Raw genomic sequence first — 57671 nt, forward strand, 5'->3', positions numbered from 1 at the left:
TTGATAACGTGGATATTCGTATCAACACAAGACCTCCAGATATCAGCTATGATCCCGCGGTCTCTGAGATGAACGTTATCGTGAATAAGCCAGAGATTGAGTATCAGAGAGGTAAGCTGGACATTTATGTGAAACAGTACGCATCAGTACAATACACTCCACCAGCCATAGATATGGAGTTATAAGTTATAATGTGAGCTATAGACGGTCTCGGACACAGCCCTCTATGGCTCTTTTTGTATAAATTCATCGCCAAGGAGGCGTTTATTATTCATATTCAGACAAGCGTGTGGGGAGAAGTAGAGGTTCAGGAGAAAGATATATATCAATTTCCAAAAGGGTTACCTGGATTTGAAGAGGAGACTGAGTTCGCGCTAATCCCATGGGAAGACACGCCTTTTAGTTATTTACAATCTGTTCGAGAAAAGGAGTTGTCTTTCTTATTGGTAAGTCCATTTACGTTTGTTACGGATTATAGTTTTGAGTTAAGCGAAGTGGATAAGGAAGAATTGGAGATTGCAGAGCAAGTATCTGTATACTCGCTGGTCACAATTCATTCCCAGACGAATAATTCCACAATGAACCTTCTTGCACCTGTTGTGCTCAATCCGGAAAAGCGTCTAGGCAAGCAAGTTATACTCCATCAGTCAATTTATGAAACGCGCCATCTAATCTGGTCAGAAGACGAAGAAGCTAAATCCGTGAAGGGTGGGGTGTGACATGTTGGTATTATCTCGAAAAAAAGGCGAGTCTATAGTTATTCAGGATCACATTGAAGTAACTGTTCTTGCAGTCGAAGGAGATACCGTACGCATCGGGATATCTGCACCCAAGCATATTGATATCTATCGCCAAGAGATTTATGCATCTATTCAAGAAGCAAATAGAGAGTCGGCAACACCGCTTGCAGCCAATGTTGAGGCCTTTATGGAGCGTCTTAGAAATAACGAAATAAAAAAAGATTAAAAAATATTCCAATTTGCTATAAACAGTTGTTCACCTTCCGTCGATATATAATTTAGACGCTGCTTCGGCAGGGCGGCCGACCTTAATGTCGCGGCGTTTACCACATGGATGTGGAATTAATTTATTTTCAGGGAGGAAACACTCTAATGATTATCAACCATAATATCGCGGCATTGAACACACACCGTCAATTGTCTGCAAACACTGCTAACACTAACAAAAATATCGAAAAATTGTCTTCCGGTCTTCGCATCAACCGTGCTGGTGACGATGCTGCAGGTCTGGCAATTTCCGAAAAAATGCGCGGCCAAATCCGTGGTTTGGACCAAGCTTCCCGTAACGCTCAAGATGGTATCTCTTTGATCCAAACAGCTGAGGGTGCATTGAACGAAACTCACTCCATCCTGCAACGTCAACGCGAGATTGCCAACCAATCCGCGAACGGAACGAATACAGATTCTGATCGTCAAGCTTTGCAAGACGAAATGAATCAACTGACTTCCGAAATCAACCGTATCGGTAACACAACTGAGTTCAATACTCAAAAATTGCTGAACGGTGGTATCGGTTCTGGAGACAACGCTAAGTTGACTCAAGCTACTAAAGCTACTATTGCTAGTACTGCAACATTCGCTGGAGGAGACACAACTGGTCAAACAGCTTCTATCACTGTTGATGGTAAGACTTTCGATCTTTCCGAGCTTTTGAATAAAGACCACACTGCAACTACAAAAGCAGACTTTGCTGATGCATTGAAAAATGTAACTTCTGGTGGAGTGAAATTGAGCGACCTAGTTGATGTTGATTCTAGTGGTACTGGTCTGAAATTTACTGCTAAATCTGCTGGAGCTACAAGCACGCTTGAGTTGAAAGTAGGCACAGGTGACAATGAAGCAGCAGTTATGTTGGGCCAAACTGATGCAGCTGCAGCGAATGCTGTTGGTAAAGTTAAAGGAGATCCAGCTACTGTAGAGCGTTCCGGTCTGCAAGCTGGCACTGACCTTACTGCAGTTGCAGCTAATCCTAGCATTGCATCCAATGCTTCGTTGAAATTCACTGTTGGTACAGACAGTGAAGTAGAAGTAGTTCTTAATTCTGGCAAAGATGCAAAAGTATATGATACAAAAAATGCGGATGCTAACGTAGCAAAAGCGGCTATGGACGATCTGGTTAAAGATCTGAACGCTGCATTGCAAACTGCTGGACTGGACAGCAAAGTTACTGCTTCATTGTCTAAAGATAATAAAATTCAGTTCCTTTCTGAAACTGGTAAAGATATCAGTGTCGCTGCAGGTGCTGGTGGAGCTTTGGCGGGACTTGGTTTTGCTGGTACAGAAACCGTTAAAAACGTCGAGCAAGTTGTTGGCGCTGGAGCACAAGGAACAGGCTTCTCCACGAAGTTCCAAATCGGTGCTAACACTGGTCAATCCATGTCCTTGACAATCAACGATGTTCGTTCCGCTGCCCTGGGTATTACAGGTAACGCTGGACAAGCTGGTTTCACAAAAGAGAACTCCGTTACTAACGGAACAAACGATATCAAAGCTGAAGCAGCTCTTAACATCTCCACTCGTGAAGATGCTTCCAAAGCAATCAACATCTTGGATAAAGCAACTTCCCTTGTTTCCAGCGAGCGTGCTAAATTGGGTGCTGTTCAAAACCGTCTAGAGCATACGATCAACAACTTGGGAACGGCTTCCGAGAACTTGACAGCTGCTGAATCCCGTATCCGTGACGTTGATATGGCGAAAGAAATGATGCAACAAACGAAAAACAACATCTTGGCTCAAGCAGCTCAAGCTATGTTGGCTCAAGCTAACCAACAACCACAAGGTGTTCTGCAATTGCTTCGTTAATTTCACCTTGCTTCATCTTAAACCTTGGATCTCTGATCCAAGGTTTTTTTATTGGATTTTACATATTTCCTAAAGCTCGACAGCTTATAAGCCGATATATATTATAAATGCGAAATAATTGGAGGTCGTTCAAGGGTGAATATTCAATTTTCCTTATCCGCTGCCTCATCTGCAAGTAATCCTGCTATAGAGGTACAGAACCCGGCAGGCGCTTCTCAAGCGGGAACCGACACAGCAAACATCAGGACAGCGAAAGAAGCCTATAGTAAAGAAAAGCAGGGTTTAAATCTATCCATGGGAGAAGAATTACTCATCCGTAATATTGACCGTGCGGTGAAAGCATTACAAGGTCCTGAGACAACGCTGGATATCAGCATCCACGAGAAGACACATGATATCATGGTCAAAGTACTGAACAAAGAAACGGGAGAAGTGCTTCGTGAGATTCCGCCTGAGAAGACACTGGATCTGGTAGCCAAGATGATGGAGATAGCAGGCATCCTGATCGACGAGAAAGTATAAAAGTAAAAAAAAGTATACTCTAACGAGCGAGGAGTGAATTTATGCGTATTAATGGATTTTCCGGTATGGATATCGATAGTATGGTCAAGGAACTCATGACAGCCAAAAGGGCTCCGCTGGATAAATTGAATCAAAAAAAGACGACACTGGAATGGCAACGTGACAGTTATCGTGAATTGAATAGTAAGATGTATGAGTTCCGTAATACCAAGCTCCAACAGACATATAGACAATCAACAGCGCTTAATACACAAAAGGCGGTTGTAACAGGTAATACGGATGCGGTTAAAGCTGAAGCAGGTGCAGCAGCTAATGGTATTAAAATGGAAGTCTCGGTTGCACAACTTGCTACTGCGAAAGCTCAAGAAACCGATGGGAAAGGCCAAGGTTATAGTTCGAGGCAGTCGCTAGCTGAATTAGCAAACGGCATAAAATTTGGAGAACCAACAACCAGTTTAGGTACAAGCGATAATACAAAAGAATACAAGATTAAGATTAATGATGTAGAAATGACTTTTACAGGGCAGGATACAGTCTCTTCTATTATTGCAAAAATCAATAGTAAGACGGAATTAAACGTAAAAGCTAGTTTTGATGAACTGACAGGAAAGTTTACCATTGCTTCTAAAGATCTAGGCTCTAAAGGCACACTTAAGGTTGAGGCACCAGGCGCTGGGAATAATTCGCTAATGGATTTATTTGGGCAAAACTCTACTGCAGTGATCAATGAGGTTGTAGCGAAGGATGCTATTGTTTTAATCAATGGTGTGAAGTTAGATCCTCCACCTTCAAGTAATGTGATTACTTACAATGGGGTGCAAATGAATTTGCTTTCAACGACTGCAAGTTCATTTACGGAGAATAATGGTGCAATTACATTGAATGGTGATAAACCCTTTACAATTAATACGCAAAATGATCCTGATAAGGCTCTTTCAACGGTTAAGTCCTTTATAGAAGATTATAATAAAATGTTAGAATTGTTAAATACCAAGGTTAGTGAAGAGAAGTATCGTAGCTTCCAACCGTTAACTACAGAACAACGTAGCGCTATGTCAGAAAGTGACATTAAGTTGTGGGAAGAAAAGGCCAAGAGTGGCCTCCTTAAAAACGACGATATCCTTACGAACTTAGCTTCAACGATGAGAAACATTATGGGCGAGAAAATGGGAGAACTAAGTAGTATTGGAATCACAGGTGGTAAATATTACGAAAATGGGAAAATATACTTGGATGAGGATAAGTTTAAAAAAGCCATCCTTGATAATCCTCAGCAGGTCTCTGATTTATTACAAGGTACGGGTGCCGGTGCCGATAGCTCCATTTTTGGCAAGATGTATAAAGAGATGGATACAGCAATGAGCAAAGTTGCAGAACGTGCCGGTACAACTAAATTTAGCGGTGATATTAACAGTCTATTCAAGGAAGAGAGCGTCATGGGTAAAACGCTTAAAGGCTATAATACTCAGATCACAGCCTTGGAAAAACGCCTGAGTGCTCTTGAAAATCGTTACTACAAACAATTCACGGCTATGGAAACGGCTATGAGTAAGTATCAAAGTCAGTCTTCAAGCTTATCCAGTTTCTTCTCCAGCTAAGTTAACTTAAAGATTGAAAGGGTGTAAATATGATTAAGTCTCCATATGATCAATATCGTCAGTCGTCCGTTCAGACCTCTTCACCGGGTCAGTTGTTGATAATGTTGTATGATGGGGCTATTCGTTTTGTACGGACAGCGATTGATGGATTGGGTGCCAAGGATTATCAGAAGGTTAGTTTGAATCTTGGTAAAGCACAAACTATTGTTAGTGAGTTATCAGTTACATTGGATCGATCTTCTGATATTGCAGTGAATCTTAATGCTCTGTATGAATATATTAATTATCTTCTTATTGATGCTAATACGAAGAAGGTTGCTGAGCCAGCTGAGGAAGCTTTGGGTTATTTGAAAGAGTTGAAAGAGACCTGGCTTCAGGCAAGCAAAATGGTATCCTCAACTGAGCTTGGAGCCGTTCATGGATGATTTGATTAAGGAGCTAGAGCAGCTAACGCAAGATATTATGCTTCAGATTGATGAAGTGAGTTCAGATGAATTGGAACTATTTGTGGACAAGCGTCAGAACATTATTGATTCAATGTTAAGGCAAGATCAGCGCGAAGCTTCAGTGCTCCAACAAGCACGGCTTAAGAAGATTATGGATAATGATCATGCTATTTTGATGAGAATGAACAGCTTGAAGATAGAAGCTAAAGACTGGCTGATCCAACGTAAACAGGCTAAAGTACAGAAGAATGCATATGAGACGTCTTACGCAGTGGACAGCATTATTGTAGACACAAAAAGATATTAAATAGAATTCAGAAGGATGTAAGATACCTGTGAGGGATATTTTGCGTCCTTTTTCTGTTGTGTTCTCTTTTTTTTTAAATTTTCTTAATATTAGGAATTATGAAATGTTTACCTACGCAAGGTGTATCTACTTCTCGTTATCTGAACAGTAAACTCTCATCCAAGTTTCTATTATTAATACATCAAAAATAGACTTACCAACCCTCCAATTACCTGCTATATTCAAGATATCCCACCTTTCAACACAATCCCCAATTAATCTACAAAAAATTCCAAGAAAACATTTACGTTTCCAATTGACAATGGATAACTTTGGATGGTATTATCTGAATTGTGGGCAGAGGTTAAGGCCGAAAGCTTCACTTCATTTGATGACGAAGGGAATGTTAGTGCATGCAAGGTAAAGTAAAATGGTTCAACGCAGAAAAAGGTTACGGTTTCATTGAGACTGAAGATGGCGGCGACGTATTCGTACATTTCTCCGCAATTCAATCCGAAGGATTCAAAACTTTGGAAGAAGGTCAATCCGTAGAATTCGACATCGTCGAAGGCGCACGTGGACCGCAAGCAGCTAACGTAATCAAATTATAATCATCCGGACAATCCGACCTACATATATGGTTAGATGGTTACCAAATTGAATTATCGCTAGCATCAGACTCCGGTACTTTCCGGGGTCTTTTTTTGTTTCAATAGATTAGAGATTTGAGGATCATCCGAGGAACATTATTCTATTGAATTTAATAGATTCAAGAGATAGATTGAAGTTCATTTTACATATTAGATTGAGCAAGCTCAAAATGGGTTAATTACATCATCAAGCGCCTAATAATTCATACCAAGTAAATATTCGATTATGGCTGAATATGATGAAATATCGCGAAATATGGCGTTATGCCTACGTTGGCAGATGTGGCTTGAACAGATGTCATTATTCGGTCACCGGGAGTTTTTACATGGCGCTTACATTCGTGTTATAATGAAGTGGCAAAGGAAAAAGGAGGAGTGCCCTATGAATTTAAGTATTCGAGGTCAACAAATCGAGGTTACTGATGCTTTGAAGGATTATGTCGACAAAAAGTTGAGTAGACTCGAGAAGTATTTCGATGCACCCCTTAACTCTGACGGTGCTGTTACATTGAGCACGACGAGAGGTTTGCATACGGTAGAGGTGACGATCCCATTGAAAGGCATTGTGCTCCGCGCTGAGGATGAGAGCGATGATATGTATGCATCGATTGACTCCGTGGTGGACAAGCTGGAACGTCAGATCCGCAAACACAAAACAAAAATTAACCGTAAGTTCCGCCAGGAAGGTAGCCTGAAAACACTCTTCGTTGAAGATCCAACAGGTACTGTAGCTACAGCTGAACTGGATACGGACACGGATGACGATGATTTTGAAGTCGTACGGACGAAACGCTTTATGTTGAAACCAATGGACGTGGAAGAGGCCATCCTCCAAATGAACATGGTTGGTCACAATTTCTTCGTATTCTCCAACATTGACAGTGAAGAAGTTAGCGTTGTTTACAAACGGAACGATGGTAAGTACGGATTGATCGAACAAGGTTAATCTTAACGTACAGGATCATCGGAACGGACATGCGTATGAATATCTAATAATAATGAAGACAGGGACTGTAGTTTCCTGGATTGGACTTAACAAGAGCTTCCATCCCTTAGGGGATGGGGCTCTTTTGTGCGTAGAGAAGCTGGGAAATCACCTTTGGAAATAAAATGGTGAAACTATTCCCTATGCTGCTGCGTCTAATAGATATTAAGAATAATCATAATTGGTACAAGTTTATCACCAGATTCCGATGCTTACGAAAATATTTGTATACCTACATTCGAGAACTGGATATTGAGATTTCCATCCAAATTTACCATCAAAATTCGTTGACAGAGCTGTCTATCCTGCAAAACGAAACATGACAATCGGACGCTTCCGCTAACGACTATGATTTTTTGCACTTAAACTCGGTTTGATATGTCTCAGAAGTTCAAAGAAGTGTGCCGTGGCGTGTTGCGGCGGCCCTTACAAACTGTTACAATTTATGCAAAGAGAATCATTGTCCTGATGAGGAATTGTCAACGAATGATCGCTAATCATAATCAATGACAGGCACAGCACCATGAACATGATTCGCAAGGCTCGGGCTTCGGCTAGTTTTTAATAACCGAATCCGTTTGAATACCGAATCAGCTTCATGAGGAACCCTTGGCAAGCCTGGAGTTGATTCATCATATTACTTATTAGCATATGATTTGAATTTGATTTTTACACGGATGACGAAGAGGGCGGAAATGACCTGAAGAAGCGAAGCGTTCGCCTGAAAGCTTTCTGAAAGAAAGCTACATCGGAAGCATACGCCTTATCCCCGGATTTCCCCCTCTGAGAAGAGAGTTTAAAAGAAATCAGGGGATAACAGCGATCGAAAGGACATTCTGGCAACTGAGTTGACGAAGTGTAACCTTCATTAAGCTCAAATCATATTGTTTGTCACCCCCGGGCAAGTGGATGCAACATCCATCCGATGGTGTCGCGTGGCGGCAACAGGGGGTCTATTCTGTTTTGCACGAAAGGGGTATACCATGCTAGGACTTGTCAAAAAGATCTTCGGCGACATGAATGAACGTGATGTTAAACGTCTGATGAAGACGGTCGATGTGATCAATAAACTGGAACCACAATTTCAGGCATTGTCTGATGAACAACTGAAAGGTAAAACGGACGAATACCGTGCTCGTATTGAAAAGGGAGAAACAACAGATGAGCTTCTTCCAGAGGCATTTGCAACTGTACGTGAGGCATCACGTCGTGTACTGGGCAAACGTCACTACGATGTACAGATGCTGGGCGGTATCGCTCTGCATGAAGGCCGTATTTCCGAGATGAAAACGGGTGAAGGTAAAACGCTGGTAGGAACACTTCCGGTATATCTGAACGCGTTAATGTCCAAAGGTGTACACGTGGTCACGGTCAATGACTACTTGGCACAACGGGATAGCCAGGAAATGGGACAAATCTATGAGTTCATGGGCATGACGGTTGGGGTTAACCTCAGCGGTATGGACCATGCGTTGAAACAACATGCATATGCATGTGATATTACGTACGGAACGAACAATGAGTTTGGTTTTGACTATCTGCGTGACAACATGGTGCTTTACAAAGAGCAAATGGTACAACGTCCATTGTTCTTCTGTATCATTGATGAAGTAGACTCCATCTTGGTCGATGAGGCGCGTACGCCACTCATTATCTCTGGACAAGCTCAGAAGTCGACGGATATGTACTATGCAGCAGATCGTTTTGTGAAACGTTTGGTGCCGGAAGAAGACTTTACGGTAGACATTAAGGTGAAATCCGTAGCGTTGACTGAGGCGGGCGTGGCAAAAGCAGAGAAAGCATTTGGTATCGAGAACTTGTATGATCATGCCAATGTAACTCTCAACCATCACATTGTACAGAGCTTGAAAGCTAATGCAATCATGCGTCGTGACGTGGATTATGTTGTCAGTGATGAGGAAGTCATGATCGTTGATGAATTCACAGGTCGTCTGATGTCTGGACGTCGTTACAGTGATGGATTGCACCAAGCGATTGAAGCCAAAGAAGGCATTGAAGTACAAAATGAGAGCATGACGCTTGCTACGATTACCTTCCAGAACTATTTCCGGATGTACCGTAAACTTGCGGGTATGACGGGTACAGCGAAAACCGAGGAAGAAGAGTTTAAAAAAATCTACGGTCTCGAAGTACTGCAAATTCCAACCAACCGCCCAAACAAGCGGGATGACATGGCAGATGTCGTGTACAAGAGCATCGATGGCAAGTTCAATGCCGTTGTAGAAGAGATCGTGGCACGCCACAGTAAGAATCAACCGATTCTGGTAGGTACAGTGTCCATTGAGAACTCTGAACGTCTGTCTGACATGCTTAAACGCCGTGGTGTCAAACACCAGGTACTGAACGCCAAGTACCACGCGGAAGAAGCAGAGATCATCTCAGGAGCTGGTCAAGCGGGTGCAGTAACGATTGCAACCAACATGGCAGGACGGGGTACAGATATTATCTTGGGTGATGGTGTAGCTGAAGTAGGCGGCCTTCATATCATCGGTACAGAGCGTCACGAATCACGCCGGATTGATAATCAGCTACGTGGCCGTGCGGGACGTCAAGGTGACCCGGGTTCAACACAATTCTACCTGTCACTGGGTGATGAATTGATGAGACGTTTCGGTGCAGACAATGTATTGAACATGATGGAGCGTCTTGGTTTTGAAGAAGACCAACCGATCGAGAGCCGGATGATTACCCGCGCAGTAGAATCAGCGCAGAAGCGTGTTGAAGGTAACAACTTTGACGTGCGTAAAGTCGTTCTCCAATATGATGATGTAATGAACCAACAACGTGAAATTATATATAAACAGCGCCGCGAGGTACTGGAGTCCGAAAATATCAAACAAATCGTTATGGATATGATCAAGCCTTCCATTGAACGTATCGTTGAAGCACATTGTAGTGACGATATCCCGGAAAACTGGGAGCTTCAGGAAGTTGCTGATTACATGAACAGCAAATTGCTGGACGATGGTTCCATAACTAAAGATGATCTGTGGGGTAAGGAAGCAGAAGAGATCATCGAGTTCCTGTTCACGAAAGTTCAGAACAAGTACAATGCACGTGAAGAGCGAATTGGCGAAGAGATGGTTCGTGAGTTCGAGAAAGTGGTTGTGCTCCGTGCAGTAGACAGCAAGTGGATGGATCATATTGATGCAATGGATCAATTGCGTCAAGGTATCCACCTTCGTGCCTACGGCGGTACAGATCCACTGCGTGAGTACCAGTTCGAAGGCTTCGAGATGTTCCATCAGATGATTGCTTCGATTCAAGAAGAAGTAGCGACTTATGTGATGAGAGCACAGATCGAGAGCAATCAGGAGCGTCAAGCGGTTGTTGAGGAAAGTCAGATCTCGACAAGCGGTGAACCTGCTGAGAAACGTCCAGTGAAGGTTTCTGACCAAATCGGACGTAACGATCCATGCCCATGCGGTAGTGGTAAGAAGTTCAAACACTGCCACGGTCAAGAGTAGTTAAAGGGTTCATTTATACACGAATGACATGAATGGCTCCTTGCAGCCGGGTATTCCATAGGATGAAGTGAAGGATGCAAAACCGATTAATGGTGCATAGTTATAATAATATGACCATGATCACGGGGAAGAGATATACTGATACAACAGTAGTCTCAACACCAGGGTAACGCATCGGATACTTGATCTGGAGGAATGCCCTGGATGCGGGGAGCTTATCTTAATGAAAAGAGGAATTGCACATGATCGATCCAAACGTGAAGCATGACCTGCGTGAAATAGGCAAGAAACTAACCAACCTTAGGGGGTCTCTTTGACTTAGATCTGAAGCAAGAGATGATCGGCAACTTCGAAGTGAAGATGTCTGCTCCGGATTTCTGGGATGATAGTGACAAGGCGCAATCCGTAATCGCTGAGCTAAATGCGGTGAAGGGATCTGTGGATCAATACACCAAACTTCAACAGGACTATGATGATGCGGTGATGATGGTAGAACTGGCTGACGAGGAAGGCGACGAAGACCTCGCTGCAGAGATCGGTAGAAGCGTCACAGCGATCGTGAGCAAGGTGGCAGAGTTCGAACTTCAGCTGCTCCTGAACCAGCCGTATGATAAGATGGATGCCATTCTAGAGCTTCATCCGGGCGCAGGTGGTACCGAGTCACAGGACTGGGGACAAATGTTACTGCGGATGTACACACGTTGGTCCGAGAAGCGTGGCTTCAAGGTTGAGGTGCTGGATTATCTGCCAGGAGATGAGGCGGGGATCAAGAGCGTCACGCTATCGATCAAGGGGCACAATGCTTATGGTTATCTGAAAGCCGAGAAGGGTGTACACCGACTGGTGCGGATCTCTCCTTTTGACTCATCGGGCCGTAGACATACGTCCTTCGTATCATGTGATGTGGTTCCTGAGATTGATGATACGATTGAATTGGACATTCGAACAGAGGATCTCAAGATTGATACCTACCGTGCGAGTGGCGCGGGTGGACAGCATATCAATACCACCGACTCAGCCGTGCGGATTACCCACCTTCCGACAGGTGTAGTTGTAACGTGTCAGAATGAACGTTCACAGATCAAGAACCGTGAGCGGGCGATGAAGATGCTTCGTTCGAAATTGTATGAGCGTAAAATTGAAGAGCAAAAACAACAGCTGGATGAAATCCGAGGAGATCAGTCGGATATTTCATGGGGTAGCCAGATTCGCTCCTATGTGTTCCATCCCTATAGTATGGTAAAGGATCACCGTACAAGCGTAGAGACTGGAAATACAGGGGCAGTAATGGACGGCGACCTCGATGCATTCATCGATGGTTATTTGCGTAGCCAGATTAAAGTAGAAACCGATTAATATAAGTTCCTGTATGGACCCATACGTGTAGGCGTATGCTGGTGTATACGGGAGCTTTTTTTTGAATAATTTTATAGGATAGAAAAAATGAGCGAACAACTGATCAGTCACATAAAAGGAGAGCACGAGAACATGCAACAACGATCACAACTTCACAATAATCGCAAAAAGAGGATAACTAGCCTCATTCCACTCAATGGTCCATGGAGAAACGTCGTGGATACGGTATCTATCATTGTAGGTTCGTTTTTAATTGCAGTGGCCTTTAATTTATTTTTATTACCAAATCAGATCGCTTCGGGTGGGGTGTCCGGGTTATCAATTCTGGGCAAGGAATGGCTTAATTGGGAGCCGGCATATACCCAATGGGCTATTAATATCCCACTTTTGATTGCGGGTTTCCTGCTTATTGGTAAGCAGTATGGTGTTCGCTCGGTATTGGGCAGTATTGTCCTGCCGCTGTTAGTTTATCTCACGAAGGATTGGGCCATTCCAACAACGAATCCGCTACTTGGTTCACTGTATGGTGGGATTGGTGTTGGTTTAGGAATTGGAATTGTATACCGAGGTAGAGGATCAACAGGTGGCATGAGCATTCTTGCCAGAATCGTACAGAAATACAGTGGATTGAGTTACTCGCTGTGTGTAGTCATCATGGATGCTACGGTTATTATTATGGCTGCTTTTGTATTGTCGTTGGAGCAGTCCCTCTATGCGCTGATTGGGTTGTATGTTACTGGTAAAGTGATCGATGCTGTTGAGATGGGGCTGGGCTTTTCAAAGGTGGCTTATATTATCTCCAACCAGACCGAAGCGATTAGCAAAGTGATTCTGGATGACTTGGATCGCGGATTAACGAAGCTGGAGGCCAAAGGCGGTTACACCGATGATCAACGAACGGTACTGATGGTCGTGGTTGGACAGAATGAGGTACCAAGACTCAAAGCGTTGATCCGGTCTGTGGACCCGGGAGCATTTGTCATTATCAGTAACGCGCACGAAGTGCTCGGCGAAGGCTTTAAGCGGGGAGAACATGTGTGAACGGGTTGAAAACTAATGAGTGAGCCAATATAGGCTCATAAGTTTGAAAATTTAAGAAAAAAAGCAGGTACACCCTCCTCTGAGATAACGGAGAGGAAGTACCTGCTTTTCTATTATTAAAAGTTCAACTTAACATTTCACATAACGGAGAGGACAGAAATATCCTGAAGAAGTGGAACGTTCGCCTTTATCCCCGGATTTTTCCCTTTAGAATAGGGAATCAAAAAAATCTGGGGATAACAGCGATCGGAAGGATGTTCTGTCATCGGAGTGCCACCACTACAAAATCGGAGATAGCAGACGGGAAATGGCTTCTTTGAAGCGGATAATGAAACTGCGTTTTTGGTATTCATCGAGCGTCATTTCCCGCGATACATGCAGGTCGTGCTCAAAGGTTTGTACAAGTGCTGTCGCAATCGCTTCATCATACATAAAGGCGTTAACCTCAAAGTTTAACCGGAAACTGCGGTAGTCAATATTGGCGGTTCCCACGGATGCAACCAAACTGTCAATGATAAGTGTTTTGGCATGAATGAAGCCATTATCATATATAAATACTTTGGCGCCCACTTTTAGCAACTCACCAATATAAGATAACGTAGCCCAATATACAAAGGCGTGGTCGGGTTTATTTGGAATCATGATGCGAACATCTATGCCGGACAGACACGCGAGACGAATAGCTTCGAATACACTGGCATCCGGGATAAAATAAGGCGTTTGAATCAGAATCGATTGTTTGGCCCCGTTAATCATCTTAAGATAACTGTTCTTGATATGTTCAGTCTCTGCATCCGGTCCACTGGAGACAATCTGCATGGCAATCTTTCCTGTACCCTCAATATGAGGGAAATGCGCCGGAACATAAGGTGTGTCGTGTTGCTTGGACGCTTCATTCCAATCCAAGAGAAAACGGGTCTGCAGCGCATGGACGGCATTCCCCTGAATACGCAGATGTGTGTCACGCCAGTAACCGAATTTCGAGTTCAAGCCAAGATACTCATCTCCAACGTTAAATCCGCCCGTGTACCCCAAGTTACCATCGATGATGACAATCTTACGGTGGTTCCGGTAGTTCATACGTAAGTTGATCAGACTGAATTTGGATGGGAAAAAGACTTCAACCAAACCGCCTGCTTCGCGCAATTCTTTGAAAAAGCGTTTTGATACCCGCCGTGATCCGAGCGCGTCATACAGTAAACGAACTTTGATGCCTTCCCGCGCTTTGCGGATGAGTGCATCTCGAATTCTTTTGCCCAGACGGTCGCCTCTATAAATGTAGTATTGTACGTGCACGTGATCCTGAGCCGCTTCGATGTCGTCCAAGAGCCGCTGGAATTTATCTGTTCCATCCGTAATGATCTCGACCGCATTATCTTCCGTCACCAGAGCTCCGTTCTGCTTCAGGTTCATATAGATCATATCCTGGCTAGTCTCGGTTGCTTGGTTGCGGAAAGGGGTGCGATTATCGTGTAGCTGCGTGAGCTGGGCTTCAATACGTTCCTCTAGCCCGAGCTTCTTACGTTCCTTCCACTGGAAAAGCCGGTATCGGGTCAGGTTCTGACCGGTTAAAAGATAAAGTACAAACCCAAACACCGGAATAAAGTTCAAGACGAGCAGCCAAGCCCATGAAGCGCTGGCATCCTTCCGTTCGAAGAAAACGACTGCTGCCGCAAAAATAATATTCAGGCCAAGGAGTACAATAAGTAAAATGGATTCGATATGCACTATAGTCCCCCACGTCTCATAATGACCATCATGAATCTATTCATATGTCCTTGGTAGCAGGTTAGTTATGAATGAGACCCTGATTGTAATGTTTCCTACTAATACGTATTTTAACAGATGTATACCTATTCGTCCCGGATGAGAAAAAAGATATGTTCGGATTGGATGGAAATCCATGTGAAATTGATGATAGAGTGTTGTATTTATATAACCAGAGTCGTATAATAATACACAAATATGCATATAAGCGACGGAATTGCTGTGTTCGAGTATCCTTCAGAGAAGGACATAGCACAAGTAGCGCATACATCGAGATTGGGGGAGCGAGAGTGAATAACAAATTAAAAGTAGCAATCGTCGGTTCCACCGGCTACGGCGGGGTGGAGCTGATTCGTTTTTTCCAGAACCATCCGCTGGTTGAAATCACATCGGTGATCTCATCATCGAGCAGTGGTGAGTCCATCGCAGATGGATTTCCGCATTTGACGGGCGTGATTCACAGGCCACTCGACGGTGTAGATCCGGCTGAAATTGCGAGTCGTGCGGATCTGGTATTCACAGCGACCCCGTCCGGCGTAAGTGCTAAGCTCGTACCAAGCCTGCTGGCAGCAGGACTTAAGGTGATTGACCTGTCTGGCGATTTCAGACTTAAGGATGGAACAGTGTACGAAGAGTGGTACAAACATCCGGCGCCTCCAGCTGATTTGCTGGAACAAGCGGTATACGGCATGGCTGAGGTGTATGGCGAAGAAGTGAAGGGGCAGAATTTTATATCCAACCCAGGTTGTTATCCAACGGCTACACTTCTTGGACTGATCCCTGCAGTAGAGGCAGGCTGGATTGATCCTTCAACTATTATTATTGATGCCAAATCGGGCGTATCCGGTGCAGGACGTGGAACCCATCTGTCGTACCATTATGCAGAGATGAACGAGAATCTCAAAGCCTATAAACTGAATAAACATCAACATATTCCCGAGATCGAACAAGTGCTTGGCAATATAACGGGAACGCCTGTTACAGTTACCTTCACAACACATCTGGTGCCAATGACACGTGGAATTATGAGTACGATGTATGCAAACCTCGTTGGGGAACACAGCGACCGGGAGATCGTGGATTTGTACCGCAAATATTATGAGAACCGACCTTTCGTACGTGTACGTGAACCGGGCATCTGGCCTTCTACCAAAGAAGTGTACGGATCCAACTATTGTGATATCGGATTTGCGGTGGATCCTCGCACAGGGCGTTTAACGATTATTTCGGTCATCGACAACCTGGTGAAGGGTGCTTCCGGGCAAGCGATTCAAAATATGAACCTGATGATGGGATGGGAGGAGAACCTCGGGCTGAACATGACACCGGTATATCCATAAGGGATTGGAATTCAGGAGGAGCACTGGGACATTCGGTGTAAGAGTGCTCTCTCTCAGAGTCTTCTAGGGAGAACGGATCAGGTTAAGCAGGCGATCATCAGCATATAGCTGAACGCATACGGGGGATATGATATGGGAACGAATGTGGAGCAACAGACTTTTACCGTGGTTGAGAACGGAACAATTGTAACCCCTGAGGGATTCACTGCTGGTGGACTTCACTGCGGATTGAAAAAGACATCTCGCAATGACATCGGAGCGATCCGATGTGATGTACCGGCTACAGCTGCTGCTGTATACACAACGAACGTGTTTCAAGCGGCACCACTCAAAGTAACGCGCGAAAGCTTGAGCAATGGACGCCTTCAGGCTGTTATCGTTAACAGTGGTAATGCTAATGCATGTACAGGGCAACAAGGGGAAGAAGATGCTTATGCGATGCGTTCGGCGGCTGCGCGTGAGTTGGGTGTGGCAGAAGAGGACGTGGCTGTGGCATCCACAGGTGTCATTGGTGAATTGCTCAAAATGGATGCTGTACATTTAGGCATTACTGGTCTTCCAGCGCATATGGGCAAGGAGTCGAATGAGGCGGAGCAATTTTCACAAGCGATTCTGACAACGGATTTGGTGAAAAAGGAAGCTTGCGTCTCCGTTCTGGTTAACGGCAAGACGGTTACGATTGCGGGAGCCGCCAAAGGCTCGGGTATGATTCATCCGAATATGGCGACAATGCTCGCTTTCATGACCTCTGACGCGGTCATTGGTGCAGAAGCGTTGCAGCGCCTGTTGCGTCAGGCAACGAATCATACATTCAACATGATTACAGTCGATGGGGATACAAGTACAAACGACATGCTGGTAGCGATGTCTAGTGGATATGCAGGCAATGAAGAGCTGACGATGGAGCACCCGGATTGGGATGCTTTTGCAGCTGGATTCACCTATGTATGCCAAGTGCTGGCCAAAGCCATTGCTCGCGATGGCGAAGGAGCAACCAAACTGGTTGAGGTAGAAGTTACAGGTGCGGTAAGTGATGATTCCGCGCAAGCAATCGCGAAAACTGTCATCGGTTCCAGTCTGGTGAAATCCGCCATGTTTGGCGCAGACGCCAACTGGGGACGGATTATTGCAGCCGTAGGGCGTGCAGGACAGCCGGTGAACCCGGATACGGTAGATATTCGTTTGGGAGATATCTCCGTACTCGCACAGTCCCGCCCGGTCGTGTTTGACGAAGAAGCAGCATTGGCCTATTTGCAGACCGATACAGTTCGCATCGTGGTGGATTTGCACCACGGCGAAGGAACAGCAACAGCCTGGGGCTGTGACCTGACGTATGACTACGTACGAATTAACGCCGCATACCGCACGTAATAAACCTTTGGGGTAAAGGTTTTGCGAAACAGCTGTCTTCTATTGTGAAGCTGTTTCGTGAGATGTTTCAAAAATTATCAATGAAATTTAAACTTGTTGTTTGGTGTTGGACATATAGCGATAGTAATGGAGAAGACGGAATTGATTCTGCAGAAGCGGAGCGGTCGCCTTTGTCTCCGGGTGTTCCCCTATATAGGGATAATTCAAGAAACCTGGAGACAACAGCGATCGAAAGAACAATCCGAATTCGGAATGGACTCCTACCAGCCTTCGTCACCTTATAAAAGTGTTATATTTTTTTGAATATAATTTTTACTATGATAGGAGCTTGCCCTCATGAATTCAATAATGCCAAACGAGAGTACCGCAACGGAAGCGAGCACAGAGAAACAGATGTTTGTCATGAAATGTGGAGGCAGCACGCTGGCAGCATTGCCCGAGTCTTTCTTTGCGGATCTGCGTGATCTGCAGTCTCAGGGCACACAGCCGGTAATCGTGCATGGCGGAGGTCCTGCGATCTCGGATAACCTGGCGAAGCTTGGTATCGAAACCGAATTCGTTAACGGCCTGCGCAAAACGACTGAACCTGTGCTGGACGTAGTGGAGATGGTCCTGGCGGGTAGCATCAACAAACAGATCGTGCGCCTGATTCAGCGTGTGGGCGGCCGTGCACTAGGCTTGTCCGGCGTCGATGGAGGTCTGATTCAGGCGAAGCCCGTATCGAACCACGCAGAGATCGGTTGGGTAGGTGATGTCACTGGTGTGAACGCAGAGATTATCCAAGGTATCGTGAACATGGGATACATGCCGGTTATCGCACCGGTTGGCGTAGATGCAACTGGACAACGCTACAACATTAACGCAGATACAGCTGCGGGTGCAGTGGCATCTCATCTCGGCGTAAGCCGGATGATTGTCGTGACAGACGTTCCTGGCATCATGAAGAACGTAGGCAGCGAGAAAAAAGTACTGCCATCCGTATCTGTACAAGAGATTGAGGACATGATCCAGACTGGAGAAATCTATGGCGGCATGATTCCCAAAGTGCGTGCAGCTATCGCTTGTATTCATGGTCAAGTACGTGAGGTCGTCATCGTAGACGGCAGCGAACCCCAAATCCTGAGCCGAGTGCTCGGCGGAGAAATCATCGGAACAAGAATCATCCGTATGCAATAATTTGCTCTCGATGCGCTAGGGTCTTAATAGCCTTATATTATATATAAAAATATGTGCACGGCTTTTTAATATAAGAAATCTAATATTACACTCACATATCGTAGGGTGCAGAACCAATCTGAAGAATAAAAATGCATAACGGAGAGGACAGAAATAACCTGAAGAAGCGGAGCTAAAAGCTTTCTGAAAGAAAGCTACTTCGTAAGCATCATCTCGCCTTTATCACAGGATTTTCCCCATTGAAGGGGAATAAAAAAAATCCAGGGATAACAGCGATCGGAAGGTTGTTCTGTCATCGAAGTGGAGTATGCATACGTTCGGAAGATGGTTCCGCAATCGGAGTGATCTAGTGTAAATAAGAGCTCTTATATAATTGCCGTTGCACCAACCAATAAGGAGTGATAGGGTCATGGCAAAAGGCAACGAACAGCCAGGTTCTGGCACAGCGGTAGCGGGCGCAACAGCAACAGGTGCAGCGACACAGACGGAAAGCTCGCTTTTCCAAACGTATGCACGTTATCCAATCAGTCTGGTCAAAGGTAAAGGCAGCTGGTTATGGGACGATCAGGGGAACCGCTATCTCGATTTCATGTGCGGACTCGCTGTAACTAGCCTGGGCCATGCACCGGAGAAAGTTGGAGCCAAGCTGAAAGCTCAGATTGATGAGCTGTGGCATGTATCCAACCTGTTCCAGATTCCAGGCCAGGAGAAGGCAGCAGCATTGCTGACAGCCAATACATGTGCTGACGCAGTGTTTTTCTGTAACAGTGGTGCCGAAGCGAACGAAGCAGCTATTAAAGTAGCACGTCGTTATCACCAGAAGGTGAAGGGTACAGATCGCTATGAAGTGATCACATTTGCCCAGTCCTTCCATGGACGGACACTCGCAACGCTGACAGCAACCGGACAGGATAAGGTGAAAGAAGGATTTTTGCCATTGCCAGCCGGATTTGTAACTGTACCTTTGCATGATATCCCTGCCCTTGAAGCGGCAATTGGACCCAACACAGCAGCTATTATGCTGGAAATGGTTCAGGCCGAGGGTGGTGTATATCCGGTTGAACCGGAATTCGTCAAACATGTACGGAAATTGTGTGACGAGCATGGGTTGCTGTTGATTGTCGATGAAGTTCAAACGGGAATGGGACGTACGGGTAAACTGTTTGCGCACGAACATTATGGCATTGAGCCAGACGTGTTCACCGTTGCCAAAGGTATCGGCAGTGGTTTCCCTGTAGGCGCAATGCTGGGTAAAGGTTTCCTGCGGGATGCATTCACGCCAGGAAGTCATGCGACAACATTTGGCGGAACACCACTTGCTTCATCCGTTGTGATAGCAACCATCGAAACGATGCTGGAAGATCGTTTGCCAGAGCGTGCAGCGGAGATGGGTGAATACCTGATGAGCTCCCTGCGGAATCGTTTGGCGGGTAATTCCTTTGTGAAGGAAGTACGTGGTTTGGGATTGTTGGTCGGCATCGAATGTGCTGAGCCGGTAGGTGATATTGTGCTTGCTGGGCAAAAACGCGGGATCTTGTTCGTCTCTGCAGGACCCAATGTGATTCGTTTGCTTCCGAACCTGTATGTGAGCAAAGAAGAGATCGAAGAGGCCGTATCCCTGGTAGGCACATTGATCGAAGAGCACGTAGCGGCGAAAGCCTAACATAAAAATGAGAACCTTTCTGTCTCGGGGCCATTACCGGCCTCGAAGCAGAACGAGATGATGAATCCCTGTAGCCGCGCGGTGAACTTGCAGAAGGCGGAAAAGAATAAACTTGAGAAGCACCAAGACAAAGTGTCAATGTTGCTCTCTCTTCTGCCCATGCGGGTGCAGGGAACCGGAAATAAGGAGGACATTATACATGACAGCACAACAGACGGAAAAGATTCAGAAGATTGATCTGAGAGGCCGGGATTTTATCGAATTCACGGACTACACAGCAGAGGAGATTCGTTATCTGCTTGATCTCGCAATTGAGATTAAAGGCAAGCAAAAAAACGGTGTACCTTTTCAACCGTTGAAAGGTAAAACGATCGGACTTATTTTTGAAAAATCATCTACACGTACGCGTGTATCCTTTGAAGTGGGTATGTTCCAATTGGGCGGACACGCGCTTTTCCTGAGCAAAAATGATATCCAGCTGGGTCGTGGGGAAACAACACATGATACAGCCAAAGTATTGTCCCGCTACCTGGATGGCATCATGATCCGTACCTTTGGACACCATAATGTAACTGAACTGGCAGAGCATGCGGATGTTCCAGTCATTAACGGCCTGAGCGATGCAGCGCATCCTTGTCAGGTACTGGCAGACTTCCAAACGGTGCTGGAGCACAAAGGCAAGCTGGCAGGTCTGAAAATGGCCTACATCGGAGATGGCAACAATATGGCGCACTCCCTGATGCTCGGAGCAGCGAAGATGGGAATGCATGTTGCTGTAGCAACGCCAGAAGGCTATGAGCCGGATAGCGCAGTTGTGGAGCAGGCGCGCATTATCGCACAGGAGAGCGGTTCTGAAGTGACTGTAACCTACAGTGCACAAGAAGCTGCGAAAGATGCAGATATCGTGTATACGGATGTATGGGCGAGCATGGGCTTTGAAGAAGAACAGAAGATTCGGGAGCAGGCATTTGCCGCATATCAAGTGGACGAGGCGCTGATGAAAGGTGCGAAGCCGGACTACATGTTCTTGCACTGTCTGCCAGCACACCGCGGCGAAGAAGTGAGTGCCGGTGTAATTGACGGACCGAACTCTCTGATCTTTGATCAGGCGGAGAATCGCTTGCATGCACAGAAAGCATTAATGGCTGCATTAATGAGCGAATAGATGCTATTTGCCTTTATGGGTTGATTTTAGGCGCAGATTTCGCGATGATAGATTCATCTATAATGTACTTTAAAAAGTTAATTAAATAAGAAGCATACACAAACACGGAGAGACAGAAAAAGCCTGAAGAAGCGAAGCGGTCGCCTGAAAGCTTTCTGAAAGAAAGCTGCATCGGAAGCATAGGCTATCCCCAGATTTTACCCTTTGTCATAAAGGGATGAAAAAAATCTGGGGATAACAGTGATCGGAAGGATTTTCTGGCTCGTAGGATTCAGTGTATGAAGGCTCTGTTTAACTTAACTGATCTTGGGGAGGACCATCGAACATGGCTAAGGAAAAAATTGTACTCGCGTATTCAGGCGGGTTGGACACATCTGTAATTTTGAAATGGTTGAAAGAAACGTATGATGCTGAGATTATCGCTTTCACAGCGGATATTGGACAAAAGGACGAACTGGATGGTTTGGAGGAAAAAGCACTGGCAACAGGCGCTTCCAAAGTATACATCGACGATCTACGCGATGAATTCGCAAAAGATTTCATCTATCCGATGTTCCAGGCAGGTGCCCTCTATGAAGGACAATACCTGCTTGGCACAAGTATTGCTCGTCCACTGATCGCTAAACGTATGGTGGACATCGCTCGTGCAGAAGGTGCTACAGCCATCGCTCACGGCGCTACAGGTAAAGGAAATGACCAAGTTCGGTTTGAGTTGAACGCGGCTGCACTGACACCAGACATTAACGTAATTGCACCTTGGCGTCTGGAAGAATTCCGTAACCAATTCCCGGGACGTGCCGAGATGATCGCGTACGCTGAGAAACATGGTATTCCGGTAACCGCTTCTGCGGCTAAACCATACTCCACAGACCGTAACTTGCTGCATATCAGCTATGAGAGCGGTGTGCTCGAAGATCCTTGGTTCGATCCAAGCGCGGACGAGAACAAAGACATGTTCCTGCTGAGCAGTGCACCTGAAGATGCACCAGATCAAGCGGAATATGTTGAACTGGAATTCGAACAAGGTGACTGTGTTGCACTGAACGGTGAGCGCTTGAGCCCACTGCAAGTGATGGAGCAACTGAACGAGCTGGGTGGCAAACATGGTATTGGCCGTGTAGATATGGTTGAGAACCGTTTTGTTGGTATGAAGAGCCGTGGCGTATACGAAACACCAGGTGGAACAATCTTGTTCACCGCACATCGCAAAATGGAGTCCATCACGATGGACCGTGAAGTGATGAACCTGCGTGATAGCCTGATCACACGTTACAGCACACTCGTTTACAACGGCTTCTGGTTCGCACCGGAACGTCTGGCGCTGCAAGCGCTGGTGACTGAAAGCCAGAAGAACGTAACAGGTACGGTTCGTGTGAAACTGTACAAAGGCAACATCATCGGCGCAGGTGTGAAAAGTTCTGTCAGCCTCTACAATCCGGACATCGCAACGATGGAAGCTGATCCAACGCAAGCTTACGATCAAGGTGATGCAACAGGCTTTATCCGCCTGAATGCACTGCGTTTGAAAGTAAACTCCGGCGTGGAGCAAAACAAAAACTAATTTCAACCTGCATCTATAGAGCTATATCAATATAAATGACAAGGCAGGCCGTTCTTGCACATCTGGCAGGAGCGGCTTTGTCCATGAGCGAAAGGGGAGTACTCACCGTGAGCAAGCTGTGGGGAGGACGTTTTACAAAACAAACCAATCATTTGGTTGAGGAATATACGGCATCGATCAATTTTGACAAAGCTTTGGCTGAGGAAGATATTCAGGGCAGTCTGGCCCATGTGACAATGCTGGGCAAATGCGGTATTCTGCCGGCGGAAGATGTAGAGACCATCAAAGAAGGATTGATCACCGTTCTGCACAAAATCCGTGCGGGCGAAGTGGAATTCTCCGTATCGGACGAAGACATCCACATGAATATTGAGAAAAACCTGATCGAGACGATTGGCCCTGTAGGCGGCAAATTACATACAGGCCGTAGCCGGAATGACCAGGTAGCAACGGATATGCACCTATACCTGCGCGAACGCGTGGTTGGATTTGTAGGCATGCTGCATTCCTTGCAGGAAGCACTGATTGGACAAGCGAAAGATAACCTCGATACGATTGTACCGGGTTATACGCATCTTCAACGGGCACAGCCGATCCTGTTCGCTCATCACCTGATGGCGTATGTATCCATGTTCCAACGGGATGCCGAGCGTCTAATGGACAGCTACAAACGCATTAACATCCTGCCACTGGGCGCAGGTGCGCTCGCGGGCACAACATTCCCGATTGACCGTCATTTTGTGGCGGAACAACTGGGCTTTGATGGGGTTTACGAGAACAGTCTGGACGCAGTAAGCGACCGTGACTTTATCGTTGAGTTCCTGGCAGCCGCTTCGCTGATCATGACTCACTTGTCCCGTCTGAGTGAAGAGTTGGTCCTGTGGAGCAGCACGGAGTTTGGATTCGTTGAACTGGACGATGCATTCTGCACAGGCAGCAGCATCATGCCTCAGAAGAAAAATCCGGACGTTCCTGAACTCGTGCGTGGTAAAACAGGACGTGTGTACGGCAACCTGATCGGTTTGCTGACGGTACTGAAATCTCTTCCACTGGCATACAACAAAGACATGCAGGAAGACAAAGAAGGTATGTTTGACACAGTAGCGACGCTGGAGGGTGCGCTGCAACTGTTTGCTCCAATGATCGCGACAATGACAGTGAACAAGGATCGGATGCGTCAAGCGGTCAACCAGGATTTCTCCAACGCTACGGATATTGCTGACTTCCTCGTGGGAGAAGGCTTGCCTTTCCGTCAGGCGCATGAAGTGATTGGTAAAACGGTACTGTACTGCATCCAGAACAGCAAGTATTTGCTGGATCTGACGATTGATGAATTCCGTCAGTTCTCACCACTGTTTGATGACCGGATCTATGATGTGTTGCAACCGGAAGCGGTAGTGAACGCTCGTAATGTTTACGGCGGAACTGCTTCGGGTCAAGTTGCTGAAGCGATTGGACGCAGTGAGAAGGTGTTAGAGATTACCGAGCAATGGATTACGAACCGCGGTTAATACCACCGCTACTATATAAGGTACCCTTACAGATACAACGGTACAACAAAGAAGCAGGCCAGAGAACTTTGTTCTCAGCGGCCTGCTTTTGTGTTTTACAGCGATGTGCTCTAGATATATTGAACTCAACCGCGAATGGAAGGTAGGTTGTTCTACTATCGGAGTACCAGTTTAGTTACTCGCGGTAGCTCCATTGTAATTCTCCACTAATCGCGCTTTTGTAAAGGCAACCATTTCAATACATCCTGAATCTTGGCATCCCAGTAGCCCCACTCATGTTCACCAGGCCCTTCCTCGTATGTCAGTTCGAAGTTCGTCTGTTCACAGGCTTGACGGAAGGTTTGATTATCCTCATACAGGAAATCTTCCGTTCCGCAGCATTGGTAGAGCAAAGGTCGAGGACTTTCGCTAGATTGGCTTTCTTTTAACAGATGAATCAGATCATTCTCAGTGCCTGCCACCTGTGGTCCGAAAATCCGTTGTAACTCCGTCTGTTGCAATGCAGAGGATGCGTTTCTATCCATATGTGCAGACATATCGAGTGCTCCAGACAAACTGGCAGCAGCCGCATATTGATCTGGTTTACGAAGGGCCAGCTTGAACGCCCCATAGCCACCCATGGATAATCCGGCAACGAAGTTGTCCTCCCGTTGATCTGACAGCGGGAAGAAAGAACGAGCAAGTGCCGGCAGTTCTTCACTGATAAAGCTCCAATAACGTCCGCCTTCTACCATATCTGTATAGAAGCTGCGGTGTACCTGTGGCATAACAACGGCGATCCCGAGGTTGGCCACATAACGTTCGATGGAAGTCCGGCGCAGCCAGATGGAATCATCATCAGACAGACCGTGCAGCAGGTACAGGGTTGGGTGTAGTCCTTTGCCAGTCACATTCTCCATACCGATCTGATTGTGGGTTTGTTGCGGCAGAATGACATGCATGCTGGTGCTAAGCCCGAGCGTATCCGAGTAAAAATCACATTTAATAAGTGCCATGAGTATAAGAAACCCCTTTCATAAGTTCGTTAACCACGTGTTCTGACATGAGACGATGGGATGAAATCGGATGCCTAGGCCTCCAAAGTGTTTATATGTAACAGGTTATACGCATTACGCTTCCATTGCAATAACAAGATCTACAGTAGAAAACAAAGAATTTCACACCAGTGGTTAAAGTGGAAATCTGTAATCTGATCATCGATTTTTCAATGTAGTTTACAACGTAACAATGTTATGTTACACTCATTTCAATAAAAAGGGGGACCATATATGACAGATGATTTGATCTCCAAGAAAGAATTGTTGGACCTGACAGGAATCTCATACGGCCAGTTATACCGCTGGAAGCGGAAAAATCTCATTCCGGAAGAATGGTTCATTCGGAAGTCGTCCTACACCGGACAAGAGACCTTTTTTCCCAAACAACAGATTTTACTGCGCATTGACAAGATTCTCAATATGAAAGACGGATTATCGCTGGATGAGCTGGCAGACGTGTTCTCACCTACGTTGGGTGAAGTAGAGATGTCTGCACAGCAACTATTAGAGCGAAACATTGTTTCACAAATCTCGCTGGATCTGTTAAAAGAAGCAGGTCGAGAACAACCGCTGTATGCTTTGGAGCAGATTATGATGCTCTACGTCCTTGATAAGCTGTTAATGAGCGGAGATATTACTCGGCAAGAGGGTGCGTTGCTGATCGAAGTGATGTCCGAACATTATTACCGTTTTACAGGCAAACCCAGCGAACTCGTGCTTATTCGTAAGATGGGTGTTCCTTCATTCATGCTGGTAACAGCAGGAACGGAGTTTTATTTTGACAATGGTGTGAAAGTGGTTCTTAGGCAGCCGATGGGAACATTTATGGAAGAATTAAAACTCAAATTGGGATAAGGAGAGGATCATCTATGGAAGAGCGGAATAAGCGGAATGATCTGAATGTGGCGGGCATAAGTCAAACGGCAGGCGGGAATTTTCACCGTGTATCTATCGATGGCATGGCTAAGGTGAACGGCAACCTGGACTGCACCTCTATGGAAGTGAATGGAACATTGAAGATGCACGGCGCTTTGACCTCCGAGAGTGTAGCGATTAACGGCATGTGCACGTTGAATGGACCTCTGACCAGTTCTCGTGTCCGGGTGGATGGCATGACGACGATTAACGGAGATCTCCATAGCCCTGAACTTGAAGTGAACGGAAAGTGTACCGTACGTGGAAGAGTAGATGGGGAACGAATTGATATTGGCGGTGTGATCGATATTGAAGGGGATGTCCAATGTGAGTCCCTGAATGTACGGGGCAATATTAAGATCAGCGGTTTACTGAATGCGGGAACAGTGGAGATCAGGCTGCATACATCTTCTTCGGCTAAAGAGATTGGCGGAGAGCGTATCGATATTCGTCGCAAGGAACAACAGAATGGATTTTGGAAAAGTATTGGTCTGGGCGGGACCCCTTCATTTAAGACATCCTTAATTGAGGGTGATGAGATTGTGCTGGAAGATACCGAAGCTGACATTGTTCGGGGGAGTAACATTTTTATCGGTCGCGGCTGTAACATCAGACTGGTTGAGTATTCAGGTGAACTTGAGGTAGATCAGGATGCCAAGGTGGGCAGCAGTCAGCGAATTTAAAGTTTGCATATGGAGAGAAAGGGATGGGATCGACATGAATAACAATCCGGGGCGTTCATTGGACAAAAAAATGGATATCAGCATCGTTGGTGATGGCAGTTCTTCTGGTGGCGTGTACGGCAAGATCAAGGTCGTAGGGGACGCGTCCTTTAACGACAATCTATCTTGTGATCGATTCAAATGTACGGGTACATCGGTCATATACGGATCGCTTGAATCCACAGATATTAAAATTACCGGAACCCTGACTCTAACAGAGCGAGAGACCAGCAACGATGGTGAGGATGGAATCCAGGCATCTGGCCTGCGTGCCAAAGCTGAGCATATAAAAGTGGTCGGTGAACTTTATCTGTCAGGGGATTGTCAGGCGGAAAATATCAAGCTGAACGGCCGTTTGACGATAGCTGGGATGCTCAGCGCTGAACACATGACGCTCAAAATCATGGGTCCATCCGAGGTCAAGGAAATGGGCGGTTCCATCATCTCGGTGAAGAGTGGCCGGTTGAATGACTTGTTTACGGGGAATAAATCAATTCTCAAGGCACAGATTATCGAAGGTGATGACATTGAATTAGAGAATACGGAAGCCGAGATTGTCCGTGGCGATAAAATAAAAATCGGTCCTGGCTGCCGGATTGGTACAGTGGAATATCGTTCATCTCTGCAAATTCATCCGCAATCGGAAGTTTTGCTGCAAAGCAATCGGTCCTTGGACTGATTAACGCAGACTTCTTTTCGGATATACTAATGCAGTCATATGAATAGAGCGTGAATGGAGAGATTGAGTACAATGGCTGCACGTAAAAACAGTATTGGATTGGTGCTGGCAGGGTTACTGCTCAGCATACTAATGGCTTCGATGGATAATACCATCGTGGCAACAGCTATGGGGGATATTGTCGGGAAGCTGGGTGGGCTCGACAAGTTCGTCTGGGTTACCTCCGCGTACATGGTGGCTGAGATGGCAGGGATGCCGATCTTTGGTAAGTTATCCGATATGTATGGACGGAAGAAGTTTTTTGTATTTGGTATTATTGTGTTTATGCTTGGCTCAGCGCTGTGCGGAACGGCAACGTCTATTGTGGAATTGACGATGTACAGAGCGATTCAAGGTATTGGTGCGGGGGCCCTGGTGCCGATTGCCTTTACGATCATGTTTGATGTCGTTGCACCAGAATCTCGTGGTAAATTGGGTGGATTGTTTGGAGCCGTCTTTGGCCTCTCCAGCGTATTCGGACCTCTGCTCGGTGCTTACATTACCCAGTATGCGACATGGGAATGGGTATTCTATATCAACCTGCCGCTAGGCTTGATTGCATTTGTGTTCATTGCGTTCTTTTATAAAGAATCCCATCAGCATCAATCCCAACAGATCGACTGGCTGGGTGCTGTAACACTGATCGGTGCTGTTGTGTGCCTGATCTTTGGTCTGGAACTGGGCGGCAAAACATTTGCCTGGGGTTCGTGGCAGATTCTTGGCTTGTTTGCCGGATTTGTAGCATTAGCGCTGCTCTTCCTTTTTGCAGAAACCAAAGCCAAAGAACCAATCATCTCCTTCAGCATGTTCCGCAACCGGGTCTACTGGTCCAGTAACGTTATTGGTATGTTCAGTGGTGCGGCGTTCATTACAGCATCCGTGTACATTCCGATCTTCATACAGGGGGTACTTGGTGGTAAAGCGACCAACTCCGGTCTTGTGTTGCTACCCATGATGCTTGGGTCCGTTGTGACGGCGTCCTTGGGCGGGGTGCTGATGACCAAAATCAAGTATCGTAATATCATGATCCCTACGTTAGCTTTACTTGTCATTGGACTTGGATTGCTGACCACACTGGATGAGAATTCTTCCCTTTGGACGATACGTATCTACATGGTGATGGTTGGTCTGGGTGTCGGTGCGTCGTTCTCTGTACTTAGCAATGCAGCCATGAACGCATTTGAACCGCAAAGGCGCGGAGCAGCAAGCTCCACACTTAACTTTTTGCGGTCCCTCGGCATGACGATGGGCATTACGATCTTTGGTATCGTACAGAGCCAGGTATTTACGCGTAAAATGAACGATGCTCTCGCTGGTTCAGCTGCGGAAGCAGGCGGTGCTTCAGCGGGTGGCGTGCCGCAGGGAGTGGATCTGACCGATCCACATGCGCTGCTCTCACCAGAACTTAGACAGGCGATTCCGCCTCAGGTGCTGGATACCATCACACATGCCCTGTCCTCTTCCATCGTGCAGTTATTTGCCTGGGCTGTCATTCCGGCTGCACTCGCGTTGGTCGCTTCCTTCTTCATGGGGAAAGAGAAGATGGTTGTAGGCGAAGAGCAAGGCGAATACACCGGCGGTCACTAAACCGTAATGCAGTAAACTAACTATAAGTTAAGGTAGTACAGCTGATCGTAGCTTGGTAAAACTCGAATAACATATCTTAAACCATGAAAAGACACACTTCTCGCGTATCCTTAAAAGGGACGGGAAGTGTGTCTTTTTGTTTTCGTAGGATCAGTTTATCCTAGAATGCATGAATTACAGATTGAACTCTTTTGGCTGCTTCAGAAAAGGAGCCTAAGGCTGTTTCGTATCGCTAATCCCGTCCTCGACCACAGAAGGCCCTTGCGGGTCAGGTAGGCTGCTATGACCGGATCGGGCAATTAGACGATTCTGAGCTTTGTAAGTGTCCCGTGTAATCGTTTTGGATTCGACCACTTTGCCGTCCAGCCTCTTGGTTCTTACCGTCTCCACAATATATCCAGGCTGTCCGTCTTGCAGCACCTGCTGTGCACCATCAGGCAGTACAGTACTGGACACATACTTTACCGGAACACTTAATGTTTCAATGGTGCGAGATTCAAGTGCATAGCTGACATTCTCTGGGAAGGTGCCGAAAAATTTCACCATCAATTGATGGTTCTTCACCTCTGCATGAATGAGTAAGGACTTGCCTGTATTGTTCTTGAAGCGAAAATTGATGGCTCCCGAGGCAAAGGTGGCATCCAGTCCTTTGGGCAAATATTTGACCGGCAGGGAATGGTTGCGACGCTCAATAATATCAAGACCCGTCAATAGCGCTGCGTTATACACCGTACTGGATACCTGACAGATTCCCCCGCCAATTCCGGGGGTTAGTCTGCCATTAACAATGACCGGGGCCTCACGAAACCCATACTCCTTTTCAGCTTGACGGACGACCTTTTCATAATCAAATGTGGCATCTGGTGGCAAAATCATGCCGTTAATCGCTTCCGCTGCTGCGCTGACATTATGTATCCGGCCTTCACTACTATTGCCCAGACCCGTGGAGAACTGGATGATCTTTCGGTCAATGCCTTCCTGGCGCAGCGAATCAAGAGTTACTTCAGGTTTCAGCGTATACAGTGGTACCTGGATCAGCAATGGGGCGGGTTTTTCATCCGGGTTCAGTACACTGAAATCTCGGTGCAACTTGGTCTGAATGAGACTTGTGAGTGTATCCCAATCAATGCGGCGGACGCCCTTTTCCGGGATATACTGGACTTTATCACTTGTGGTAATGCGGCGAACAGCGTCCGCAGGTGTACCGAAGGTTTCTTTTTCCCAGGCAGGGCTGAGATGTTCTTGGAGTGGTCTTGAGTTATAGGTCATATCGAGAGAGAACTCTTTCGGAAAATGATAACGTGCATAAGCGCGTTCCCACAGGTTACCTTCCTCCAGCTGCTGTATCGCGGATTTCAAGCTGTTAACGTTGTAGCTCACCCCCACCTGAGCTGCGGTATACGACATCGTCTGGGGGTTGGGTTCAGTCACTTCAAAGGTGACAGGCCAGTCCTCCAGCTTTTGGATCTGTTCATCCAATTCATGCAATACGTCCTTGCGATTCTTCCCCTCTACCAGCATGCCGCCAACATGGACATCTTTGGGCAGGGCAGGTTGATTCACGTACATATACAGCAATCCATAAGACGCGGAGCCGATCAAGAGGATGGAGAATAGAACAATGACCGTCAAATGTATTTTTTTCATAACCGTACGCTCCTTTATACTTCGGTTGTTCCCGACTTTGTAACACTTTCTATATATATGATCCAATGCAGGAAAACTTTCGGGTACTCAATAGGTAACAAATTTGTTACAATAAACTTCATATGAATCCATGCTTCACCATTGAAACAGGAACGAAGTGGATTTTTTCCTGATGAAATTCAGGTCTTTTTAAAGGAAATGCCGGGATTGTGTCGAAATTATAATGGCTAACTATGCGAGCAGGAAGTGATGATGTGATAGAAATGCAGGACGTGTGGAAGACCTACGCCAATGGGACCCACGCATTACAAGGGGTGTCGGTGAAGATCGACCGCAATGAATTTGTTTATATCGTCGGTCCGTCCGGCGCAGGTAAATCGACATTTATGAAATTGATGTACAGAGAAGAAGTTCCGACCAAAGGACAAATATCCATTAACGGATTTAATATTGGTAAGTTAAAGCCAAGAAAGATTCCTTATGTGCGTCGTAACATCGGCGTTGTGTTCCAGGATTTTCGTCTGTTGCCACGGATGACAGCATTTGAGAATGTGGCATTTGCGATGGAAGTTATTGAAGCGCCGAAGCGTCATATCAAAAAACGGGTGATGGAAGTGCTCGACTTGGTGGGACTGCGGAGTAAGGCAAATCGTGAACCTTCACAGCTCTCGGGTGGAGAACAGCAGCGTATTGCTATTGCACGGGCTATCGTCAATAACCCATCGGTTATTATCGCGGATGAGCCTACAGGTAACCTCGATCCGGAGACGTCGTGGGGCATTATGCAACTGCTGGATGAGATTAATTTCCGGGGAACAACCATTGTTATGGCAACCCACAACAAAGATATCGTGAATACGATGCGTAAGCGGGTAATTGCGATTGAACGTGGACAGATTGTACGGGATCAGATGAGAGGGGAATACGGTTATGAATTTTAGTACTCTCTTGCGCCATCTGCGGGAGGGATTCAAAAACGTATTCCGCAACGGCTGGATGTCTGTAGCCTCCATCATGTCCATCATTGTGTCGTTATTTATTCTTGGTGTGTTTATGTTGCTTGTGCTCAATGTGAACTCCATGGCGAATCAGGTTGATAGCCAAGTGGAGATCAGCACGTTCCTCGAACTGAATGTGGACGAGAACCTGCGTAACACGTTGGAGAAAGAAATCAGTGCGATGCCTGAAGTAAGTGAGATTCGTTTTGTTTCCAAGGAAGAAGGACTCAAGGAGTTCCGTGAGCGTCTTGGAGAGAGCGCAGATAACGTGCTTAGCGGTTTCGATGTGGACAACAACCCACTGCCGGAGACCATTGAAGTTGAGGTCATTGAACCGGAAACCGTCACTTTTGTGGCGCAAAAAATCGAAGCTTTGAACGAAAAACACCCGGAGAAGCCGATCATGAAAGTGAACTACGGCAAGGAAACGGTGGAAGTGTTGTTCAAATTTACGAAGCTTGTTCGTAACATCGGATTTATTTTTGTTGGGGGACTGGGTCTGATGTCCATGTTCCTGATCTCGAATACGATTCGCGTAACGATTCTGGCACGTCGCCGGGAGATCGGAATTATGAAGCTGGTTGGCGCAACCAATACCTTTATTCGCTGGCCTTTCTTTATTGAAGGTGCACTCATTGGATTTATTGGCTCGGTCATTACGGTTGGTGTGCTGTTTGTTGGATACAGCCAGTTGATGAAGACGATTGGTCAGGATGTCTTCATGCAGATGCTTAACTTGATTCCGCTCGGCGAAATCTGGGGGCTGTTTGGAACACTGTTGATCGGACTTGGTGTGCTGGTAGGTATTTTGGGAAGTACGCTGTCCATTCGGAAATCACTCAACGTTTAATTTTGTTTTCAACGATCGAATTGCAGAATATGTCGAAAAGAATGGTAAAGCAGGTTCATTAATGGACGCTGTTTGACGATATGTAGGAAAGACGGAGTCTTTTAAGATTGAAGAAAGCAAAGAACATGCTGTTCACCACCTGTGCAGGTTGCTTTCTTGTGAAATCATAGGATGGGGGATCATCATTTTGAAAAAAACCGCTTCGCTGCTGGCCTTTACGTTATTGGCCAGTTTGACGCTTCAACCTTCTGACGGATATGCCAAGAGTAGCATCAGCGATATTGACCAACAGATTCAGCAACTGGAGAGCAAGGCGGCTTCTGCCAAGCAGGAGCAAAAAAAAGCGGCTTCCAACAAAAAGGAAGCACAGCATTACAAGAACAAAACCAACGCTTATCTGAAGGTTGTCATGGAACAGATCAATGTCGTTAGTGATGAACTGGCCAGTGTATCCTTGCAGATCGAGAACACGGAGGAAGATCTCCGTACAACAAAAAAAGATCTGCAAGCGGCAGAAGAACGCATTGTTGCAAGGGAGAAATTGTTGGAGTCACGCGTACGCCTGATGTATACGGACGGTGCTGTATCCTATCTGGATGTATTGTTGTCCTCTACTAGCTTCACTGACTTCCTGACCCGTGCGGATTCACTCAAAACGATTGTGGATCAGGATCAGCATCTGCTGGATGAGCACAAAGCGGACAAGCAACTGGTCGTGGACAAAAAGGCAGAATTGGATGTGCAATATGCGGAAGCCAAGAGTCTGTATGCACAGAAGAAACAGCGCAAGTCCCAATTGAATGAAAAAGAAGCGGAAAAGCAAGTGCTTCTCGCTTCATATGATGCTAAAATTGAAGAGTCAGAAGAGCTGACACAAGAGCAGGAAGATGTATTAATGCAGATTGCCAGCAAACGTTCGGCACTTCTTCAAGAGAAAAATAAATTGCGTGAACAGCAGGCAGCAGCCGCAGCCAAAGCAAAAGCCGCAGCAGCGGCTCGGGCGAAAGCTGCAGCCAAGGCGCCTACTAGAGTGAGTTCGGATAGTAGCAGTGAGGTCACGTATTCATCCGGTAATGGTATCTTCTCAAGACCGGTATCTGGAGGACGTATTTCTTCTGGATTCGGCCCCCGTACCCATCCAATTACGGGCGTAGTGGGTAAAATGCATGCCGGTGTCGATTTTGCTGTTCCTCAGGGAACTTCGGTTCACGCTGCTTCTGGCGGAATCGTGATCATGGCTGAATGGTATAGCGGTTATGGTTATACGGTTATTGTGGACCACGGCGGTGGACTATGGACGTTATATGGTCACTTGCGCGAAGGTGGATTCAAAGTCAGCAAGGGAGACACAGTAAGCAGAGGGGATACCATTGCGGAGTCAGGAAATACAGGGAACTCTACTGGACCTCACTTGCATTTTGAAGTGAGAGACAACGGTACTGCTGTAAATCCGATGAACTATTTGTAATTATTGCTCCATCGTTCGAATGGAAAAAACATATTCCGTACAAGCTAGACATATACTAAGCTGGCATGTTCAGGGAATGGATTCTGGCAACAATGGAATCGGACACGCTTCAAAACTAAAGGCGGTGACAAACGGATGATGAAGAAAAGATCGGCGCTACTGCTTGTCATTGTGGGTCTCCTTGGCGGTAGTTTACTAACCCTGGTATTAATGACGTATCCGGGAATAGCGAGCCAGGCCACACCGGGCGAAGGTTTGCTGGCCAGTGTAACCGGTAATACACAGCAGAAGAACGATTTGAAGAAGATTGAAACCGCGATGGATTTGATCTCAAGCAACTATTATAAAGATGTGGATCAGACCAAATTGATTGACGGTGCGATCAACGGCATGATGGAATCACTTGGTGATCCGTACTCCAACTATATGGGGCAGGAAACGGCTGCTCAGTTTGAAGAGTCGATCGAAGGTTCCTTTACCGGTATTGGCGCAGAGGTATCCTCACAGGATGGAAACGTTGTTGTTGTTTCCCCAATCAAAGGATCTCCTGCCGAGAAAGCGGGTATTCGTGCAAAAGACATGATTATGTCGGTCAACGGCGAATCCTTGCAAGGTTTGGAACTGAACAAGGCTGTTAACAAAATCAGAGGTCCCAAGGGCAGTGAAGCGAAGGTACAAGTTAAACGTGCTGGATCTTCCGAGCTGATTGATTTTGTGATTGTACGTGATGATATTGATCTGGAGACCGTATATGCTCACATGGAGGATGGCGGAATTGGCGTTATTGCCATTACTCAATTCTCTTTGAATACAGGCGATCGCTTTAAGGAAGAGTTGGCGAAGCTTGAGAAGCAGAACATGAAAGGTCTGGTCATCGACGTACGGAATGACCCAGGCGGTGTATTGCAAGTTGTTATTGATATTGCTGAACAGTTTGTTCCTAAAGGCAAGGTTATTGTGCAAGTTGAAGACAAGAACGGCAAAAAGGAACAAAGTAAATCCAATGGATCAGCCAAAGCTTACCCAGTCACAGTCCTGATGAACAAAGGCAGTGCGAGTGCGTCGGAGATTTTGGCCGGTGCATTACAACAGTCAGCAGGTGCTAAGTTGATTGGTGAAAACTCTTTTGGTAAAGGAACCGTCCAGACGAGTTATGACAAGCAGATGGGTGATGGCAGCTTGCTGAAGATCACTATTGCCAAGTGGCTCACTCCGAACGGAGACTGGATTCATGAAAAAGGAATCAAACCGGATATTGCGGTAGACCAGCCGGATTATTTCTCGGTGGCACCGATTAACAAAGAGAAGTTACCACTGAAATATGACAGCAATAGCTCGGATGTGAAAAGTGCGCAGACGATGCTGAGAGGACTCGATTTCAAACCGGATCGTGTGGATGGATACTACGACCAGAAGACGGAAGAAGCGGTCAAGGCATTCCAGAAGCAAAAAGGCATTCAGGCTACAGGCCAGATTGACGAGAAAACCGCTGAATCACTGGAAGCGGCTCTGATTGAACGTATTGCCAATCCTCAATATGATGCACAGCTGAAACGCGCGATCGAAAATGTCTCAAAGGATATTTCGTCCGCTGTGTCGAAGCCATAAAGAAGGCTGATTTTCAGCCTTCTTTTTTTCTGAACCGGCTGAAAGAGAGGGGTGACCGACCACAATGGAATGGGTATGGCCGTGGTTAACTACATTAGGGGAAGCTTTGTTGCAGTTGTTTATTCAGCCGTTTTATTATATTGCGGTGATCCTGATTGCGCTGATCTATCATCGTCAATTACTGCAGGAGCGTAAATTGTTCCATGTTCGTTTGCAAAGCTCGATAACACAGACGATTCGTGCCGTGCTCGGAGGCATACTCATTGGTACCATCGTCTCGATTGTGTCCCTATTCCTCGGTGCACATCTTACACTGGGAAGCCTGATATGCATATGGGCTGCAACATTAATTCTATCCTTGTTCCGTATCCGGTATCTGTGCTTTGCTTATGCGGCCGGGTTACTGGGTGTGCTACAATTTGGTTTGAATGTGGCTTCAGGCTGGCAACCATCGGGTTGGATGGGCACTATCACGGAAACGCTACGTACCCTGGATATGCCTGCACTGCTTGTCCTGGCTGCCCTTCTACATATGGGTGAAGCCTTGTTGGTACGCATGCAGGGGGTATCGATGGCATCACCACTTCTCTTCGAGGGAAAACGCGGGAAACTGGTTGGTGGATATCAATTGCAGCAGTTCTGGGCCATTCCTCTACTGATTCTTGTTCCAGTCACAGGAGGTGGCGCGGAGCTGGCATGGAATCCACTGATGAATGCAGGTCATAGTTACATGCTGGTTGCGTTGCCGATTATGCTCGGATTTGGTGAGATAACGCAGAGTATGCTTCCGGGACAAAAGGTACAGATCTCATCCAAGCGGTTGATGATATACGGGGCAACTTTGCTCGTGTTCAGTTTGCTTGCTGCATGGTGGTCTCCACTTATGGTGGTTGCTGCGCTGATCGCATTTATTGGACATGAATTTCTGGTATGGTACAGCGCGTTTGAAGAGCAAAACCGCAGTCCGGTATTTGTCCATCCGCAGCATGGGTTGAAGGTATTGGCTGTTATTCCGGAGAGCCCTGCTGCAGATTTGGGGATTGAAGCAGGAGAGACATTGTACAAGGTGAATGGTAAGTTGGTTCATTCACCGGAAGAGTTACATCGTGCCCTGCGGATGAACCCGGCTTTTTGCAAACTTGAGGTGCGAAATCACCAGGGAGAAAGCAAGTTCATGCAACGAGCGATCTATGAAGGGGAGCATCATCAGCTTGGTGTCATTATGGCACCGGACAATCACGAGGTCTGGGCGATTCGGTTACGTCCACTGACGTTGTTCCATATCATCAACCTCAAATTGTTTGCCCGTCTGAAAAAACCACTCAGGGACGAAGCTCCCTTGGCGTTACCGCCAGCCCCTGTGGGCAGTGATAAAGGGTCCATAGAGATGTAACAACTAAGCATACGTGATGAAGTATGTTGCATAAATAAAACAAAGAAAAAGGTATTTCCTAACGCCGTCACAGGCAAGGGAAATACCTTTTTTTGTTATTGTTTTAACATAAAGATGGCGATTTGGGTCCGATCACGCAAGCTCAACTTACCGAGAATATCCGTGACATAGTTTTTGACGGTGCCTTCACTGAGGAACAGTTTGGCGGCAATTTCCTTATTGGACAACCCCTCCGATATGGCCTCGGCAACCGCCAACTCCATACGTGTCAGTCCATAGGCTTCGATTGGATTCTGTGTCAGGGAAATTGCAGCGGGACGAAGAAGGCCTGCCAATTTGCGGGCAATATCCGGATGAATTAACATATCACCGTTATGTACGGTCTTGATGCCTTGAATGATCCGCTCGGGGGGGACATTTTTGAGCAAATAACCGCTTGCTCCATTCTGTAATGCCTGAATAATATACTCATCGTCGTCAAACGTAGTTAGCATGAGCACCTGGATTTCAGGAAAACGTGCCTTGATGCGTTTGGTACCTTCAACTCCGTCACATTCCGGCATCCGAATATCCATTAAAACCACGTCCGCAGACGTCCCTGATTCAAGCAATTCCAACGCTTCCTGCCCATTTGAGGCCGTGCCTGTAACGAAAATGCCGGAGCCCAGTCCAAGCAACACTTTCAGGCTCTCACGAATGAAGTAATCATCGTCTGCGAGAATCAGCCGAATAAGTGGGAGCTGGCCTGAATCATTCTTGTTGTTCACATCATTACGTTCGGACATGAGAATATTCACTTCCTTTTTCAGAGTATATTCAACTGGTTCGTTATTGGAATGCGTGTAATCACTGTATACGGATAAGCCGATTGAATCTCCAAGGTTCCTTCCACCATTTGTGTGCGCAGAAGCATACCTTCCTGTCCTATGCCGTTTCGCTTGGAAGAAGGAGGATTGATTTTGCCATCATTACTCACACTCATACACACTTCTTGATCCCCGAATACCAACTCCACTGTGATCGAAGAAGCATTTCCGTGTCGCAGGGCATTGGTCAGGGCTTCTTTGGCATTTTTGAACAAAACGATTTGTATGCTGGGATACAGCACATGGGATGGGCCATGAACTTCATAATTTGTCTTCACGCCGGTATCTCTGCCCACTTCCTCTAGAAGACGATCCAGGGCGTAGGCTTCGGATGCATAGGAATTAGGTTGCAGTTTGTGCAGTGTGCTGCGCATATCATCCATACTATTGGCCAATTGATCGCGAATCTGTCTCACCATTTCCGTTCCTTGTTCCATATTCAGGGGAAGGGTCAGCAGGGCGGCTTCCGACATCATTTTGGTGCGAATCAGTCGATGCCCGATATCGTCATGAAGCTGTCTGGAGATACGGGTACGTTCCTCTGCCTGAGCCACTCCTTCAAGTTGCTTTGTAAATAACAGCAGCTGCGCACGAGTTTCTTGTAGCTCGTAATGTTTGCTGCGAAGTTCGTCATAGACTTGTTCCAGTTGTCCGCGGCTGTTCGCCGTTCTTGATCCCTGCCAGGACAGAGCAGCTGTGATGAGCAGAAGCAGGTTGCCGAGAACCATCGCAGTTGTCTCTGTGGAGAGTAATGTAGTGTCGGTTGTAGTTAGTGTGGTTAACCCTGGCTGCGATGCCTGTGGGACAGAATAATGCCAATGCAAAGCGACATTGTTAGCGACAAGCTGAATTGCAAACATCAACCATCTCCGACTTCCCACCAGTCTGTATATACACACGTAGAGCACGGATAGAGAGAGGAAAAACATAAATGGTCCATACGAAGCAATCAGCCAGCAGCTCCAGAGTATTTCGGCCAGAAGCAACAGCCATTGCTGTGTACTTGAACGGTTGAAATCTTTCCACACGGAGAGTCCAAGCGCGATGATGATATACAGGGTGTAGACGGCTTCATTTTCCAAGGGCAGCATCAACATGTACAGTACTGCTGGAACGATAATTAATCCGTATTGCAGAAACCGCATCGGCATATGTAAATGACATCCTTTATATAAAAAGTGAAATAGAAAATCTCTTGGTAATGCGCCCTTGATTATACCATAAGCAGCATTCGAATCAGGAGATGACTTAAGTCACCTTCGATTCATGACTTTCTGTACCTTCGCTACAAATTGCTATCCGTTACAATAAAATTATGAAATCCAGCGGCGAAGGCCGAAACGGAAAAGGGGCGTAAAAGGGATGGGTATACTTGAAGTAGATCATGTAGTAAAACGATACGGCAGCAAGCTGTCCGTGGATCATTTGAACCTTAGTGTTGGCAAAGGCGAGATTTTTGGATTGCTTGGTCCCAATGGAGCAGGAAAAAGTACCACCATCAGCATGATTGCAGGGCTCCTGAATATGGATCAGGGTGAGATCAGATTAGATGGGATCTCGGTCAAGGAGCGACCGCTTGAAGTAAAGCGCAAGATCGGACTCGTTCCGCAGGATCTGGCTTTATACGAAACCATGTCTGCTGCGGAGAATGTGACCTTTTTTGCCAGACTGTATGGACTACGTGGAAAATTGCTTAAGGAAAGAGTGCAGGAGTCTCTTGAATTTGTAGGGTTGCAGGATAAAGCAAAGGATGCCCCCTCGACCTTCTCTGGCGGTATGAAACGCAGGTTAAACATCGCATGTGCGATTACACATCGCCCGGATCTAATTATCATGGACGAACCGACAGTTGGCATTGATCCGCAATCTCGGAATCATATTCTTGAATCGGTACGGACACTCAACAAGATGGGTTCAACGATCATATATACAAGTCATTACATGGAGGAAGTGGCGGCGATTAGTCACCGGGTTGCGATTATGGATCAGGGGCGAATTATTGCCTGTGGGACTGAAGCAGAGCTGAGAGAACGGGTAGCATCGGAGGAAAAAGTAGTGCTCTCCACTTCCGGTATCGGTCCCGACGTCGTGGAAGAACTGAAACTTCACCCCCGTGTGCGGATGGTAGACGTTTCAGAGAATACACTGACCATTACGCTGCCTTCGGCACAGCAGGATCTCCAGGATCTGCTCTTCATTTGCAGCAAACATGAAGTAGCGATTCAGTCGCTCAAGGTTGAAGAGCCGGATCTGGAAACGTTGTTCCTCAATCTGACCGGGCGTACGCTTCGGGACTAGGGGGGAGCAAGAGATGAATATATGGCATATTTGCATCTTTGAATTAAGGCGTATTCTTAAGATTCGATCTGTGGTGTTAAACCTGTTCATTCTGCCGTTGTTACTGATTTTTATATTGGGCACGGCACTTTCCAGTACGATGGGTACGGCGGAGGATGTTATTCCGGATACTGTACGTGTGGGAATTATCCATTTGAATACTGAATCTGGTGGAGGATCAAGTACGGTTAATCAAGCGCTGGATACATTCGTTAAATCCCCGGAAGTGGCTGAGATGGTCAAGGTGCAGAACTTTACGACAGAAGAAGAGGCCGTTCATTCGCTGCGTACCGGCAAGCTGGACTTTGCTGTAATGATTCCTTCGGATTTTGAGCAAAACGTGATGATGGGGAAAGAGGCCAGGTTACAGTGGATACGAGGAAAGGACAACACACTTAATACCTTGGGTGAAACTTTGTTCACACGTTTTACGGATGAATGGAACCGACAGATGGCGATTACCAAAGTGTTCGGTCCGGAAGTAATTGCTGCCATGGCCTCTGCTTCGGAGTCCGGTGCGGCGAATTCCACCTCCATTGCTGTCACTAATCCCGGTAAGACAGGTACGGCGTATAGTGCCTCCCAATACTATGCAGCTTCCATGCTGGCAATGTTCATGTTGTACTCGGGCATGACAACCAGTACCAGCCTTTTTGGAGAACGGGATAACAAAACGTTAATTCGCCTTCAGGCTGCGCCGATAGGTAACGGAGTTATTTTCGCTGGAAAAATTGCAGGCAATAGTCTGCTCGCTTTCTTACAAGCAACAACGATCATCCTTATGACGTATTGGTTCTACGGTGTGGATTGGGGAACCCATCCTGGGTATATTGTGCTGACTTGTGTATGTATCACATTGGCCTCCATGACCCTTGGCGTGATCGTTGCACTGGTATGCAAAAGCACAGCATCGGCCAGTGCAACCTTACAAGGTATCATCGTTGCCATGACATTCATCAGTGGTGGGTTCATGCCCATTCCGATTGATTTTGTACAACGGCTTAGCCAATTTACGGTTAACCACTGGGCGCTCCAGAGTTTTCTGAGAATGATGCTGGATGCACCTGTAGCAGAGATTGTGTATAACATTCTAATGTTAGGCGTGGTATGCGCTGTATTAGTGTTCATCTCAGGGATGATCTATAGAAAGGCAGGATACCGATATGAATAGTCTACACATCGCCTGGTTGATGATTAGACGTACACTTGGCCGTAAAATGGGCTTCATTACGTTCCTGCTTCTGCCTTGCTTGGTGGTTACAGGAGCGGTTGCTCTTTTTGGAAGCGAGCAGATTACACGTACTGTTATTCCCTATGTGAATGAGGATGGAGGGGTGGCAGGGACATGGATGATTCATGAACTTGCTGGCAAAGAGGAGTATCTGCTCAAACCGATGACAAACGAAGCAGAAGTGAAGGAAGCCATCGCTCAGCAAAAAGGAAGTTCTGGCATCATCATTCCGGCACATTATACGGAGGATCTGTTACAAGGAAAGCCAACCGAAATTCAATTGGTGGAACTGCGTATAAGTGAAAGTTCCTATACCCTACGAGCAGCAGTTGAAGGTTTGACGAGCGGATTGTTACAATCTGCTTCAGCTGTTAAGGTGGCAACAGGTCCTGTCTCAAGTGAGACAGATATACTATCGAGTACACAGAAGCCATTTGAACAGCTTTTACAGGAGATAGGAAAACATCAGGTTGCTGGTGAAGTCACCGATCTTCAGATTTATCCCAAGCCAGGCCTGAACAATGTGACTGGATTTACAATCATGTTTATGATGGGGCTGCTGACCAGTGCAGTGGCTGTGATAATGGAAGATCGCAGGAAACGTACGATGGCCAGAGTATCTACGGCACCCGTCCGTGCATATGAGATTGCGCTTGGTAACTTCCTCGGTAGCTTTGTCATTGGCATGATTCAGATTGTTCTCGTTTTGGGAGTCAGCAGGTGGCTACTGCATTATGATGCCGGTATTCCTTTTGGCATTCATTTCATCATCTTGGCCGCATTCATGCTGGTTTCCATGGGGATCGCAAGTACCGTGGCAGGATTAATACGTAATCCCAAAAATGCCAACATGCTGAATTCACTTGTCATTATGCCAACTTGCATGATAGGTGGTTGTTTCTGGCCGATCTCGTTGATGCCGGATTATATGCAAAAGCTCGCCAACTTTGTTCCACAGAAATGGGCGATTCAGGCGGTGGAGACGATCTCTGCTGGCGGTACATTGTCGGATATTACATTGCCACTATTGATTTTGTTTGGCATGGCTGCCATTTTGCTGACTGTAGGCTCTGCGATTCTACGCCCTAGCCAGCCAGGAGTAGAGGCATAAGGTAATACGACATAAAAGAAAGCACGCTCTGCTGAATTGAATTCAGTTAGAGCGTGCTTTCTTTGCATAAGTAATGATGCATTATGTGAGATATTGATGATTAAGGTTGGAGTTGACGCAGGACCGTTATTTCAACCCGACGGTTCTTTTGTCTTCCCGCGGCTGTGGTATTGTCACCCGTTGGGCGAGTATCTGCATATCCGGCATACTGGAAGCCGTCCGGGTTAAGTTTCTCTGTATCCAAAAAGAATCGTAATACAGACAGTGCACGTTCTCCAGAAAGTTCCCAGTTGTCTTTGTACGTGGAATTGGCCCCGACCGGAACATTGTCCGTATGTCCTTCGATGCTGACAACGGTATTTAGATCACGGAACAGGCTGGCAAGTTTACTGAGCGTTGGTGCTGCACCATCCTTTAGAGCGGCCTGTCCCTGATCAAACAGGAAGCGGTCACTAAGTGTAATGGAGAGGCCCTGTGGCTTGTCAGCAACAAAAATCTGATTTTCCAGTTTATTATCCTCGATATATTGGGTAATCACATTGAACAGATTTTGCAATTCCTGCTCCTGTGATCTGAACTGTTCTTCCCGTTCTGTGAGGGGTTTGTTGCCATCATCTGGTGTTGCAGTTTCTTCACCTTTTGAAGGGTCTTCACCCTGCACCTCGGATGGCGGAGTCTCTGTAATCGTTTGACCGGGTTTCTCGCCGAGTCCCTCACCAAGCTCAAGGATAGAGTCGGACGCATTAAATGTATTTTGTAACGATTGAGTAACGACGTCATATTTACCGGAATCCAGATTGCTCATGGCATACATGATGACAAAGAAGATTAAAAGCAGAGTTATGAGATCGGCATAAGTAATCATCCAGCGATCTCGATGATCGATAGTTTCACGTTTTCCGCGCCGTTTACTGCGCCGACTCATCCAATCCCTCCTTTGCTAGGGGGCGTATATGCTGACGATGCGTGAGGGTGAAGGACTCCAGTCTTTTGCGTACAAGCTGGGGATTCTCACCGTTCTGAATGGCAAGTACACCTTCGAGAAGCATTTCCATGGTCTGCACTTCATCGGCACCTCTGGATTTGATCTTGGAGGCAATGGGCAAAAAGATAAGATTGGCACTGGCGACCCCATACAGGGTTGCGGTAAAGGCAACAGCAATGGCAGGTCCGAGTCCTGTGGGATCGGTCAAACTGCCAAGGACCTGAATAAGTCCCATCACGGTTCCGATGATCCCCATGGTTGGAGCGTACCCACCAGCGGATTCGAATATTTTGGCGTAACCCTCATGTTTTTGTTCAATGGAATCAATCTCCATCTCCAGGATCTGGCGAACCACATCCTGATCGGTACCATCAACAACCATCTGAATACCGTCTTGCAAAAATGGATGCGGATGATCCATAACCTTGCGTTCCAATGCAAGTACACCTGAGCGGCGTGCGATAGAAGACATCTCCACCAGTTCTTCAACCCACAAGCCTGAATCATTATTGTTACGTCCAAAAGCCATACGCAGGGCAGCTGGAATCGTACGAAGGCGATGCGCCGGGAAACTGGCAACCACAGCAGCAATCGTTCCACCGAATACAATTAAAGCAGCCGTTTTTTGCAGGAGACCAGACAATTGGCCGCCTTCCCACAAAAAACCGCTAATGACTGCGGCAATTCCGGCAATAATACCGATAAGTGTCGCAATATCCATAAATTAACCCACTCCTATCTTCATTTCACGTTTGCATCACTAAAACGAACGAGGTATAATTAAACGGGAACAAATATTCCTATTACTATAAGTTTTCCCATATGAAAATTCGGGGAACTTCGACAATATATAGTGACTATTATTTTAGACGATAGGGTGAGATACGGCAATGAGCGATATTATAATGAGCGACAAAACGTTCGAAATCGAGTCAGAGTTTTCTCCCCAAGGTGATCAGCCTGCAGCCATTATAGAATTGGTGAAGGGTGTTCAGGAGGGGAAGAGGTACCAGACACTGCTGGGTGCAACGGGTACGGGTAAGACGTTTACGATAGCCCAGACGATAGCCCAACTGCAACGTCCGACGCTGATTATTGCACACAATAAAACGTTGGCAGCGCAGCTTGCAAGTGAGTTCAAAGATTTTTTTCCTAATAACATGGTTGAGTATTTCGTCAGTTATTACGATTATTTTCAGCCTGAAGCATATATCCCATCCTCCGATACGTATATCGAGAAGGATTCAAGTATTAATGAAGAGATCGACAAACTGCGGCACGCAGCGACAAGTTCGTTGTTTGAGCGCAGGGACGTCATCATTGTAGCGAGTGTTTCCTGCATTTATGGTTTGGGTTCACCGCACTCGTATTCAAGCATGTTGCTGTCACTTCGGGTAGGCATGGAGAAACCGCGCAATCAGATTTTGTCTCGTCTGGTAGAGATCCAGTATCAGCGGAACGATATTAACTTTGTGCGGGGTACATTCCGTGTTCGTGGGGATGTTGTTGAGATTTTCCCTGCCTCCAAGGGCGAACATGCAATTCGGGTTGAGTTGTTTGGTGATGAGATCGAGAAAATTACGGAGATTGATGTGTTGACCGGAGAACTGATTGGCGAACGTGAACATATTGCCATCTTCCCGGCGTCTCACTTCGTAACCCAAGAAGAGACAATGAAGGTTGCGCTGGTGAACATTGAGCGTGAACTGGAGGAGCGTCTAGAAGTGTTGCGTGAACAGGGAAAACTGCTGGAGGCTCAGCGACTGGAGCAGCGCACAAGGTATGATATCGAGATGATGAAGGAAGTTGGATTCTGTTCGGGGATTGAGAACTATTCCGGTCCGCTGACTTTCCGCGAACGCGGCGATACCCCATACACACTGATGGATTACTTCCCGGATGACATGTTGATTGTGGTTGATGAGTCTCACGTGACTCTGCCACAGATCCGTGCGATGTATAATGGTGACCAAGCGCGGAAGACGGTATTGGTTGAACATGGTTTCCGTCTACCGTCAGCGCTGGATAATCGTCCGCTCAAATTCGAAGAGTTCGAAGGCAAGATGGATCAGATTATTTATGTATCAGCAACACCAGGCCCGTATGAGATCGAGCATACCGATACGATGGTACAACAGATTATTCGTCCAACCGGACTTCTTGATCCAATCATTGAACTGCGTCCAACAAAGGGACAGATTGATGACTTGATCGGTGAGATTAACGACCGGATTACCAAAGACGAGCGTGTGTTGATTACAACATTAACGAAGAAGATGTCCGAGGACCTGACGGATTATCTGAAGGAAGTTGGCATCAAGGTTCGCTATCTGCACTCCGAGATCAAGACATTGGAACGGATGGCGATTTTACGTGATTTAAGGTTGGGCGTTTTCCATGTCTTAATTGGAATTAACTTGCTCCGGGAAGGTCTCGATCTGCCCGAAGTTTCCCTCGTAGCTATTTTGGATGCCGATAAGGAAGGATTCCTGCGTTCCGAACGCTCACTGATCCAAACGATTGGTCGTGCGGCACGGAACAGCGAGGGTCGCGTTATTCTATATGGTGACAAAGTGACGGATTCGATGGATAAAGCGATAAAGGAAACAGAGCGTCGTCGTGCAATCCAGATCGAGTACAACGAGAAACATGGAATTACACCACAGACGATTCGCAAAAAAGTGCGTGATGTGATTGAGGCAACCAAAGTTGCCGAATCCAAGAAAGACTATCTTACAGGCGCAGCCGAGAAGATGTCGAAGAAAGATCGCCAGGCGCTTATTCAGCGCCTAGAGGTAGAGATGAAAGACGCAGCCAAAAACCTGCAGTTTGAGCGTGCTGCCGAGCTTCGCGATGCGTTGCTGGAACTTCGCGCTGAATAAGATACAGCTCATTCATATGCTCCGGTAAAGATGGATCTGTAACAAGAGAACGGCCAATTGGCCGTTCTCTTGTTGAGTAAGGAAATCATTGATATCTACCGATAATAAGAGATGTTGAAATCTTGAAATCAAGTCTATACTGATAGAAATGTTGAAATTGGTTAAAAGGTTTATAGGAAAGCAATTGGGAGTCGAGAGTGCCCCAGTGTTGACCTCGGAGCCGAGCCGAACGCAATGGCGACCTTGTCGCGAACGTGGCGAAGCCGAGAGCGCACCGGTATTGACCTTGGAGCCGAGCCAAAGGCAATGGCGACCCTGACGCGACCAAGGCGAAGCCGAGCCAAAGGCAATGGCGACCTGTCGCGAACGTGGCGAAGGCGAGAGCGTCCCGGTGTTGACCTTGGAGCCGAGCCGAAGGCAATGGCGACCTGTCGCGAACGTGGCGAAGGCGAGAGCGTCCCGGTGTTGACCTTGGAGCCGAGCCGAAGGCAATGGCGACCTGTCGCGACCAAGGCGAAGCTGAGAGCGTCCTCGGTGTTGACCTTGGAGCCGAGCCAAAGGCAATGGCGACCTGTCGCGAACGTGGCGAAGCCGAGAGTGCACCCTCGCAGTAGAGCGGCCGTATAAGGTTCCGGCAATGAGCCGGAACCTTATACGGAGCCGCGGGCACACGACAACCCTTCACATAGCAAGACCCGACCCCTCACCGTTGCACCGCTTGTTTCGGGTGTCCAGAGGGCTGCGCCCTCTGTGGCCCTCCCTTGGAAGGGAGGGTTTGGGAGGGATCGAAAAGCCTTTAAAGGTTTGGATTAACACACTGAGAGGATGAATACTATTGGCGAGCGATAACATTGTCATTAAAGGCGCACGAGCGCATAACCTGAAAAATATCGACATTACCATCCCGCGTGACCGCTTTGTTGTATTGACCGGCCTGAGTGGCTCAGGCAAGTCCTCGCTGGCTTTTGACACCATCTATGCCGAAGGACAGCGGCGTTATGTAGAATCATTGTCAGCTTATGCACGCCAGTTTCTGGGACAGATGGAGAAACCGGATGTGGATTCCATCGAAGGATTATCTCCTGCCATTTCAATAGATCAGAAAACAACAAGCCGTAACCCACGTTCCACAGTAGGAACCGTCACCGAAATTTATGATTATCTGCGTCTGTTGTTTGCACGTGTGGGCCATCCCCATTGTCCTGACCATGGCGTGGAGATTAGTTCCCAGACCGTAGAACAAATGGTTGACCGCATTATGCAATATCCAGAGCGTACCCGGTTGCAGATTTTGGCACCCATTATCTCGGGCCGTAAGGGCGAGCACAAAAGTGTATTTGCTGATGTGTCCAAGCAGGGCTTTGTCCGTGTACGGGTAAACGGGGAACTGCGTGACCTGTCAGAAGATATTCAATTGGAGAAAAATAAAAAGCATACGATTGAAGTGGTTGTTGACCGGATCGTTGTTAAGGATGATGTACAGGCGCGTCTGGCCGACTCTATTGAAACAGCACTAAATCTGTCTGGTGGACAACTCCTGGTGGACATTATGGGTGAAGAAGAGCTGCGATTCAGTTCCAACTTTGCCTGCCCGGTGTGCGGATTCAGTATTGAAGAGCTGGCACCGCGGATGTTCTCATTTAACAGCCCTTTCGGGGCTTGCCCGGATTGTGATGGGTTAGGTGTCAAAATGATCGTTGACCCTGATCTGCTGGTACCAGATCGGACTAAGACCATCGAAGATGGAGCTTTTGACGCTTGGACAGGTGGTACATCCACCTATTATCCGCAGTTCCTGAAGTCGGTATGTGAGCACTTCAACATTCCGCAAAATGTACCTGTCGAAGATCTGCCGGCTGAGCAGATGAACAAGTTGTTGCAGGGTACAGGTACGGAGAAAATCCGTTTCCGCTATGAGAATGACTTTGGACAACGGAAGGAAGCACTGGTTACCTTCGAAGGTATCGTGAATAACCTGGAGCGTCGTTACCGGGATACAGCATCTGAAGGTATCCGTGAGTTTATTGAGGGTTACATGAGTGCGAAGCCTTGTGGTACATGTAAAGGTCAGCGTCTGAAACGCGAGAGTCTTGCGGTTACGATCAATGATCACAACATGGCCTATGTGACTAGTTTGTCCATTGGTGAAGCTGGCCGATTCTTTGATACATTGGAATTGTCGGAGAAAGAGCAGACGATTGCCAAGCTTATTCTGAAAGAAATCAACAGTCGTCTCGGCTTCCTAGTGAATGTTGGTCTGGATTATCTTACACTGAGTCGTGCTGCCGGAACATTGTCTGGTGGGGAAGCTCAGCGGATCAGACTGGCCACACAGATTGGTTCCAGCCTGATGGGTGTATTGTATATTCTCGATGAGCCGAGTATCGGTCTGCATCAACGGGATAATGATCGTCTGATCTCAACGCTTGCGCATATGCGCGACATTGGTAATACCTTGATCGTGGTTGAACATGATGAGGATACAATGATGGCTGCCGATTATATTATTGATATTGGCCCAGGTGCAGGTATCCACGGAGGTACCATCATGTCACAGGGTACACCGGAAGAGATCATGAACGATGAGAACTCCTTAACCGGTCAATATCTGAGTGGACGCAAATTCATTCCGATTCGTACAGAACGTAGAAGTGTAGGAGACCGTTGGTTGGAAGTGCGTGGAGCCAAAGAAAATAACCTGAAGAATCTGAACGTGAAGATTCCTGTAGGTGTATTTACTGCGGTAACGGGTGTGTCTGGCTCAGGTAAATCCACATTGATCAATGAGATCCTCTACAAAACGCTGGCACGTGATCTGAACCGTGCTCGGGTACGTCCGGGTCAGCATAAAGAGATTCGTGGTCTGGAGCATATCGATAAAGTTATCGATATTGACCAGTCGCCAATCGGGCGGACACCACGTTCCAACCCGGCTACGTATACAGGAGTCTTTGATGATATCCGGGATCTGTTTGCTCAGACGAACGAAGCCAAGGTACGTGGATACAAGAAAGGCCGGTTCAGTTTTAATATCAAAGGTGGACGTTGTGAAGCCTGCCGTGGAGACGGCATTATCAAGATCGAGATGCACTTCTTGCCGGACGTCTATGTTCCTTGTGAAGTCTGCAAAGGCAAACGATATAACCGGGAAACGCTTGAAGTGAAATATAAAAACAGAAACATTTCCGATGTGCTGGAAATGACGGTTGAAGATGCAACCCAATTCTTCGAGAACATTCCGAAGATCCATCGCAAAATGCAGACGCTGATGGATGTGGGATTGGGTTATATCAACCTGGGACAACCTGCGACCACATTGTCTGGTGGTGAAGCCCAGCGTGTGAAGCTTGCTTCCGAGCTGTATCGCCGCAGTACAGGGAAAACCATCTACATCCTCGATGAGCCGACTACGGGTTTGCATGTCGATGATATCGACCGTTTGCTGAACGTATTACACCGTCTGGTTGATTCTGGGGAATCAGTGTTAGTGATCGAGCATAACCTGGATGTGATCAAAACGGCAGACTATGTTGTTGATTTGGGTCCAGAAGGTGGTAGTGGTGGAGGAACCATTGTTGCAACTGGAACACCTGAGGATATCATCAAAGTAGAAGCTTCCTATACAGGCAAGTACTTGAAGCCGGTTCTGGAGCGGGATACCGAGCGGAGCAAGGCACTGCAATTAGTAGACTAAGGTCCTCTAACCAGTAGTTATATCAATATGAAGTGGCAGTATTGGCCCTTCTTTTCGAAAAGGTAAAGACGTTGGATTACGATCTGATGTGCTCTGCCTCCGAGAAGAAGGGCTTTTCATTATGAATTATGCACGGTGTTTCCTTCGGACTAAGGTTATTCCGTGAAAGTGTTTACATATGCATTGCGACGAGCGTTACAGGAATATTCGGCCAAATTGTCTTTTTTTCATTTTTATGGATGATAGGGCTTGCATTACAAGCAGGGTACAGATAACATAGAGGAAGATATTAGGGTATGCGTTAGCTGTTCAACTATGGTAAGGAGGTCTGTCTATCCATGCTGTTTGCAGAAGCTGCCACGGCGAGTACATCGAATTTTAATGCATTTGATATTTTTGTCATCTTATTTACGATCCTGATTTTCATCGGAGTTGTTCGGCTTCTTCGGGCACCGAAGAAAAATCTGTTTGCGATCGGATTTGCAGTAGTCAGCCTACTGGTATTTCTGATGACAGACTATGCGATGATAACGGGTTGGTTTGCTCAGTAGGAATGCCGCTGAATTGAATTAAGCCAATAGTGCATGTTCAAAAAGATCGGTTTTCAGTACCGAGAAGATGGGATGAAGCTAGAAATGGAGTAGCGGAGCGTAGGGAGAACTACGTGAGCAACGGACATTTCGGCTGAATTCTATATTCGATGCTGATGATGCCACTAGGCATCCTTCGTAATCAAAAGCGGACTTTTTGAACAACCTCTAAAAGAGGTACAGACGAACACCTTCCAGAGAGACATGGAGGGTGTTTTTTTCATTTATACTGAAACGATTGAACAAGATTCTATCTTCTCTACTAAAATAGGACTTAAAACAATTGTATATCCAGATTCTGTATGATACATTGAGGGATACCGGAATTGCAGATGAGAGAAAGAGCGAATAGATTCAGCGATGAATTCGATGTCGAGTCGCGCAAGAAGGATGTATAGAGAGGGTCAGGTGAGAATATGAGCGTGTTGGGTAAAAAGGGGATAGCCATTCTGATGGCTGCTGTACTCTCGATTAGTGTGGCGGCAACGGCCGGTGCAGCTGAATCCAAAGCGGCGATGCAAGCGAAAGTGGTAGACGGTCAAGTCTATGTGAACACCAAGGATCTGCTCAAGGCAGTTGGTGGAAGTGGACAATATGATGCCAAATCAGGAACGTACACGTACAAGGGAAGTGAAGCCATTCCCAAAGTGATCGAAAAGGTATCTCCTTCGGTCGTAGGTATTATTGGGAAATCTACCGAAGTGCAGGACGGTGCAACATCAGACGACCGTTATAATCTTGCACATGGTACAGGTGTCATTATCCGGTCCAATGGATGGATTGTAACGAATGCACATGTGGTCGACGGATTAACGAATCCGGTTGTCGTAACGACGGATGGCAATACATACAAAATTACGAAAACATACAGTGATGTACTCAGTGATCTGGCGCTAATCAAAATCAATGCCAAATCACTCAAACCGGCGAGCTTTGCCAAAGCTTCACAAACTACTGTTGGAGAAACGGTGATCGCCTTGGGTACGCCGATTTCCTTTTCTCTGCGCAACTCGGCAACCGTAGGGGTAATTAGCGGCTTGAATCGTGGTGTTGAGGCGACCTACCGGTTGATTCAGACCGACACGGCCATTAACCCAGGAAATAGCGGAGGACCGCTGGTCAACCTGAAGGGTGAAGTGGTTGGTATCAATTCCATGAAATTTTCTGCGGTCGGCGTAGAGAGTTTGGGATTTTCGATTCCCGTGGATACCGTTCAATATATCATCGATCAGTTTTTTAAATATGGAAAAATAAAACGTGCAAGTCTGGGGCTACAGCTGGAGGAAAGTTGGTCTGCGATTGTGGGCCTGCCTACAGATGATCCCTTAACGATTACGGGCGTACTGTCTCCAGAAGCCAAGAAAGCCAAAATCAAAGAGGGCGATGTCCTTTACAGTGTTGCGGGCACACGTGTCTCTTCAGTAGTGGATATCAATGAGTTGCTCAAAAAGTATCTGCCTGGGCAAAAGGTAAAGCTGTTGATGCAATCGGATGGCGATATCGTCACCCGCACGTTGGTGCTTGCTGATCGCGCAGACATCGTAGACGAGGAAGATGAAGTGTTCCTTGCAGATGAAGAACAATAAAGCCCGGCGATCAGCCCGGATGGAGAGAGGACGAAAGAACGGAATGAAAAAGTCATGGATACGTGTGCTAAGCACAGGTGTATTAACCGGGATGCTGACCATTGGCGCGGCATTGCCTGTATGGGCATCTGATCTGACGACAAGTGAACTACGGGTGAAAGCGGGTAGCACGAGCGCCTACATTAACGGCGATAAGCAGGCCATAGCCAAACCTTACAAGTTCAAGGGTGTTACGATGGTGCCTGTGGGAGTGTTCAAGAAAGCATTTGGCAGTGAAATCCGGCTGGAGAAAAATGATGTCGTCAAAATCAAGGAAGGCCCGCACACCGTGACTCTAACGATTGGCAGTTCAATTGCCTGGGTGGATGGTGTAAAACATGAGATGGGTGCCGCTCCCAAGATGGTGAATGGTGTACTTATGGTTCCACTTCGTCCGGTTGCTGCCGGTATCGGGGCGACGCTAGCTCCGACTAGCTCCGGAGAAATGGTCATTCGTCTGTTGCAAACCGATGATTCGGTGGATGACGAGGATGGCATTCATCCGGATGAAGGCAAAACCAGAATTGGTAACAGTTTTTACGGTTGGTCCATTAACTACCCGGCAGACCTTATAGTTTTCCAGACCGGTGAGCAGGAGCGCATGATGACTTTTGGCACTGCGGACAACAGTTATTATCTTGAAGTGTATGTCAGCGATCAGGATGTGGCTCTGGATGCGGATGATTTGTTGCAGCAACTCGTCCAGGAGGCCAAACAATCGGGAGATACGGTGCTGGATCGTCAAGCGGTGTCGAAAGGCAAAACACCTTATGCACGGATTATCGTGAAGGATGTAGACGGCATGTTATGGGAGATGCGTCAGTATCTGAGCGAAGGCCGTCAATATGATGTGTACCTCGCGGATTACGAAGCCCTGAATTATAAAGATCTGGGCAAACGTGCAGCGCTACTCAATTCATTCCAGCCAACCTATGCAGAGTCGGATCGAACGATCAAGGATCTGTCCACCGTAGATAATGGCATGCGCTCCGCGTGGAACGATGACTATGGTATTGAATTGAAGATTCCTGCAGGCTGGTCTATGGATAACAATCAGATGATCTATGAAGCCAAGGATGGTGCATATCTGCAATGGCGTGTCACATCGGCGAAGGCAGGTACTACGGTAAAAGACTGGAGCGGCCAACTGGATAAGTGGATGCGCGAGACATTTACACCAGAGAGTTACGAGCCAATTGATTCATATACGATGGATATCTCGGGAGAGACTGCCGAGGTGAATGAATTCCGTTATAACTTTGGCGGGGGCTGGCAGACCGAGTTTGATGTTCTTTTGCAGAAGAATGGGTATCGGTATTATGCAGAGTATACGTTCCCTGAGGAGCAAAGTGCAGATCGGGCATGGTTTGAACGGATTATGAAGAGTGTGGAGATTGATTTTGATACGGTTGCCGATAATTTCGGTCAGCTGGATGAAGATCCTTATTTGACAGACAAAACGAAGACACTTACACGTACGTCCAAACGTTATAAATACAGTGTAGATATTCCACGTTACTGGACGCCGTATAGTGATCGATTCGAATATTCACCTGTGGTGTACACCTTTACTGGCGGAGAATTCTCCATTGCGGCGAGCGAAGACAAGTCGATCGAGATGACGGTAAGTCAACTGAGAGAAGCCTATGCCGAAGCCACCAAAACCCGTAAGAACTTCAAGTTGCTTGGCAGTGAAGAGCTGACGTTTGCGGGTGTGCCTGCATTTTCCTTTACGTATCATGAGCTGGACAAAGGCGTGCCATATGCGGGTCGCCAGATCGTGTTTGAAAAGGACGGAACAACCTATACGATCACAAGTGGGCTGAACGATGCCAACAAGACAGAAGTTCAGGCGGCAGCCTTGGAAAAAGCAGTGAACTCATTTACTTTTATTAAATAATATTGATGCATGCCGGAGGGTCAAAAGACCTTTCGGTTTTTTTCGTTGTACTGGAAATGAAAATGGTAAACGGTTTTTTCAGGAAAACGTAGAAGAGTCGGTGCAGAAGTGGTACACTATACTAGTTCAGGAGTTATGACTACTGATCTGATGAATAGGATGACTGTAAGCTTGGAGTTCAGGCAATACAGACATAATAGATAGATATTGTAATACCGTGACAATGCAGGTGTACCCGATAAGGTGCAGTCTTAGGCTTGGTATGTTCAAGCGTTTAAGGATATAGGGATGAAATCCGGCGGATAGCCGGTTATGGGGAGGATCTACATGAAAACAGCAACAATACGAAGAGAAGACGTTGAACTTCTGGCACCGGCTGGTGACTGGGATTGTATGCGTTCGGCGGTAGCCAATGGCGCAGATGCAATTTTCTTCGGAGTCGAAAAGTTTAATGCACGGGCACGGGCGAACAATTTCCGCATGGACGAGCTGCCGGAGATAATGGCGTTTTTGCACAGTTATGGCGTAAAAGGTTTTTTGACCTTTAATATATTGATTTTTGAAAATGAATTGACGGATGCCAAAGAACTGATTGACGCTTGTGTCGATGCAGGTGTGGACGCTGTAATTGTTCAGGATTTGGGTTTGGTGAAGATGATCCGCGAAATCTCGCCGGATTTCCCGATTCACGGTTCTACACAGATGACGATTACGTCCCCGGAAGCGGTCGAGTTTACGAAGCCGTTTGATATGGAACGTGTCGTTCTGGGACGGGAGAACAACCTGAAGCAGATCCAGAAGATCGGTGAGCAGGCGAAACTTCCAATGGAAGTATTTGTGCACGGTGCGCTGTGTGTATCCTACTCGGGTCAATGTCTCACTTCCGAAATGTGGGGAGGACGTTCGGCGAACCGCGGAGAGTGCGCACAAGCTTGTCGTCTTCCATACGATCTGATGGTGGATGGGGTGCACAAACCGATGGGTGATGTAGCTTATCTGTTGTCTCCGAAGGATCTGGCAGCGATTGATCTGATGCCGGAACTGATCGAAGCAGGAGTAACTTCTTTCAAAATTGAAGGACGTCTCAAAACGCCAGAATACGTAGCAAACGTAGTAAGCAAATACCGCAAAGCGATTGACCGTTATTTTGATGGAGATAACACACCGCCAAGCAAGGAAGAAGTTCGCGAATTGCAGCAAAGCTTCTCCCGTGGATTCACGCATGGTTTCCTCAGCGGGACAAACAACAAAGAACTGGTGGATGGAACGTTCCCGAAAAGCCGTGGTGTCTACCTCGGTCGTGTGGATCAAGTGTTGCGCGATGGTGTGGTCCTGAAGCTGGATGCACCCGTGAAACGTGGAGATGGGATCGTATTTGACGCCGGAGACCCGACTCAGAAGGAAGAGGGCGGACGTGTATACGATGTACGTCGCAAAGGCGTAAAACTCGAAGGCGAAGCCGAAGAGGGCTGGATCGTTGACGTTGTGCCAGGTCGCAGTGACGTAGATCTGCGTCGCGTGAAAGTTGGCGACAAAGTGTGGAAAACGAATGACCCGGCGCTGGACAAACGTCTGCGTCAAAGCTTCGAGACCGAGAAGCCGTACCGTGTATTCCCGGTGAAGGTGAAGGTCATCGGCAGCCCGGGGCAGCCGCTTAGCACATGGTGGACAGATGTGCAGAAAGGCACGACCGTCCGGATTGATTCCGAGATGGAACTGGACATCGCCCAGAAGCGTCCAATGACACATGAATTGCTCGAAGAGCAGTTCGGTCGTCTGGGAGGCACAGTGTTCCAACTGGAAGGAATGGACATCAATCTGCACGGTGACGTCATCATCCCAATGCGCGAGTTGAATAACATCCGCCGTCAGGCGGTAGAACAACTCGCGGGCGAGCGTCCTAAACCACCCGTCTACGTGAAACGGGCGGTAGATGTGTACGGCGATTCGGTTAAACCGGCATCGCCAGTCGCTCGCGGTCAAGCAGAGCTGACCGCGCTCTGTCGTAGCCTGCCACAAGTGGAGGCAGCGATTGAAGCGGGAATCGGCATGATCTATGCCGACTTCGAGTTTATCAAACAGTTCCCGGCAGCCGTGGAAGCTGTGCATGCCGCTGGTCGCAAGATCGCGCTGGCAACACCGCGTATTCACATGCCTGGGGAGAACGGATATCATAACAACATCTTGCGTCTGAAGCCGGATGCGGTATTGGTACGTAATACAGGCGCACTGTACTTCTACCTGCGTCACCGGATGGAGAACCCGGATGCGAAGCACCCGGAATTGATCGGCGACTTCTCATTGAACATCGCCAATCACAAAGCAGTTGAATTGTTCCTGGAAGCAGGATGTGACTGGATCACGCCATCCTATGACCTGAACATTCAACAAATGGTTGATTTGCTGGGCCACTCTCGTACAAGTCAAACCGAAGTGGTTATCCACCAGCATCTGCCGATGTTCCACACCGAGCACTGTGTGTATTGTACGTTCATGAGTGAAGGAACGGACTTTACGAACTGTGGCCGTCCTTGTGAGGAACAGCGTGCATCACTGCAAGACCGGATCGGTATGTCCCACCCGGTACGTGTGGATGAAGGTTGCCGTAATACGGTATACAATGCAGTGGAACAGTCAGGTGCCGAGTATCTGACCAACTTTATGGATCTGGGTGTATCCCGTTACCGTGTGGAGTTCCTGGAAGAGACACCGGAGCAGGTACGCGAAGTTATCGATCTATACAACCGCGCACTGCGCGG

General features: G+C 46.9%; 45 protein-coding genes (2 of these 45 running past the window's edge). 38 read left to right on the forward strand and 7 right to left on the reverse strand.

What is annotated here, in order from left to right; genetic code table 11:
- From CXK86_RS07025 to CXK86_RS07085, 13 genes are all read left to right on the forward strand, one after another.
- Positions 1-185 carry the 3' portion of a DUF6470 family protein gene (locus CXK86_RS07025; RefSeq protein ID WP_076254060.1) on the forward strand. 385 nt of this gene lie to the left of the window's left edge, so the window shows 185 of its 570 coding nt (coding positions 386-570); the start codon falls outside the window, past its left edge; it ends in the stop codon at positions 183-185.
- 51 nt (positions 186-236) lie between these two features.
- A complete protein-coding gene (gene fliW, locus CXK86_RS07030) occupies positions 237-719 on the forward strand; it encodes a flagellar assembly protein FliW (RefSeq protein WP_257467791.1) in 483 nt (160 codons plus the stop codon).
- A 1-nt stretch (position 720) separates the two neighbouring features.
- Entirely contained in the window at positions 721-966 is a 246-nt protein-coding gene (csrA, locus tag CXK86_RS07035) for a carbon storage regulator CsrA (protein WP_076254062.1), read from the forward strand.
- A 146-nt stretch (positions 967-1112) separates the two neighbouring features.
- Positions 1113-2822: a flagellin N-terminal helical domain-containing protein gene (locus CXK86_RS07040; RefSeq protein WP_076254063.1), complete on the forward strand. Its 1710-nt coding sequence runs from the start codon at positions 1113-1115 to the stop codon at positions 2820-2822.
- 135 nt (positions 2823-2957) lie between these two features.
- On the forward strand, positions 2958-3344 hold the full coding sequence (locus tag CXK86_RS07045; protein WP_076254065.1) for a flagellar protein FlaG: 387 nt from the start codon (positions 2958-2960) through the stop codon (positions 3342-3344).
- A gap of 41 nt (positions 3345-3385) precedes the next feature.
- On the forward strand, positions 3386-4942 hold the full coding sequence (gene fliD / locus CXK86_RS07050) for a flagellar filament capping protein FliD (protein WP_076254067.1): 1557 nt from the start codon (positions 3386-3388) through the stop codon (positions 4940-4942).
- A 29-nt stretch (positions 4943-4971) separates the two neighbouring features.
- On the forward strand, positions 4972-5367 hold the full coding sequence (fliS, locus tag CXK86_RS07055; RefSeq protein WP_076254069.1) for a flagellar export chaperone FliS: 396 nt from the start codon (positions 4972-4974) through the stop codon (positions 5365-5367).
- Positions 5360-5695 carry a hypothetical protein gene (locus CXK86_RS07060; protein WP_076254071.1) on the forward strand — a complete coding sequence of 112 codons (336 nt, stop codon included), beginning with the start codon at positions 5360-5362 and terminating at the stop codon, positions 5693-5695. The genes fliS and CXK86_RS07060 overlap by 8 nt, the downstream gene beginning before the upstream one ends.
- A 392-nt stretch (positions 5696-6087) precedes the next feature.
- Complete coding sequence (locus tag CXK86_RS07065) at positions 6088-6285, forward strand: cold shock domain-containing protein (protein WP_024631599.1); 198 nt, start codon at positions 6088-6090, stop codon at positions 6283-6285.
- Positions 6286-6706: 421 nt separating this feature from the next.
- A complete protein-coding gene (hpf, locus tag CXK86_RS07070) occupies positions 6707-7270 on the forward strand; it encodes a ribosome hibernation-promoting factor, HPF/YfiA family (RefSeq protein ID WP_036667734.1) in 564 nt (187 codons plus the stop codon).
- 1022 nt (positions 7271-8292) lie between these two features.
- Positions 8293-10797 carry a preprotein translocase subunit SecA gene (gene secA, locus CXK86_RS07075; RefSeq protein ID WP_101313558.1) on the forward strand — a complete coding sequence of 835 codons (2505 nt, stop codon included), beginning with the start codon at positions 8293-8295 and terminating at the stop codon, positions 10795-10797.
- A gap of 242 nt (positions 10798-11039) precedes the next feature.
- Positions 11040-12153, forward strand: a protein-coding gene (gene prfB / locus CXK86_RS07080; protein ID WP_101313559.1) for a peptide chain release factor 2 whose coding sequence is annotated in 2 segments (ribosomal slippage) — positions 11040-11111 and positions 11113-12153 — 1113 coding nt in all. Because the reading frame shifts where the segments join, the coding sequence is not laid out codon by codon here.
- Positions 12154-12285: 132 nt separating this feature from the next.
- Entirely contained in the window at positions 12286-13194 is a 909-nt protein-coding gene (locus CXK86_RS07085; protein WP_036612451.1) for a YitT family protein, read from the forward strand.
- 279 nt (positions 13195-13473) lie between these two features.
- Here the strand turns inward: CXK86_RS07085 and cls are convergent, their stop codons facing one another.
- Positions 13474-14922 (reverse strand): cardiolipin synthase, encoded by a 1449-nt coding sequence (gene cls / locus CXK86_RS07090; protein WP_076254073.1) that lies wholly within the window; start codon positions 14920-14922, stop codon positions 13474-13476.
- Positions 14923-15251: 329 nt separating this feature from the next.
- Here cls and argC point away from each other — a divergent pair, with 329 nt between their 5' ends.
- The 7 genes from argC (at position 15252) to argH (ending at position 24748) form a co-directional block, all read left to right on the forward strand.
- A complete protein-coding gene (gene argC / locus CXK86_RS07095) occupies positions 15252-16301 on the forward strand; it encodes an N-acetyl-gamma-glutamyl-phosphate reductase (RefSeq protein ID WP_036612448.1) in 1050 nt (349 codons plus the stop codon).
- Between the two features lie 132 nt (positions 16302-16433).
- Positions 16434-17672: a bifunctional glutamate N-acetyltransferase/amino-acid acetyltransferase ArgJ gene (argJ, locus tag CXK86_RS07100; protein ID WP_051447267.1), complete on the forward strand. Its 1239-nt coding sequence runs from the start codon at positions 16434-16436 to the stop codon at positions 17670-17672.
- A 336-nt stretch (positions 17673-18008) separates the two neighbouring features.
- Entirely contained in the window at positions 18009-18848 is an 840-nt protein-coding gene (argB, locus tag CXK86_RS07105; protein ID WP_036612446.1) for an acetylglutamate kinase, read from the forward strand.
- Between the two features lie 409 nt (positions 18849-19257).
- Positions 19258-20511 carry an aspartate aminotransferase family protein gene (locus CXK86_RS07110; RefSeq protein ID WP_076254076.1) on the forward strand — a complete coding sequence of 418 codons (1254 nt, stop codon included), beginning with the start codon at positions 19258-19260 and terminating at the stop codon, positions 20509-20511.
- 199 nt (positions 20512-20710) lie between these two features.
- On the forward strand, positions 20711-21676 hold the full coding sequence (argF, locus tag CXK86_RS07115) for an ornithine carbamoyltransferase (protein WP_076254078.1): 966 nt from the start codon (positions 20711-20713) through the stop codon (positions 21674-21676).
- A 325-nt stretch (positions 21677-22001) separates the two neighbouring features.
- Positions 22002-23237 carry an argininosuccinate synthase gene (locus CXK86_RS07120; protein ID WP_076254080.1) on the forward strand — a complete coding sequence of 412 codons (1236 nt, stop codon included), beginning with the start codon at positions 22002-22004 and terminating at the stop codon, positions 23235-23237.
- 107 nt (positions 23238-23344) lie between these two features.
- A complete protein-coding gene (argH, locus tag CXK86_RS07125; RefSeq protein ID WP_036612430.1) occupies positions 23345-24748 on the forward strand; it encodes an argininosuccinate lyase in 1404 nt (467 codons plus the stop codon).
- Between the two features lie 206 nt (positions 24749-24954).
- On the opposite strand, the gene CXK86_RS07130 is transcribed toward argH, so the two are convergent.
- On the reverse strand, positions 24955-25743 hold the full coding sequence (locus CXK86_RS07130) for an alpha/beta hydrolase (RefSeq protein ID WP_076254082.1): 789 nt from the start codon (positions 25741-25743) through the stop codon (positions 24955-24957).
- A 273-nt stretch (positions 25744-26016) separates the two neighbouring features.
- On the opposite strand from CXK86_RS07130, the gene CXK86_RS07135 reads away from it, so the two are divergent.
- From CXK86_RS07135 to CXK86_RS07150, 4 genes are all read left to right on the forward strand, one after another.
- Positions 26017-26640 (forward strand): YhbD family protein, encoded by a 624-nt coding sequence (locus tag CXK86_RS07135; RefSeq protein ID WP_036612427.1) that lies wholly within the window; start codon positions 26017-26019, stop codon positions 26638-26640.
- A gap of 14 nt (positions 26641-26654) precedes the next feature.
- Positions 26655-27383, forward strand: coding sequence for a polymer-forming cytoskeletal protein (locus tag CXK86_RS07140; RefSeq protein WP_036667725.1), 729 nt, complete (start codon positions 26655-26657; stop codon positions 27381-27383).
- Positions 27384-27417: 34 nt separating this feature from the next.
- Positions 27418-28101 (forward strand): hypothetical protein, encoded by a 684-nt coding sequence (locus CXK86_RS07145; RefSeq protein WP_076254084.1) that lies wholly within the window; start codon positions 27418-27420, stop codon positions 28099-28101.
- Between the two features lie 72 nt (positions 28102-28173).
- Positions 28174-29727, forward strand: a complete 1554-nt coding sequence (locus CXK86_RS07150) for an MDR family MFS transporter (protein WP_076254086.1) — start codon at positions 28174-28176, stop codon at positions 29725-29727.
- Positions 29728-29940: 213 nt separating this feature from the next.
- Here the strand turns inward: CXK86_RS07150 and CXK86_RS07155 are convergent, their stop codons facing one another.
- Positions 29941-31374 carry a VanW family protein gene (locus tag CXK86_RS07155; RefSeq protein ID WP_076254088.1) on the reverse strand — a complete coding sequence of 478 codons (1434 nt, stop codon included), beginning with the start codon at positions 31372-31374 and terminating at the stop codon, positions 29941-29943.
- A 254-nt stretch (positions 31375-31628) separates the two neighbouring features.
- On the opposite strand from CXK86_RS07155, the gene ftsE reads away from it, so the two are divergent.
- From ftsE to CXK86_RS07180, 5 genes are all read left to right on the forward strand, one after another.
- Positions 31629-32315, forward strand: coding sequence for a cell division ATP-binding protein FtsE (ftsE, locus tag CXK86_RS07160; RefSeq protein WP_024631580.1), 687 nt, complete (start codon positions 31629-31631; stop codon positions 32313-32315).
- Positions 32305-33222: a permease-like cell division protein FtsX gene (gene ftsX / locus CXK86_RS07165; protein ID WP_036667721.1), complete on the forward strand. Its 918-nt coding sequence runs from the start codon at positions 32305-32307 to the stop codon at positions 33220-33222. The genes ftsE and ftsX overlap by 11 nt, the downstream gene beginning before the upstream one ends.
- 187 nt (positions 33223-33409) lie before the next feature.
- Entirely contained in the window at positions 33410-34690 is a 1281-nt protein-coding gene (locus tag CXK86_RS07170; protein ID WP_076254090.1) for a murein hydrolase activator EnvC family protein, read from the forward strand.
- 135 nt (positions 34691-34825) lie between these two features.
- The gene (locus tag CXK86_RS07175; protein WP_076254092.1) at positions 34826-36298 is read left to right on the forward strand and encodes a S41 family peptidase; all 1473 of its coding nucleotides are present in this window, start codon (positions 34826-34828) and stop codon (positions 36296-36298) included.
- A gap of 64 nt (positions 36299-36362) precedes the next feature.
- Positions 36363-37691 (forward strand): PDZ domain-containing protein, encoded by a 1329-nt coding sequence (locus CXK86_RS07180; RefSeq protein WP_076254094.1) that lies wholly within the window; start codon positions 36363-36365, stop codon positions 37689-37691.
- Between the two features lie 95 nt (positions 37692-37786).
- On the opposite strand, the gene CXK86_RS07185 is transcribed toward CXK86_RS07180, so the two are convergent.
- Complete coding sequence (locus CXK86_RS07185; RefSeq protein WP_076254096.1) at positions 37787-38476, reverse strand: response regulator transcription factor; 690 nt, start codon at positions 38474-38476, stop codon at positions 37787-37789.
- A 20-nt stretch (positions 38477-38496) separates the two neighbouring features.
- The gene (locus tag CXK86_RS07190) at positions 38497-39708 is read right to left on the reverse strand and encodes a sensor histidine kinase (RefSeq protein ID WP_076254098.1); all 1212 of its coding nucleotides are present in this window, start codon (positions 39706-39708) and stop codon (positions 38497-38499) included.
- A gap of 211 nt (positions 39709-39919) precedes the next feature.
- On the opposite strand from CXK86_RS07190, the gene CXK86_RS07195 reads away from it, so the two are divergent.
- From CXK86_RS07195 to CXK86_RS07205, 3 genes are read left to right on the forward strand one after another with little or no spacing between them, the layout of a single operon-like run.
- Positions 39920-40855 carry an ABC transporter ATP-binding protein gene (locus CXK86_RS07195; protein WP_036612398.1) on the forward strand — a complete coding sequence of 312 codons (936 nt, stop codon included), beginning with the start codon at positions 39920-39922 and terminating at the stop codon, positions 40853-40855.
- Between the two features lie 13 nt (positions 40856-40868).
- Positions 40869-42065, forward strand: a complete 1197-nt coding sequence (locus tag CXK86_RS07200; RefSeq protein ID WP_076254100.1) for an ABC transporter permease — start codon at positions 40869-40871, stop codon at positions 42063-42065.
- Between the two features lie 19 nt (positions 42066-42084).
- A complete protein-coding gene (locus tag CXK86_RS07205; protein ID WP_306821936.1) occupies positions 42085-43236 on the forward strand; it encodes an ABC transporter permease in 1152 nt (383 codons plus the stop codon).
- Positions 43237-43336: 100 nt separating this feature from the next.
- On the opposite strand, the gene CXK86_RS07210 is transcribed toward CXK86_RS07205, so the two are convergent.
- Positions 43337-44161, reverse strand: coding sequence for an OmpA/MotB family protein (locus tag CXK86_RS07210; protein ID WP_076254105.1), 825 nt, complete (start codon positions 44159-44161; stop codon positions 43337-43339).
- Complete coding sequence (locus CXK86_RS07215; RefSeq protein ID WP_036612388.1) at positions 44145-44942, reverse strand: flagellar motor protein; 798 nt, start codon at positions 44940-44942, stop codon at positions 44145-44147. The genes CXK86_RS07210 and CXK86_RS07215 overlap by 17 nt, the downstream gene beginning before the upstream one ends.
- 169 nt (positions 44943-45111) lie before the next feature.
- Here CXK86_RS07215 and uvrB point away from each other — a divergent pair, with 169 nt between their 5' ends.
- From uvrB to CXK86_RS07245, 6 genes are all read left to right on the forward strand, one after another.
- Positions 45112-47103, forward strand: a complete 1992-nt coding sequence (uvrB, locus tag CXK86_RS07220) for an excinuclease ABC subunit UvrB (RefSeq protein WP_047840635.1) — start codon at positions 45112-45114, stop codon at positions 47101-47103.
- Positions 47104-47938: 835 nt separating this feature from the next.
- Positions 47939-50797: an excinuclease ABC subunit UvrA gene (uvrA, locus tag CXK86_RS07225; RefSeq protein ID WP_076254108.1), complete on the forward strand. Its 2859-nt coding sequence runs from the start codon at positions 47939-47941 to the stop codon at positions 50795-50797.
- A 338-nt stretch (positions 50798-51135) separates the two neighbouring features.
- Complete coding sequence (locus tag CXK86_RS07230; protein WP_017692026.1) at positions 51136-51348, forward strand: hypothetical protein; 213 nt, start codon at positions 51136-51138, stop codon at positions 51346-51348.
- Positions 51349-51803: 455 nt separating this feature from the next.
- Complete coding sequence (locus tag CXK86_RS07235) at positions 51804-52973, forward strand: S1C family serine protease (RefSeq protein WP_083685069.1); 1170 nt, start codon at positions 51804-51806, stop codon at positions 52971-52973.
- Positions 52974-53016: 43 nt separating this feature from the next.
- Positions 53017-54912, forward strand: a complete 1896-nt coding sequence (locus CXK86_RS07240) for a stalk domain-containing protein (RefSeq protein ID WP_257467795.1) — start codon at positions 53017-53019, stop codon at positions 54910-54912.
- A gap of 327 nt (positions 54913-55239) precedes the next feature.
- Positions 55240-57671: the 5' portion of a U32 family peptidase gene (locus CXK86_RS07245; RefSeq protein WP_101313561.1), read on the forward strand. 82 nt of this gene lie beyond the right edge of the window; only the first 2432 of its 2514 coding nucleotides appear in the window; the start codon lies at positions 55240-55242; its stop codon lies off the right edge, out of view.

The sequence above is a fragment of the Paenibacillus sp. BGI2013 genome (genome assembly GCF_002843485.1).
In the GTDB taxonomy this organism is placed as follows: Bacteria; Bacillota; Bacilli; order Paenibacillales; family Paenibacillaceae; genus Paenibacillus; species Paenibacillus amylolyticus.

Bases quoted from the DNA above. Each gene is read 5' to 3' on its own strand.
- CXK86_RS07215 (WP_036612388.1), bottom strand. From the start codon at position 44,942: ATGGATATTGCGACACTTATCGGTATTATTGCCGGAATTGCCGCAGTC.
- CXK86_RS07200 (WP_076254100.1), top strand. From the start codon at position 40,869: ATGAATATATGGCATATTTGCATCTTTGAATTAAGGCGTATTCTTAAG.
- hpf (WP_036667734.1), top strand. From the start codon at position 6,707: ATGAATTTAAGTATTCGAGGTCAACAAATCGAGGTTACTGATGCTTTG.
- CXK86_RS07135 (WP_036612427.1), top strand. From the start codon at position 26,017: ATGACAGATGATTTGATCTCCAAGAAAGAATTGTTGGACCTGACAGGA.
- CXK86_RS07195 (WP_036612398.1), top strand. From the start codon at position 39,920: ATGGGTATACTTGAAGTAGATCATGTAGTAAAACGATACGGCAGCAAG.
- argJ (WP_051447267.1), top strand. From the start codon at position 16,434: ATGGGAACGAATGTGGAGCAACAGACTTTTACCGTGGTTGAGAACGGA.
- CXK86_RS07085 (WP_036612451.1), top strand. From the start codon at position 12,286: ATGCAACAACGATCACAACTTCACAATAATCGCAAAAAGAGGATAACT.
- CXK86_RS07130 (WP_076254082.1), bottom strand. From the start codon at position 25,743: ATGGCACTTATTAAATGTGATTTTTACTCGGATACGCTCGGGCTTAGC.
- fliS (WP_076254069.1), top strand. From the start codon at position 4,972: ATGATTAAGTCTCCATATGATCAATATCGTCAGTCGTCCGTTCAGACC.
- CXK86_RS07180 (WP_076254094.1), top strand. From the start codon at position 36,363: ATGGAATGGGTATGGCCGTGGTTAACTACATTAGGGGAAGCTTTGTTG.
- CXK86_RS07060 (WP_076254071.1), top strand. From the start codon at position 5,360: ATGGATGATTTGATTAAGGAGCTAGAGCAGCTAACGCAAGATATTATG.
- CXK86_RS07155 (WP_076254088.1), bottom strand. From the start codon at position 31,374: ATGAAAAAAATACATTTGACGGTCATTGTTCTATTCTCCATCCTCTTG.
- CXK86_RS07110 (WP_076254076.1), top strand. From the start codon at position 19,258: ATGGCAAAAGGCAACGAACAGCCAGGTTCTGGCACAGCGGTAGCGGGC.
- CXK86_RS07210 (WP_076254105.1), bottom strand. From the start codon at position 44,161: ATGAGTCGGCGCAGTAAACGGCGCGGAAAACGTGAAACTATCGATCAT.
- CXK86_RS07230 (WP_017692026.1), top strand. From the start codon at position 51,136: ATGCTGTTTGCAGAAGCTGCCACGGCGAGTACATCGAATTTTAATGCA.
- ftsX (WP_036667721.1), top strand. From the start codon at position 32,305: ATGAATTTTAGTACTCTCTTGCGCCATCTGCGGGAGGGATTCAAAAAC.
- CXK86_RS07190 (WP_076254098.1), bottom strand. From the start codon at position 39,708: ATGCCGATGCGGTTTCTGCAATACGGATTAATTATCGTTCCAGCAGTA.
- CXK86_RS07065 (WP_024631599.1), top strand. From the start codon at position 6,088: ATGCAAGGTAAAGTAAAATGGTTCAACGCAGAAAAAGGTTACGGTTTC.
- CXK86_RS07185 (WP_076254096.1), bottom strand. From the start codon at position 38,476: ATGTCCGAACGTAATGATGTGAACAACAAGAATGATTCAGGCCAGCTC.
- CXK86_RS07240 (WP_257467795.1), top strand. From the start codon at position 53,017: ATGAAAAAGTCATGGATACGTGTGCTAAGCACAGGTGTATTAACCGGG.
- CXK86_RS07145 (WP_076254084.1), top strand. From the start codon at position 27,418: ATGAATAACAATCCGGGGCGTTCATTGGACAAAAAAATGGATATCAGC.
- argB (WP_036612446.1), top strand. From the start codon at position 18,009: ATGAATTCAATAATGCCAAACGAGAGTACCGCAACGGAAGCGAGCACA.
- csrA (WP_076254062.1), top strand. From the start codon at position 721: ATGTTGGTATTATCTCGAAAAAAAGGCGAGTCTATAGTTATTCAGGAT.
- fliD (WP_076254067.1), top strand. From the start codon at position 3,386: ATGCGTATTAATGGATTTTCCGGTATGGATATCGATAGTATGGTCAAG.
- CXK86_RS07235 (WP_083685069.1), top strand. From the start codon at position 51,804: ATGAGCGTGTTGGGTAAAAAGGGGATAGCCATTCTGATGGCTGCTGTA.
- CXK86_RS07150 (WP_076254086.1), top strand. From the start codon at position 28,174: ATGGCTGCACGTAAAAACAGTATTGGATTGGTGCTGGCAGGGTTACTG.
- CXK86_RS07140 (WP_036667725.1), top strand. From the start codon at position 26,655: ATGGAAGAGCGGAATAAGCGGAATGATCTGAATGTGGCGGGCATAAGT.
- CXK86_RS07120 (WP_076254080.1), top strand. From the start codon at position 22,002: ATGGCTAAGGAAAAAATTGTACTCGCGTATTCAGGCGGGTTGGACACA.
- CXK86_RS07205 (WP_306821936.1), top strand. From the start codon at position 42,085: ATGATTAGACGTACACTTGGCCGTAAAATGGGCTTCATTACGTTCCTG.
- argF (WP_076254078.1), top strand. From the start codon at position 20,711: ATGACAGCACAACAGACGGAAAAGATTCAGAAGATTGATCTGAGAGGC.
- uvrB (WP_047840635.1), top strand. From the start codon at position 45,112: ATGAGCGATATTATAATGAGCGACAAAACGTTCGAAATCGAGTCAGAG.
- secA (WP_101313558.1), top strand. From the start codon at position 8,293: ATGCTAGGACTTGTCAAAAAGATCTTCGGCGACATGAATGAACGTGAT.
- CXK86_RS07175 (WP_076254092.1), top strand. From the start codon at position 34,826: ATGATGAAGAAAAGATCGGCGCTACTGCTTGTCATTGTGGGTCTCCTT.
- CXK86_RS07040 (WP_076254063.1), top strand. From the start codon at position 1,113: ATGATTATCAACCATAATATCGCGGCATTGAACACACACCGTCAATTG.